Source organism: Microbacterium sp. ACRRU, from assembly GCF_022346945.1.
GTDB lineage: Bacteria > Actinomycetota > Actinomycetes > Actinomycetales > Microbacteriaceae > Microbacterium > Microbacterium mcarthurae.
The window spans coordinates 53047-109133 of sequence record NZ_JAKRNI010000002.1; the positions used below are offsets into that span (position 1 = coordinate 53047).

Below are 56087 nucleotides of genomic sequence, written 5' to 3' on the forward strand. Positions count from 1 at the left end.
GGCATCACACTTCGGTCCCAAATATCACCCGCTCGGGGACGCCGCGCTTTCCCCTCGTTCTTCGCCCGGCTGAGCGCTCCGACGGCCACGCACGTGACGCCTGGGCGTCTGTTTATGCTTCCCCTCGCTCGCGATCCCTTCGCGGGGGTCGACGCGGAAGGCGGAACACATGGACATGCAGCGGGTCGTGCGGATCTTGCGGGCGTACTGGAAGACGATCGTCGTCCTCGCCGTCGTCGGCGGACTCGCTGGCTTCGGCTGGAGCGCCCTTCAGCCCCGCGTCTACACCGCGGACGCCACCGGGTACGTGGCCAGCACGTCCTCCGACGGTTCGACGGGCGCCTCGCTCGCGGGAAACAGCCTCGCGTTGTCGAAGGTGAAGTCCTTCATCGACATGGGGTACTGGCGGGCCGTCGCCGAGACGGCGCGCAACGAATTGGGGCTCACGGACAGCCCCGAGTCCCTCGTTCAGCGCATCCGCGTGTCGAACCCCGTCGATACCGTGAATATCCGCGTGGAAGCTGACGCGCCCACGCCTGAGCAGGCGCGGGATCTCGCCCAGGCGTGGCTCCTGGGCATGACGGAACAGGTCAAGCAACTCGAATCGGCGGGACAGGCCGAGGGGGCGGTCCGTCTGGTCGCGGGCGACTCCGCCCGCCTCCCCACGGCGCCCTCGTCGCCGAACGTCCGTCTGAACGTGGCGATCGGACTCATCGCGGGCGGCGTGGTAGGCGTGGTCTTCGCCCTCGTCCGTCGCGCCTTCGACCGGCGGGTGCGGTCGGCGAATGACATCTCCGACGCCGTCGACTCCTCGGTCGTCGGCGTTCTCCCCGTCGACAAAGAACTCGCCGCCGGCCGGGCGGTGTTCTCGTTCGACGACATCCGCGACGGCCGCGGGTCGTTCGCGCACAAAGAGGCGATGAGGGAGTTGCGAACAAATCTGCAGTACGTCGACGTCGACCATCCCGCGCGTGTCATGGTGATCACCAGTCCACTGCCCGGAGACGGCAAGTCCACGACCGCGGCGAACCTGGCCGTGAGCATCGCCGCCACGGGTCAATCGGTCATCCTCATCGATGCGGACCTGCGCCGACCGGTGCTGGGGGCGACCTTCGGATTCTCCGATGACGTGGGGCTGTCCGATGTGCTGGCCGGTCGCGCCCGCATCGATCAGGTCGCGCATCAGGTCGACGAGCACGGTCGTCTGTTCGTTGTCGCCGCGGGACGCACTCCTCCGAACCCGAGCGAGATGGTGGGCTCTCAGCGGATGCAGCAACTCGCGCGCAGCCTGGCGGACGATCTGGTCGTGATTATCGATTCGCCCCCGACGCTCGCGGTGGCCGACGCCGCGGTCATCGCGAGCTGGGCGGATGGGGCGGTGCTGGTGGTCACCGCTGGGCGCACGACCGACGACATGTTGGTGCGCGCGGTGGGAAACATCGCCAAGACCCGGGGACGGCTGTTGGGCGTCGTCCTCAACCGTGCGCCGTTGCGCGGAGCGGACTCCGGCTACTACGGATCGCGGTACGGCGGATACTACGGGTACGGCGCCCCGAGCACGAGTGAGGCGTCCGGTCCGTGGTGGCGTCGTCTGAGCCTGGCGAAGCCCGGAGGGCGGGCCCCACGCGGCGAGCCGGCGCCCGGACCGCGTCGGCGCTCGTCGGACGTGCCGCCCTCGAACGTGAGCGGGCTGCGAACGCTCTCTCAGCGGGGGAAGCCTTCCTCGGTGTCGGGCGACAGCGTTGGTGAACACGCGTCGTCGGCGAGCGGTGCCCCGGGCGTCGGAGGGGAAGCATCCATCGCTCGCCGTCGTCCGCCTGCCTGATCCCGCCCGAGACGACGAAGGCGCCGACCCCGAGGGGCCGGCGCCTTCGTCGTGCGCTCAGTGAGCCGTGGCGCCGGGAGCGACGACCGCTTTGACGGTGCGAAACAGAATGACGATGTCGCCCACCAAGGACCAGTTCTCGACGTAGAAGAGGTCGAGCCGGATGGCGTCCTCCCACGAAAGGGCGGAGCGACCGCTCACCTGCCACAGACCGCTCATGCCCGGGCGGACGATCAGGCGGCGGCGTGCGTCGTCGTCGTAGAAGGCGACTTCGGCTTCTCGTTGGGGCCGTGGGCCGACGAGGCTCATCTGTCCGAGGAGAACGTTGAACAACTGCGGCAACTCATCGAGGGAGTAGGTGCGGAGGATCCGGCCGATCGGGGTGATGCGCGGGTCGTCGTCGACCTTGAACAGGGGGCTGCCGTCGCGTCCCTGTGCCGCCAGCAGCTCGGAGAGGCGCGCGTCCGCTCCGTCGACCATCGACCGGAATTTCAGCATCCCGAAGGACGTGCCGCCCTGCCCGACCCGCTCTTGTCGATACAGGACTGGCCCCGGGCCGGAGAAGCGCACGAGGACCGCGAGCACCAGCAGCAGCGGGCTGAGGGCGACGAGCAGAAGGAGGGCGACGACGGCGTCGAAGGCTCTCTTCAGCACGCGTTGACGGGTCGAGTACTGCGGCGTCTCGACGTGGACGAGGGGGAGACCGGCGACCGGGCGAGTGTGGATGCGGGGGCCCGCGACGTCTGTCAGATTGACGGCGACGATGAGGTGATGGCGTCCGGGTTCCAGACCCCAGCCGATGCGACGGATATCGTGCGCATCGAGGTGGCCGCCTCCGGTGACCAGAACGCTGTCGGCGTCGACATCCTCGAGCAGCTGCTGCAACTGCCGCGCGTCCTCGTCGGTCCAGGTGGGGGCGTCGTCGGCTCCTCGGGGAAGTGCCCCGGCGACGATGAGACCGACACCGGGCTGGCGAGCGATCTCTCCCGATACGCGCGCATTCTCTTCGGGGCTGCCGACGAGGACGACGCGCGTCGACATGTCGCCGCGGCGGCGACGGGCGCCGAGCCACGACCGGCAGAGTGTGCGCGCTGCCAGCAAGGTGACGGTGCCCGCCGGGAGGCTCAGCAGGAAGTAGCCGCGGGAAAGGTCGACTCCCGTCAGGTACGCCGCCATGGCCACGAGCCCGAACAACTGAAGGGAGGCGGCGATCACGAGACGGTGCTCGGCAACGCCGTGTCCGACGACGCGCGGAGACCGCGTGCCCCACAGTGCCAGCGCGGTCAGCCACGCGATGCACAGCAGAACGGAGACGGTGGTGTAATCGACCGGAGCCGCGCTGACCCCGGTGTGGTCTGGTCCGAGCCAGAACAGCTGTGTTCCGAACACCGCGACGAACACGACAGCGGCATCGAACACGGCGAGGCGCCGGGCGTAGCGCGCTTGCCACGCACGGCGTCGTGGCGGACGGGCAGGGGCGAAGTTCTCCGCGATAGCTGGCGAAGCAGATGATGATGTGGCCAAATCCATAGTTCCTCCGCTGATCGGGTTCAGTGGCTGGAGTCGAGACGCCTTCCGGAAGAACGGATCGGCGTGGGGTCCGGGCACTCTGCCACCCGGCGGTCCTGACCGACGGTGGATGCCAGGGCTGTGGCGGCGGGGTGAAGGAACGGGGGCATACCGGTCGCCGCGTTCCCGCGCGCGTTCTTTGTCGTGTCTTCGCCGAGATCGGGACTGCAGATCGCCTTCGCGATCACCTCGCCCCTGCGACCCATCACCCCCTTCAGGTAGAAGACCTTCGGTGCACTTCGACGCACGACAAAATGTATGCATGTTCATGTGGGCGTAGCCGAACGGTCAAGCTGGACGCATGACCGACGTGTCCGATCCCTGGAACGAGTACGCCCGCGACTTCGGTGCCCGGCTTCGGAATGCTCGAGCGGAGCGCGGTCTCTCCCAGGAGCACGTGGCCCACGCCGCCGGGCTGGCGACCTTCACGTATCGCAAACTCGAGCGCGGCGAATCCAATCCCGGCACGCCGGCGAACCCGCGGCTCCACACGATCGTCTGCCTGGCCGAGGTCTTGGACCTCTCGCTGTCGGATCTCCTTCCGCAGCCGCCGGACGGCATCGCTCCCGGCCGCTGAGGGCGGTGTCGGAGGTTCGTGCTTCACTTCCTCCGTGCCCACCGATGACCGGGGCGTTCTCGTCGACGCCCCGTAGAGAGAGGTGTCCGGCATGAGTGAGTACGAGATCCGTCCTGAATTCACGCAACGTGCGTGCAATCTCGTGTGGTGTGCGACACCGCACCGAGACACGATGCATCCCGACGACGAGGCGCACCGCAGCGTCGGTCGGGGATTCCTCGCGCGCGTGAGGGGTGCCCGTGAGACGGGGCCCGGTGTCTGGCGGGATGTCGAAGTGGGTGTGCTCCGCCGACCAGACGACGTCGAGAGCTGGCTGATCATCGAAACCGCGGACGGCGCCGGTCTGGCGCTCAGTCTCGACGGCGCACGAGAGCTCCGACGTGCGCTCGTCGACGATCCCGATGTCCAGCAAGCACTTTCTTCGTGAGCTGCCGAGAACCATTCACCCCCGCGCGGCGCCGGGTGTCGTCGGCGGCCCGCGAACGGGGTCGGCGCGGAAGACGATGGACTAGTGCGCCGAAAGTCATCCCCGCGTCGATCGAAAGGGTCTCGTGAGCGAATCGACGGCACCGCGTCTCCTCATCGTGTGCACCGCGAACGCAATCCGATCACCGTTCGTCGAGCATCTGCTGCGCGCACGCCTCGTCGAAATGGGCGGCGCCGAGGTCCAAATCCGAAGTGCCGGTGCCGCAGCTCGACCGGGGATGCCTGCCGAACCGAACGTCGTCGAGGTCGGACGCGCCCATGGCATCCATCTCGACGATCACCGGACGCGCCTGCTCGACGAGTCGATGCTGAGCCTCGGCACTACGGTCCTGTGTGCCGAAGCGGCGCACCGGCGCACCGTGCTCGATATGCGCCCCGGATTGCTGGACACCACCTTTACGGTGCGCGAGTTCGCGCGTCTGCTCGGCGACGAGGGGCCGCCCGCTGGCGCCGGATGGGAATCGCTCATTCGCGCGGCTGCGCAGCTCCGCACGCGCGTGCGTCGCGGGTCCGCCCGAGAGGACGATCTCGTCGACCCGATCGGACAGCCACCGACCGTGTGGGCGGAGTTCGAACGACAGGCGGTGGGGGCTGTCGAGACCATCGCGCACGCGGTTGCGGCATCGGTCGTCGACGGTGGGGATGGCCCCGCCATTCCCCTCACTCGCCGGGCGCTCCGGGCACGCCGCACGCCGTAACGCTGCTCGGGCGTCCGCCCCGAGCCCGCCCGGGCGCGGTGACGCGTCGGGCCGCAGTATCGGTTCCGTGACCCCTCGCGGGAAAGGCTGCCTCAGAGCGTGATGACCCCGTGCAATGCCGCGTTCGACGGGGCATCCTGCGCCCGCCTTTCCTCGCTGTCTGCGCGAGCGATGATGCGTCCGAGACCGATACCGGCCGCGAGCGCTGCGACGATCCAGGTGACGATGCCGATGACGACGGCGGCGACGACGAAGACCATGGGACTTCTCCTTTGGAGTCCGGTGGTGCTTAACGGGTAGTGGACACACTGTAGCGGTCCGGACCCCCCAAAGAGGGGACTGCCGCACCGCGGCGATATGCGGTATGTCAGGGCCGGCGGCCGAACGTGCGGCGCACCACCCGGAGCAGCCCAAGGAAGCCGAACAGGCCGATGACCGCTCCCAAGATCGAGAACAGCGTCACCGAGCCGCCCAGGACGGGCCCGCCACCGGCGACGATGAGGACGACCGCGATGACGACCGCGGCGATCGATACCAGGGTCGTGGCGATCTCCGAGGTGAATCGATTCAGGATGCCGCTGGTGTCGGTGCCGTCGTCCGATCGCAGTGTGATTCCGATGGACCCGCGCTCGATGCCCGTGAGGAGAGCTTCCAGTCGCTGCGGCATTCTCTGCAGTCGCGCCATCGAGATCACGGCGCCGGCCTGGAGGTCGGTTGCGGCGCGGCTCAGCGAGAGCGTGCGACGCAGCAGTGTGGGCATGAGCGGGAGGGAGCGGCCGACCATGTCGAAATCCTCGACGATGACCCGCAGGCATCCTTCGAGCGTGGCGAAACTGCGCAGCGCCGAGGCCAGCTCGCCCGGGAGTGCGATGCGATGCTGACGGATGACGTCGACGATTCTCGTGAAGATCGACCCCTGGCCGACGCTGCGGACGTGTTCCGCCGTGAGCACGACGCCCACGTCATGACGGAAGGCGTCGAGGTCGACGTCGTCCGGGGCGTCGACGATCAACAGCAGGGCGTCGGTCGCGGCGACGTCGTTCTCGCTCAATGCGGCCAAGAGGAACGCCGTCATGTGCTGTCTGCGACTGCGCTCGATGATGCCGACGGCGCCGAAGTCGATCAGTCCGAGGGTCCCATCGCGCGTGAGCAGCACGTTGCCGGGGTGGAGGTCGGCATGGAAGACGCCGTACACCAGAATCTGTTCGATCACGGTCGACATGAGCACTTCGGCGAGACGGTCTCGTTCCTGCGCGGAGAGCGCACTGAGGTGCTCGGCGGAGTCGCTCAGCGCCTGGCCGTCCACGAGGCCCATGGTCAGCACTCGCGTGCTGGATGCCTCGGGGTACACCGCCGGGACGGTCACGACGCCCCGCCGGTCGGGCTCGGCGGTGTCGATGCGGTCGAGCGTGGCGCGGATCATCTCGGTGTTGCGTGCTTCGACGAGGTAGTCGAGCTCCTCGAGCAGAGTGCTCGTGAACCCCCGGGCGACGGACTCGATGCGGAGGTCCCGTCCGACACGTGTGCGGGCTTCGGCTCGGTGGGCGAGACGGCCGATGATGTCGGCATCCGCTTCGACCTGGGCACGGGCGGCGGGGCGTTGGACCTTGACCACGACGGGAGTGCCGTCGTACAGGACGGCGCGGTGGACTTGCGCCACCGAGGCGGCCGCCAGAGGATGCGGGTCGACCTCGGCGAAGACCTCGTCGAGCGGGCGTCCCAGATCGGTCTCGACAACGTCGCGCACCGTCTCCCACGGGAGCGTCGTCGCATTCGTCTGCAGGGAGGCGAGGGCGCTCAGGTACGGCTCGGGGATGAGGTCGCGGCGCGTGGAGAGCACCTGCCCGAGCTTGACGAAGCTCACCCCCGCGTCGTTGATGGTGGCCACGATCGCGCGCGCCCGCTCTTCCGAGGTGCTGAGCTGCTGCTCGACACGTGCGCGGCCCCCGTGGAACAGCCACCCCACGCCGTGCCGCGACGCGATGGCCAGGATCTCCAAGTACCGGCGCGTGCGCTTGCGCTGGCGCAGTGCGGCGCGGATCACGTCGATGGGGTTGGGAAGGGGGCGTGTCGGGAAGATCGCCTCGCTGGCGACGAGCGCCGCGACCCCAAGCGCGAAGACCCAGCTGATCGAGAGCGCGATCAGCCCGACCCACAGCCAGGCTTCCTCTTCGCTGGCGGGTGTCGCTCCTTCGGACAGCCCGGTCTGGCGCAGCACCCATCCGGCGAAGGGCACGCCGAGGAAGTACACGATCAGGCCGATGACGATGCTTCTCGGCCAGCCCACCGGGGTGCCCAGGATCTGCCGGGCGACGAAACCCACGAGGACCGCACTGACGATGGCGGCGACGGCGATGAGCAGGGTGACGGCCACGGGGTCAGCGTAGCTGTCGCTTCAGCAGATCCGAACGAGACCGCACTCGCGGCATCCCCATGTCGGCTCGGTGTGTCGCCGCGGTTCGAGAGGGATCAGGCATCGCGGGCACCGAGGGGAGAATCCGCGGTCGGTGTCGTGGTCGACCGGGAGAGCGGAGAGGGAGGCGGGACCGGAGGCATCGGGGAGGGGGAACATGACAGCCCTTCTGTACGACGGCATTTTTGCATGGGCATGTACAGTGGCGGCCTCCCATCCACAGCCTGCCGTTCGGGCCGCGGTCTGTGCGGGACGGGCGGACGGTGTGCTCGCGTCCGTGCGAACGCCAGCGGGGACGGCGTTCGGCACCGTCCCCGCTGGCATCCGTGACCTCGCTGAGCCCACCCATCAGAGCCCCGCCCGGCGGGCGGCATCCGCTCTAGTTCAGGCGCCTCTTATCGTGCGCGAGCTTTGCGCGCAGACCCGAGTGCACCGAGATGTACGTCCGGACCTGCTGACCCGTGAGCGTGGCCAGGTTCGTGACGAGGGTGTCGATGTCCTCGGCGACCCGGCGGGGGGAGGTGTTCTGGCGCGGGGTGACGCTCACGTGCAGCACCGTCTCTTTCCGCACTTCGCCGGAGGCGATGCGGGAGGAGAGGATCTCGTCCCGCTCGTCCAGGGTGTTCTTCAGCGCCTCGGAGGCGAAGCCGTCGGTGACGGTGATCCGCCCGGCGGTGCTCTCTTCGCCGCTGGACTGCAGGGGGACGCGGTGGCGTCCTCGGACGGCACCCACCGCGACGAGCACGAGCACGATCGCGACCACCGCCAGAGCGGCGAGAGCGCCGATACCCAGCGAGGGCTGACCGATTCCGTCGGCCCACTCCCGAACGCCGTCGGCTGTCCGGGTCCACGTGTCGGCGACGCCGGGGACGACGGCGACGGAGATCGCCAGGGAGCCCAGTCCGAGCAGGACGATCGCCACGACGAAGAGGAGGACGCGGTTCAACGCCCGGTTGGTGTTCCTCATCGGTTCTCCTCCTTCGCGGTGTCGAGCGCGCGCTCGATGCGGACGCGGGTGCGAACGGAGGGGGCAAGACGGTACGAAGCCACCTCATCGTCCACGATCTGCTGCAGGCGGTCCTTGTCGACGGGGATGCCGAGCGGCGGCCGAACGGTCACGTCGACCCAGCGGTGTGCCACGCCCACGACGACGTTCTCGCGGGCGATACCCGACTCGACGCTCAGGTGCTGCGCCAGCGCCGATGCCACCACGCCGTTGTCGACGACGACGGCGCGATCGCCCCACGTCATCTCGTGCTTGGACAGACGGCCCGGTGCGACGGCCAGGATGAGCACGATGAGACCGAGCACGGCCAGCGCCACCCCCGCCGCGATCAGCGCGGCCGGGGCTACTGCCGTGGGAAGCGAAGCGACAGCGTCGGCCGACGGACCGGGCGCGACCAGCAGCGGTGGCCGACCGAGCAGCGACAACACGATCTCGACGGCGGCGTACACCACGGCGAGAACGAGCAGCACCACGACGATGAGCATCGCGCCCGTGCGCGGTGAATGCGTCTCCCGACGGACCACGGTTCGCAGGACGGAGTCGGTCATCGCACTCTCCTTCTCTTCGGGGTCGTCGCCCCGGCGATGGTCAGATCCACGCGCGACACGTCGCGCCCGAAGAGGCGGGTGAGACGGTCGTGCAGGTCTCGCTGGATGCCGCGCGCGGCTTCCAGCACGGGGGTTGCGGCGCGGACCGCGTCGGTGTCGTCGAGGCGAGGAACCGGGAACGGAGACCGCACCCGCACCACGACGGTGTCGCGGGAGGCGGCGACGTCGACCGACACGGCGGCACGCTCGACGCCGATCGCCTCCGCTGCGGCCTGCTCCGCCGCCTTGCGATAGACCCGCTCGGCGACGTCGACGCGGCCTGCGGTGTGCGCCCCGCCCCCCGGGGCGGCGACGGCCACCCCGGGAAGCGCGGTGGTCACGACGTGCTCCGACCCGAGAACGCGTTGGCGATGCCGCGGATGTCGATCTGCCCTGAGACGATCCGGCCGACGAGGGCGCCTACCGCCATGAACAGGGCGACCAGGAGGAATCCCCAGAACCCGAAGATCAGCGCGGCCGCGGCCAGGATCAATCCGACGAGGGCGCCGGTGATGGTCGGGTTCATGACACGCGGGCGGGGGTCGAGTCGTCGCCATCGTCACCCGGGATGTGGATGTCGTTGACGTCGACGTTGACCTCGACGACCTCGAGGCCGACGAGGCGGCTGATGGCGCCGGCGACGCGGGAGCGCACCTGCTCGGCCACGTCCTGGATGGGCGCCGGATACTCCACGACGATCGTCACGTCGGCCGCCGCCTGGGTCTCGCCCACTTCCACCTTGACGCCCTGCGTCAGGTCGGTGGCGTTGATGGCGTCGCGGATCGCGCCGAAGGCCCGAGCCCCTCCGCCTCCGAGGGCGTAGACCCCGGACACCTCGCGCGCCGCGATGCCGGCGACCTTCGCCACCACCGAGTCGGCGATGGTGGTCTTCCCCGCCGTGTCGGCGGACGCGGTGTCGGAGCCGGGGAACGCGCGATCCACGCGCGACCCCTGGGTTGCGGGGCTGGCCGCGGGCTTCTCTTCGATAGCCATCGGAGTGTCCTTCCAGTACGTTCTGCCCCGGGTCGCCCCGGGTGCAACGGTGTTCGCTTACTGGTGAGACGTGTCGACGGAGCGATTCGTCACGCGCGCATCCGATATTTCCGTCGTGGATGCCAGAGAAAAACGCCCCGACCGAAGCCGGGGCGTTTCTCCATCGACGGAGGCGGTCAGGGGCGACCCATACCGAAGTAGGTCCAGCCGGCCCCGCGCCACGCCGCGGCATCCAGGCAGTTCCGACCGTCGACGATGATCCGACCGGCCGTGAGCTCGGAGGCGTGGGCCGGATCCAGATCCCGCCGGTACTCGTCCCACTCGGTCACGACGATGACGGCATCCGCGTCGCGAAGGGCCTCGTCACGGTCTTCGACGTAGGTCAGCTGCGGGTGGATGCGGCGGGCGTTCGCGATCGCGGCCGGGTCGGTGAGCGTGACGTCGGCGCCCAGTCCGTGCAGACGCACCGCGACATCGAGAGCGGGGGAGTCGCGGATGTCGTCACTGTGGGGCTTGAAGGCGGCGCCGAGCACGGTCACCTTCTTCTCGAACACCGAACCGCCCAGGGCCTGCACGGTCAACTCGACCGCGCGGTCGCGACGACGCAGGTTGATCGCGTCGATCTCACGCAGGAAGGCCACCGACTCTCCGCGGCCGAGTTCCTCGGCGCGCGCGGAGAACGCCCGGATGTCCTTCGGCAGGCATCCGCCGCCGAATCCGATGCCGGCGCCGAGGAACCGCCGCCCGATGCGCGCGTCGTGGCCGATCGCGTCGGCCAGGGTGGTGACGTCGGCGCCGGTGACCTCGGCGATCTCGGCCATGGCGTTGATGAAGCTGATCTTGGTCGCCAGGAACGCGTTCGCGGAGACCTTCACGAGCTCTGCCGTGGCGTAGTCGGTGACGATGAAGGGCGTGCCCTTGGCGATGGACGGGCGATAGACCTCGCGAAGCACGTCCGCTGTGCGCGCGCCCTCTTCCGTCGGGGCGCCGTCGGCACTGGGCACACCGGCCACGAGCCGGTCCGGGTCGATGGTGTCCTGCACCGCCCAGCCCTCGCGCAGGAACTCGGGGTTCCACACCAGCGTCGCGCCTCGCTCGCTCACACGCGGCGCGAGCGACTCCGCGGTGCCCACGGGAACCGTCGACTTGCCCGCGACGATGTCGCCCTCGGTGAGGTAGGGAAGCAGGCCGTCCACGGCGGCGTGCACGTAGGTGAGGTCGGCGGCGTACCCACCGGGCTGCTGGGGCGTGCCGACGCCGATGAAGTGCACCGTGGCGCCCTGCGCCGCGGACATGTCCGTCGTGAACGACAGCCGTCCCGAGGCGATGCCCTCCGTGAGGATCTCCTGCAGTCCGGGCTCGAAGAACGGCGCCTCACCGCGGGACAGCGCCGCAACCTTCCGCTCGTCGACGTCGATGCCGACGACCTCGTGTCCGATGGATGCCATCGCCGCCGCGTGAACGGCTCCGAGGTATCCGCAACCGATGACAGAAAGACGCACGGGTCTCCTCCAGAGTTCATTTCCAGACGAACGCGAGTGTCGCGCCGTCGACCCGCGCACGAGGCGCGGGCAGTTCAGGCGGCCGTCTCGCCCGGCGCCAGGGCGGCGCGGGCGGTTTTGGCCAGGATGACGAAGTCGCCCACCAGCGTCCAGTTCTCGACGTAGGACAGATCGAGGCGCACCGACTCCTCCCACGACAGAGAGGAGCGACCACTGACCTGCCAGAGGCCGGTGATCCCGGGCTTGGCGAGGAAACGACGGTGCACATGGTCAGCGTAGAGCGCAACTTCCGAAGGGAGCGGAGGGCGGGGTCCCACGAGTGACATCGAGCCGCCGATGACGTTGAACAGCTGAGGGAGCTCGTCGAGGCTGAACTTGCGCATGATCCGCCCGATCGGCGTGACGCGCGGATCGTTCTTCATCTTGAACAGCACTTCGTTCCCGGCATCCCGCTCCTGCTTGGCCAGCTGTTCGAGAAGATCCTCGGCGTTGACGACCATCGACCGGAACTTGATCATCGTGAACTCCCGACCCCGGAAGCCGACCCGCTTCTGGCGGAAGAACACGGGGCCGTCGCTGGAGAGGCGCACGGCCATCGCGAGGAAGGCGAGCAGGGGACTGAGCACGATCACCCCGACGATGCTCGCGACGAGGTCGACCGTCCGCTTGAGGAACACCTGACCGCGTGAGAACCGCGGCGTCTCGACGTGGATGAGCGGAAGCCCCGCCACGGGGCGCGTGTGGAGTCGCGGTCCCGCGATGTCGATGATGCTCGGGGCGAGGACGAGGTGCTGGCGGCCCGCCTCGAGGCTCCACGAGATCTGCTTGACCTTGTCCGCCGGCAGCTCGTCGGCGCTGGCCACGGCGACGGTGTCGGCCCCGGTGACCTGGAGAGCGCGCGCGATGTCGCCCACGTGCCCCATGACGGGGATGTCGGTGCCCGGGATGGTGTCAGCGACCTTGCCGCTGGGCACGCAGGCGCCGACGACGCGATAACCGGCGTTGGGGTTGCGTGCGAACTCCCGGGCCACCTGGGTCACCGACGGGAGGGAGCCGACCAGAAGCACGCTCGCGGAGTACTTGCCGCGCGAGCGTTGCACGATGAGCCATTGCCGCCAGAGCCATCGGGTGAAGACCAGGACGAGGACGCCCACCGGGAGGCTGATGAGGAGGTATCCGCGTGCGACGTCGATCTGCGTGAGGAAGGCGATGATCGCGATGGTTCCGAACAGGCGGAAGCTCGAGTCGACGATGCGGATGTACTCCTGGGATCCCGTTCCCATCACACGGTCGCTGCGGGAGTCGATGAAGGACAGCGCCCACATCCACGCGACGATGAGGATGGCCGAGAACAGCCAGTAGGAGAGATCGGTGATGCGGCTGTCATGACTCGCGGCGACGGCGGCATTGCCCATACCGAACCACGCCAACTGGGTGCCATAGACGACCCAGATAAGCGAGGCCAGATCCGTAACGATCAAATTGCGGCGATACCGCTGGCGCCAGCGGTCGCGGGTGGGCGTGGCGTGGTCGCGGTCGAGGAAGGAGGTTCGGTTGGGCTCGTTGGCCGGGGCATCGTCGATGCCGCCGACGGCGCTCTGCGACGTCGATGTCGCTCCGACCTGAAGGTCAGACGTCACAGTGCGTAGGCCCCTTCCCCCGGAAGCCGGATCGTGGTTCTGTCGCTGAACGATAACAGCCTGAAGTCACCCCGTGAATCACCCGCAAATGAACGGATTGTTTCCTAGGGGTCGCAGGGCATCACCCGTTTTTTCCCTGATGACAGACTTGTCCACCAAATGGTGGACGCTTCGCGCGGGCGCGCGGCCGGCGTGGCGTGGGGCCGATACACGGAACTTTGTGCCTGTCAAGCGGGGGGAAATGCCCGCATACAGTGGTGTATAAGCGCGATGTTCCCTAGGATCGGCGTGAGTCGACGACATTGTTCGCGTCGGCGCACGCGACGCCGGGGGGATCGCCGATGACACGCGCCGACCGGCCGACCTTCCGCGCAGCGCGCGTCGGAGCTGGCGTTCTCGTTGCGGTGCTCGCCGTCGTCCTGCTCGTCGGGGCGTCGATCGTCGTGTCGAGCGCCTTCGGGGTCTGGCCGATCGGTGCCGCCGCGTCCGGTGTCGCCTCCTCCGCGACGCCGACCGCGACCGCGGCGCCCACGACGAGCTCCAGCCCTCTCCCTCCCTCGACCGCGACACCGCCCGCGGCGCCGCCGTCCGCCGCGCCGCCGGTCGTCGTTCCCCCCTCGCCGGGCGCGCAGCCCTGCGAGACCGAGACTCTCCTGACGATCTGGGCGCACCCGGACGACGACCTCATCTTCGGCAACCCCACGATCTCGGATGCCATCGCGGCGGGGCAGTGCGTGCGTACCCTGTTCCTCACGGGTGGGGACGCGGGCAAGGGTCTCGGCTACACGCATTCACGCGAGACGGGCATCCTGCACGCCTACGACCACATGCGCGGTGCGGACGGGCCCTGGGACTCCACCGTCGTGACGCTGGACGCGGGACTCCGGGTCGAACGCTTCAGCCCCCACGACGATGCACGCCTCTCGGTGATGTTCGCCCGTCTCCCCGACGGAAACATCACCGACGGCGGGTTCGACTCGACCGGTCACGCGACTCTCAGTCGACTGCTCGACGGGACGATCGGAGTCCTCGCGCCGACGGACGAGGGGCCGGCGGTGGACCGCGCGCAGGTGTCCGCATCCCTCACCGAGCTCGCGGCAGCGCTTCGCCCGACGCGCACCCTCACCCACGTTCCGCGCGGCAGTGCTTACGCGCCCGGCGATCACCCGGACCATTCCACCGTGGGCACCCTCGTGCGGGACGCGGTCGGGCACGTTGCAGAAGCCGTGCCGGGCATTCGCTATGCCGTGGGCTACCCGTCGGCGGATCTGCCGCGCACGCTCGACGGGCCGGTTCTGGATGCCAAGGTCGAGACGTATCGCATCTATGCGCAGCAGGACGAGGTGATCCGCTGCGCCGACCGAGATTCGTGTCTGAAGACGCGCCGGTTCGGAGACTGGTTGCGTCGGTCCTACCTCCTGAGCGAGGCCGACCTGCGCCTCAACTAGTCGCCCGCGGGTCCTCGTGCGCGTACGTGCCGTGAACGATTGCCCGGCCGAGCGTGTGGAAGGCGAGGGCGAAGGACACGGCCGCCGGTGTCGCTCCGGCATCCACGCCGAGGCTCTCCGTGTCCACCGCGTGTACGACGAAGAAGTAGCGGTGCGGCCGGTCTCCTTCGGGCGGCGCAGCACCCAGGAACCCCGCTTCTCCACCGTCGTTGCGGACGTGGAAAGCGCCCTCGGGCAGATCCCGGCCGGCGAAGCCCGCGGGGATCTCCCGCAGGTCGGCGGGCAGGTCGACGAGGACCCAGTGCCAGAATCCGCTCGGTGTGGGCGCATCCGGGTCGAAGCACGTGATCGTGAAGGACGCCGTGCCCTCGGGGACGTTCGACCACGCCAGATGAGGCGACGAGTTGCCGCGCGCGGCCACCTGGTCGTCCTTCAGCGGCTGACCGTCGATGACGTCGTTGCTCACGACGTCGAACGCGGCCGCCGCGGGGAGGAGCGGGTACGGGTCGGGGGTCTGCGGGCGGGTGAGATCGGTCATGACGGCACGATAGGACGCGGAGCGGGGGAACGAGCGGGGCTTGCCGCACATGTCCCGCCGTGGGTAGTCGGGACGCGAGCAAGGCGCAGAAGTCTCGGTTCCCCTGCCTCCCCTCACCCGGCGCGGCACGACGGGTGTGGAGTACCCGGATCTCCGCGGCCGGCGCGATAACGTCATGACGTCACGCCGAGCGCCGACCACCCGAAATCGTCGCGTCGCCCGGCCGGGGGGACAGAGGACGGAGCCACGGTGCACGACGAGGACCTTTCTGGGGCGGAGAGGGAGCAGGACGCGGTGCGTGCGGCGAGACGAATCCGCGCGACCCGTCGAGGGCTGCTCGTCGGAGGGCTGGCGCTGGTCGCCCTGGGCGGAGGGGCGCTGCTCGTGCGTCAGATTCGTCGCAGCGGTGGTCCCGCCCCCGCGTGGACGCCTCTTCGCGCGATCACTCCTCCTGACGCGCCCGCCGCCCTGTCTCCCGCCGTCGAAGCCCCGGGGATCGACACGGCGATGATGGTCTGGGCGCACGCCGACGACGACATCATCTTCGCCAACCCCGGACTGGCCGATGCGATCCTCAGCGGGGCGACCGTCCGCGCGGTCTACGTCACCGCCGGCGACGCCGGGAAGGGCATCGACTACGCCCGAGAGCGGGAGGCGGGGATCCGTGCCGCGTACGACGTCATGCGAGGGGGCACGGGGGAGTGGGACGAGCGGGAGATCACTCTGCTGAGCGGTGCTCGCATCACGCGATTCGTGCCGGCCGACGAGCCGCGGCTGTCGATCAGCGTCCTGCGGCTCCCCGACGGCGGGCTCGATGCTAAGGGCTTCGCGGCGACCGGCAACGCGGGACTCACGCAACTGATCAACGGCGACGTGGCCGAACTCGTGCCCATCGACGGAGGCCCGGCGTACGACCTCCCGCGCCTCACGGCGACGCTCGCCGAGCTCCTGGCGGCCGCCGCCCCGCGGCACGTCTGCACCAACGTGCCGCACGAGAGCGCCTACGCGCACGGCGACCACCCCGATCACTCGTGCGTCGGTTCGCTCGTTCGTGCGTCGGCGCCGGCGGTCGGCCTGACCGCGGAGAGGATGTCGTACTACCTGGGGTATCCGTCGCAGGATCAACCGGTCAATGTGACCGGCGCGGTGTTGGATGCCAAAGTCGAGGTGTATCGAACGTATGCGGCCGACGACCCCGTCGTGCGGTGCGCGGAGGCGTCGACGTGCCTCGCCCAGCCCGGTTTCGGCGAGTGGTTGAGGCGGACGTATCCGAAGACCGAGGCAGAGCTGCGGCTGTCCTGACTCCCCGGCCACTCGGCATCCGGCACGCGCGAAAGAGGGCGCCCGGTAGAGGCGCCCTCTTTCGCGCGTGGCTCAGTCGTCCGCGACGGTGATCGTGACCTCGATGTTGCCGCGCGTGGCGTTGGAGTAGGGGCAGACCTGGTGGGCCTCGTCGGCGAGCTGCTGTGCCTGATCGTGGTCGATGCCGGGGAGGACGACCTCGAGCAGGACGGCAAGCTGGAAGCCGCCCTGACCGTTCGACCCGATCTGGACGCGGCCGCCCACCGAGGAGTTCTCGAGCTTCACCTTGTGCCCGCGCGCCACCGCGTGGAGGGCGCTGTGGAAGCACGCCGCATAGCCGGCGGCGAACAGCTGTTCCGGGTTGGTGCCGTTGCCGGAGCCGCCCATCTCCTTCGGGACGGCGACGTCGAGGTCGAGCCGGTCGCCGGCGACGACGTGGCCGTTGCGGCCCTCGCCGGTGGACAGTGCTTCGGCGGTGTAGAGGACGTCCATGGGGATTCCTTTCGTCAGGACGAGGAGTGCCGGATCGGTGATCAGGCGGGAGGGGTGCGGGCGCCGACGGCGTCGAGCACGGTCTGCGGGTGGTCGCGCAGGTCGCGCATCGCCACGGTCAGTTGTTGCAGGGCGCTGATCAGCTCGTGGGCGCTGTCGGCGTCGGTGAGCCCCGACCCCACCGCGATACAGCGGGGCACGTGGGCGAGCTCTTCCCGCATCTCGCGGCCGCGCGCGGTGAGCGACACCGCGACGACTCGTTCATCGGCGGCCCGGCGTTCCCGCGTGATGTAGCCGGCGGACTCCATGCGCGCGAGCATCGGCGACAACGTCCCCGAGTCCAGCTGCAAGGCCTCGCCGAGCCCGCTGACGGTCTGGTCGCCGTCGTTCCACAGAGTCACGAGCGCGAGGTACTGCGGGTAGGTGAGGTTCCACGGGTCGAGAAGCACACGGTAGGCCTGCGTCGTCGTGCGGCTGGCGGCGTAGAGAGCGAAGCACACGAGCGAGTCAACGGATGACATACCGAAAGGATTGCACACAATTGAATTGTGCACAACCTGAATCTCAGGCTCGCCGGGAAGTCAACCCCTGCGCGTTATCGATAGACGGTTCCACCATGGATCGCATGACCCCCCGCAGTGACGCGAGCGCCGTCCCGCCGTCGGGCTTCCTTGCCGACGGTGAGCGCGATGTCCTCGCCATCAATGGGCACCACTTCGAACTCGGCATGTCTGGCGTGCCGGGCATCGTCGATTCCGCCTGACCCGCGCCCACTCGGCGATCCGCCGAACGGTGCAGGGACGCGTGTGCGCACCGTCCCGGCGGGGCCGTGCGCTGCCGCCCGAGGGCGAAGACGCTCAGCCGACCGGGCGCACGACGGCCCCGTCGGTCACCGCGATGGCGACCTCCTCGCCGTCGGTGAACTCGACGCGCCAGGCAGCGATGTCTTCTTCGCGCTCCAGGTCGACCTCCGAGATACCGATTCCGCGGCCATGGGTCGCCGCGGCGATCCGGACGGCGTCGGCCAGCGGCGTCGTCGCCGCGTCGAGGGCGGTGCGATCGTCCCGGTCGAGCGGGCGGGCGTCCTGCCGACCCGTCACCAAGGGGCCGGCGAGGTCGACGTCGACATCGACCGCGCGATCGTCGACGGCGACCCGGATGTCGGCAGACCCGTCCTCGATCTCCACCTCGAACGCTCGACCACCGGCATCCGATTCGGCACGCACGACGGCCGCGATCACCGTCTCGTACCCGGCGTCGCTCTCCGACGCGGAGGACGCGGGCGCGCACGCCGTCATCGTGACGGACAAGCCGAGTGCCGTGAGTCCGGCCAGAAGGGAACGCGTGGATGCCATGCGGCAAAGCTACCGATCCCGATTCGGCTGTCGCGCGTCGTTGCGCGCGGGCGCCCGATGTGGCATCCGCGCTCACCGAACGGTTATCAAGTCGTGCGGCCCGCGTCAACCGGAGGGGTGTGCTCAGGCTCGCGTCGAAGCATGACGTGCATGAGCGAAATCACCGCACACCACGGACTGCTGACCGACATCGACCTCCACGTCGACGACACCGGCGGGCCCGGTCGACCCGTGGTGCTCATCCACGGCTGGCCGCTCTCGGGCGAATCGTGGGCGCACCAGGTTCCGGCCCTGCAGAGTGCGGGGTACCGCGTCGTCACCTACGACCGCCGCGGCTTCGGTCGGAGCGACAAGCCCCGCAGCGGCTACGACTACGACACCTTCGCCGACGACCTCGAGGCAGTGCTGCAGGCGCTGGACCTTCGCGATGCCACCCTCGTGGGCTTCTCGATGGGCGGGGGAGAGGTGGCGCGCTACCTCACTCGGCACGGGTCCGACCGCGTACGCAGCGTCGTGTTCGCCGCCGCCGTTCCGCCCTACCTCGCGCAGACCGACGACAACCCCGAGGGTCCGCTCGACAAGGACACCGCGGAGGGCATGGAGAAGGGGCTCAAGGATGATGAGGATGCCTTCTACCGCCAGTTCACCACCGACTTCTTCTCCGTCGACGGCACGCTCGCGGTGCCGGAGGGGGAACGAGCCGAGGCCGAACGCCTGGCACATCAGGCCGACCATCACGCCGCGCTCGCCGCGATGAAGGCATTCGCCACGACGGACTTCCGCGATGATCTTCGCCACGTCACGGTGCCGACCCTCGTGCTCCACGGCGACAGCGACTCCACCGTCCCGTTCGAGGGCTCGGGCAAGCGCACGCACGAGGCGATCCCCGGCAGCGAACTCCACGTCGTCGCCGGTGCCCCGCACGGGGTGAACGTGAGCCACGCCGACGAGTTCAACCGCGCGCTGGTGAGCTTCCTGCAGCGCTGACCATCCGGCGACCACCCGCGGACACTCTCAGACCCGCCCCGGCGCACGCCGGGGCGGGTCGTGCGCGACGGGGGCCACGCGCTCCTTCGTGGAGCTCCCCGCCTCGGGTGACCGTGGAGAGACGCGTGGGTGCGAGAGGGGGTGACCCCAACGCCGAGACGCGCTTCCGGCCGCGGGAACGGGTGGGGCCGGCCGTACCGTACGGAGAGTGCCCGAACCGATCGCCGCTCCGCGTTCGCGCGGGCGCCGCCGCCATCGTGCCTGGCGGGAAGGCGGGTCCAGCGTCGCCCGGTGGGACGCGGAGATGCTCGGGTGGTCCATCGCCTCCCTGGGGGCCGGCGTCCTGGCCGCCCGCGCCGCCGCGCTGCTGCTCCCGCCCGTGCCGGCATCGATCGTCGCGACCGCGGTGCTGTGGGCATCCCTCACCCTGCCCGCCATCTGGGCGATTCGACGCTCGCGTCCTCGGGGGCTGACGGCGTTCCGCTGGGTCGATGCCGTCATCGGGGCGGTGTGGGGCATCCTGCTGCGGATCGCGCAGGGCGCGTTCGCCGCGGCTGCGGGACAGTCCGCGTGGCCGTCGGCAGCGGACCTCTCCTCCCCGGTGTTCATCGCCGAGGCCGCCGCGGCCACGGTCATCGCCCCCGTCGTCGAGGAGTTCTTCTTCCGGGCCGTGGTGGTGGTCGGCGTGTACACCATCGTCCACCGTCTCAGCGGACGTGTCGCGGCCGTCGTCGCCGCCCTGATCGTGTCGACGGTGCTCTTCGTCGCCGCTCATGGACTCGTGGCACCGCTCGCCCCCGCCGACGCTTCCTCTCTCGCCCTCGTGGGAGCCGTTGCGGGGATCTGCGTGCTGGCGACGGGCCGGATCTGGCCGGCGATCCTGGTCCACGCCGTGTACAACCTCACGGGGATAGCCGTCGTCGTCGTCGCCACTCTCGCGGTCTGAGGGCACGGGCCCCGTTTGGCCGTGGCATCCGGATGCCGTAAGCTAACCCTTTGGTGCCTGCCTCACTGCGAGTGGGTCACCCGAACGTGAGCCCTCCACCGGCCCCGTTGCCCGGTCATCGACCGGGGAACCGACCACCGGAGCGGGATTCACGAACTCCTCCGTTCGAACAAGAAAGCAGCACTACTGTGACGCGCACTTTCACCCCCAAGGCCGCAGAGGTCACGCGCGAGTGGGTCGTTATCGACGCCACCGACGTCGTCCTCGGTCGCCTCGCCTCGCACGCGGCGGCCCTTCTCCGCGGCAAGCACAAGGCGACCTTCGCCAACCACATCGACTCGGGTGACTTCGTCATCGTGATCAACGCCGACAAGGTCGCGCTCACGGGCCAGAAGCTCCAGAAGAAGATGGCCTACCGTCACTCGGGCTACCCGGGTGGCCTCAAGGCCGTCAGCTACGAGGAACTCCTCGAGAAGAACCCCGTCCGCGCGGTCGAGAAGGCTGTCCGCGGCATGCTGCCCAAGAACAGCCTCGGCGCGGCGCAGCTCAAGAAGCTCAAGGTCTACCGCGGCGCCGAGCACCCCCACGGTGCCCAGCAGCCCACCGCGTACACCTTCGACCAGGTCGCCCAGTAAGCGCCGCCGGATAAGGACGAAACAGTGTCGAACATCGACTCCAGCAACTACAGCACCGAGACGCCGGCCGAGCAGTCCGTCGTCGCGGCCGAGCGCCCCGTTCTCTCGGTCCCCGGCGCAGCCGTCGGCCGTCGCAAGCAGGCCATCGCCCGCGTGCGCCTGGTCCCCGGCTCCGGCACGATCACGGTTAACGGCCGCACGATCGAGGACTACTTCCCGAACAAGCTCCACCAGCAGCTCATCAACGACCCGTTCACGGTCCTCGAGCTCGCCGGCTCCTACGACGTGATCGCCCGCATCTCCGGTGGCGGCCCCTCGGGCCAGGCCGGCGCGCTGCGCCTGGGCATCGCCCGTGCGCTCAACGAGATCGACGCCGAGAACAACCGCCCGGGTCTGAAGAAGGCCGGCTTCCTTTCGCGCGACGCTCGCGTCAAGGAGCGCAAGAAGGCCGGTCTCAAGAAGGCCCGCAAGGCGCCTCAGTACTCCAAGCGCTGAGTTCGACGTTCCGGATGCCTCTTTTCGGCACGGACGGGGTGCGGGGGCTGGCCAACGGCCTCCTCACCGCCGAACTCGCGCTGCACCTGGCCCAGGCGACCGCGGTCGTCCTGGGCCAGGGCCGTTCGGCGGAGGCGCGCAAGGCCGAAGGCCGTCGACTCACCGCCGTCGTCGCGCGCGACCCGCGTGTGTCGGGGGAATTCCTCTCGGCCGCGGTCGCCGCGGGCCTGGCCTCGTCGGGAGTCGACGTGTTCGACGCGGGCGTGATCCCCACCCCCGCGACGGCATTCCTCATCGCCGACCGCGACGCCGACTTCGGGGTGATGGTTTCGGCCTCGCACAACCCCGCACCCGACAACGGGATCAAGATCTTCGCGCGCGGCGGCACGAAGCTCCCTGACATCGTCGAGCAGCGCATCGAGCGCGCACTCGAATGGGACCGACTGCAGCCCACCGGCGCCGGCGTGGGCCGCATCCGCCGTTTCGCCGACGCGGAAGACCGCTACGTCGTGCACCTTCTCGGTTCGCTACCGCACCGGCTCGATGGCATCCATGTCGTCCTCGACTGTGCCCACGGGGCGGCCGCGGGTGTGTCGCCCGAGACGTTCCGCGACGCCGGGGCGACAGTGACGGTCATCGGCGCCGAACCCGACGGCCTCAACATCAACGACGGCGTCGGCTCGACCCACCTCGACGTGCTCGCTGAGGCGGTCGTCCGGCTCGGGGCCGACGTGGGTATCGCCCACGACGGTGACGCCGACCGGTGCCTCGCCGTCGATGCACAGGGCAACGTCGTCGACGGCGACCAGATCATGGCGATCCTCGCCGTGGCGATGAAGGAACGCGGGGCGCTCGCGCACGACACCCTCGTTGCGACGGTCATGAGCAACCTCGGTCTGCATCGTGCGATGGCCGAGCACGGCATCCAGGTCACGCAGACGGCGGTGGGCGACCGCTACGTGCTCGAGGCGATGAACGAGGGCGGATACTCCCTCGGCGGCGAGCAGTCGGGGCACGTCATCATGAGCGAGTTCGCCACGACCGGCGACGGGCTGCTCACGGGACTCCACATCGTCGCCGAGATGGCACGTCAGAACAAGACCATGGCCGAGCTCGCGTCGATCATGACGGTGTACCCCCAGATCCTCGTCAACGTCCGCGGCGTCGACCGCGAGCGCGTGTCCGACGAGGTCGTGCAAGAGGCCGTCCGCTCGGCAGCGGCCGACCTCGGCGATTCCGGCCGCGTGCTGTTGCGCGCGTCGGGCACCGAGCCGCTCGTGCGTGTCATGGTCGAGGCGGCGTCCGAGGACGTCGCGCGCGCTCACGCCGATCGCCTCGCCGAGGTGGTCCGCGAGCGCCTGTCCCTCTAGGGCGTGAGTCGCCAAGATTTGTCACCTGCGGGTGCCCCGCGGCGACAAATCTTGGCGACTCACGCGGGTCAGTACTGCAGCGACTCGATGTAGCGCAGCAGCACGCCCTCGCGAAGGGCCCACGGCGAGACCTCGAGCTCGTCGACGTCCATCGCCTTCATCGCGCGCTCGATCACGATCGCCGCGGCGACGATCTGGAACGTGCGGTCGGCGGTGATCCCCGGCAGCGCCTCGCGCGCGTCCGCGGGGATGCGGGCGAGGCGCGGGATCCAGTCCTTCAGCTCTTTTCGCGGCAGCACCATCCGATCGATCCCCGACCATCCGGGGACGGGGTACCCGGCGAGCTTCGCCAGCGAACGGATGGCCTTCGACGAGCCGATGACGTGATCAGGACGCGGCAGAGCCGAGAAGCGCTCGGCGACGGGAGCGAGAACGGATGCCGCGTGCCGACGCAGCGCGTCGATCTCGTCCTCACTCGGCGGATCGTGGGGGAGGAACCGCACCGTGGAGCGTCCCGCGCCCAGCGGCACCGACTCCGCCAGGTCGGGCAGCTCGTCGGCGCCGCCGGCGATCTCCAGCGACCCGCCGCCGATGTCGAACAGCAGGATCTGCCCCGCCGACCACCCGAACCACCGGCGAACGGCGAGGAAGGTGTACCGCGCCTCGGTCTCGCCGCCCAGCACCTGCAGGGGTTGTCCGAGCACCTCCTCGATCCGCGCGATGACCTCTTCGCCGTTGGTCGCCTCCCGCACGGCGGAAGTCGCCGTGGCGAGCAGCTCGTCGACGCCCTCGGCGCGCGCCCTCTCGCACGCCTGTGTCACGGCATCCACGAGCCCCCGCACACCCTCGGCCGAGATCGAGCCGTCGGGTTCGAGGTAGCGCATGAGCCGCAGGACCGACCGGTGCGACGTCGTCGCCGTCGGGCGGCCGCCGGCGCGCGCGTTCGCGACCAGCAGGTGGACAGTGTTGGAACCGATGTCGAGTACCCCGAGTCGCACGCTCCGAGCGTACTGCGGGCCCGCGGGTAGCATGGGCGGGTGTCCGCCGCCGAGACCGCCGCTCCCGCACCGTCGCTGAGCCCTTACCGCCAGATCGACCGCGCCGAGTGGGCCCGCCTGTCCGGCGGCATCCAGCAGCCGCTCACCGAGACCGAAGTCGTGCAGTTGCGCGGCATCGGCGACCGTCTCGACCTGCGCGAGGTCGCCGAGGTGTACCTGCCGCTCAGCCGGCTGCTCAGCCTGTACGCCCGCGCCACACGGCGCCTCGGCGCCGACACGAGTGAGTTCTTGGGCGAGCCGGATGCCACGACCCCCTTCGTCATCGGGGTGGCGGGGTCGGTCGCCGTGGGCAAATCCACGATCGCGCGGCTGCTGCGCGAACTCATGAGCCGGTGGCCCGACACCCCCCGGGTGGAACTGGTCACCACCGACGGTTTCCTGTACCCCAACGCCGAGCTCGAGCGCCGGGGACTCATGGATCGCAAGGGCTTTCCCGAGTCGTACGACCGACGCGCTCTGGTGGAGTTCCTCAGCGAGGTCAAATCCGGTGCGGAAGAGGTGCGCGCGCCCTTCTACTCGCACGTGCGGTACGACATCATGCCCGACGCGCACGTCACCGTGCGCCGTCCCGACGTCGTGATCGTCGAGGGCCTCAACGTGCTGCAACCGCCCCCGACCCCGAACGACGTCGCGGTCAGCGACCTGTTCGACTTCTCGATCTACGTCGACGCCGACGCCGCGCACATCGAACGCTGGTATGTCGACCGCTTCCTCGCTCTGCGCGACAACGCCTTCACGAACCCGACCTCGTTCTTCCGCGTCTTCGCTGACATCAGCGACGAGGAGGCGGTGCAGCGTGCGCTGAGGTTCTGGCGCGAGATCAACCTGCCGAACCTCGAGGAGAACGTGCTGCCGACGCGGCACCGGGCCAAGCTGGTGCTCCAGAAAGGTGCCGACCACACGGTCGAGTCGGTCCTGCTGCGCAAGCTCTGAGCGGCGCCGCCCGCGGCGGGTTTCCCCAGGCACGGCCCCGTAGACTCGGAGGCTATGTGCGGAATCATCGGATACGTGGGTCCTCGGCAGAGCCAGGACATCCTCCTGTCGGGTCTGTCGCGACTCGAATACCGGGGGTACGACTCCGCCGGCATCGCCGTGATCGACGGCGACGGGGGCCTCGGTATGCGCAAGCGCGCCGGCAAGCTTGCCGTGCTGCGTGACGACTTGGCATCCACCCCTCTGGCCGACGGCACCACCGGTATCGGGCACACGCGCTGGGCGACGCACGGTGGCCCGACCGACGCCAACGCGCACCCGCACCTCGCCGACGACGACAAGCTCGCCGTCATCCACAACGGCATCATCGAGAACTTCGCCGAACTCAAGAGCGAGCTGATCGGCGAGGGCGTGACCTTCCGCAGCGAGACCGACACCGAGGTGGCCGCGGCCATGATCGGTCGCGAGTACAGCCGCACGGGTGACCTGGTGTCGGCGTTCCGGGCCGTCGTGTCGCGCCTCGAGGGCGCCTACACGCTGCTGGCCATGCACAAGGACCACCCGGGCCTCGTCGTGGGCGCCCGCCGCAACTCGCCGCTGGTCATCGGCCTGGGCGAGGGTGAGAACTTCCTCGGCTCCGATGTCGCCGCGTTCGTGGAGCACACGCGCAAGGCGCTCGCGATCGGGCAGGACGAGATCGTCGCGATCACGCCCGAGGGCGTCGAAGTCACCGACTTCTCCGGCGCGCCGGTCGAGGTCGAGGCCTTCGAGGTCACGTGGGACGCGTCGGCGGCCGAGAAGGGCGGCTGGTCGTCGTTCATGGCGAAGGAGGTCTCGGAAGAGCCCGAAGCCGTCGCCAACACCGTCCGTGGCCGCATCCACGAGGGCCGTGTCGAAATCCCCGAGCTCGACGGCATGGACGAGTTCCTCGCCGACATCGACCGCATCCTCGTCATCGCGTGCGGCACCGCCGCCTACGCCGGCATGGTCGGAAAGTACGCGCTCGAGACCTGGACGCGCGTGCCCGTCGACGTCGAGCTCGCACACGAGTTCCGCTACCGTGACCCCGTCCTGTCGCCGCGCACGCTCGTCGTCTCGATCAGCCAGTCGGGCGAGACGATGGACACGCTCATGGCCGTGAAGTACGCGCGGTCGCGCGGCGCCAAGACGCTGTCGATCTGCAACACCCAGGGCGCCACGATTCCGCGTGAGTCGGATGCCATCGTCTACACGCACGCCGGCCCGGAGGTCGCCGTCGCCTCGACCAAGGCGTTCGTCGCGCAGATCACCGCGCTGTACCTGCTCGCACTGCACGTCGGTCGCGTACGCGGGGCCATCGACCCGGTCGCCGCGGTCGATGCCGTGACCGAGCTCGAGGCCATCCCGGGCAAGATCGCCCGCGTGCTCGAGACCGAGCAGGGCCGCATCGAGCAGCTAGCCCATTGGATGGCCGACACCCGGTCGGTGCTGTTCCTCGGCCGCAACGTGGGTTACCCGATCGCGCTCGAGGGCGCACTCAAGCTCAAGGAGCTCGCGTACATCCACGCCGAGGGCTTCGCCGCCGGCGAGCTCAAGCACGGCCCCATCGCCCTCATCGAGCCCGGCCAGCCCGTGTTCGTCGTCGTGCCGTCGCCCCGCGGTTCGGGCGAGATGCACAAGAAGGTCGTCTCGAACATCGAGGAGATCCGTGCGCGGGGCGCCCGCGTCATCGCGATCGCCGAAGAGGGTGACGTCGCGGTGCTCCCGGCCGCTGACGAGGTGCTGCGCATTCCGCTGGCCGCCCCGCTGTTCGAGCCGCTCCTGGCCGTCGTTCCGCTGCACATCTTCGCCATGGGTCTTGCCGAGGCCAAGGGCCTCGACGTCGACCAGCCCCGCAATCTCGCGAAGTCGGTGACGGTGGAGTAAGGCCGAACCTTTTCGGGGCCGGATGCCACTGGCATCCGGCCCCTTCTTCGTTCCTGCCCTGCACAACTCCTGCAGGATCGCCCCGCGACGCCGCCGCGGTGGCCTTCCGGGGCGATGGCGCAGGAGTCCTGCCGCGCGTCGGGAGGCGCCGGGGCGCCTGCTGGGCAGCCTGCTGCCGCGCGTCGGGAGGCGCCGGGACGCCTGCACAACTCCGGCGGAGGCGCGGGGCGGCTCGCCGAACGGGCCACGTCGGCGGGACCCGCCGGAGTTGTGCCGGTGGGGCGGCGGGGCGTTCGACGCCGTCGTCACGGCAGAATGGACAGGATGCCAGGAGGGGAGGGCGCATGATCGTCGGAATCGGCGTCGACCTGGTCGACGTGCCGCGCTTCGAGCAGCAGCTCGCGCGGACCCCCCGCCTCCTCGAGCGGCTGTTCGCCCCGGCCGAGCGCGTGCTCAAGCCCCGCTCCCTGGCTGCCCGGTACGCCGCGAAAGAGGCGCTGATCAAAGCCCTCGGCGGCTCGGACGGCGTGTACTGGACCGACATCGAAGTGACGCCCGAGCCGTCGGGCCGCCCCACCTTCACGCTCACCGGCGAGACCGCGGCCACCGTCGCGGCGCGCGGCGTCACGGCTCTGCACCTGTCGATGTCGCACGACGCGACGCTCGCCACCGCATACGTCATCGCGGAGGCCGGGCCCGCTGAACCGACCCGGGAGGGCGTCGCATGAGGATGGCATCCGGAGTCCTGCGCGAAGCGCTGATCGACGTCGACGCGATCGCCGAGAACGTGCGCCACCTGCGTCGGTTGACCGGCGTCGAGGTCATCGCGGTGGTCAAGGCCGAGGGGTACGGGCACGGCGCGCACCGCGCCGCGGTCGCGGCCCTGCGCGGCGGGGCGACGCGCATCGGCGTCTCCGACATCGATGAGGCCCTGGCCCTGCGGCGCCGGGGGATTCGCGCGCCGCTGTTCGCGTGGCTGCACGCGCCCGGCGCCTCGTTCGTCGAGGCCGTGCGGGAGGACGTCGAGCTCGGCATCTCGGACATCGACCAGTTGCTGCGCGCGGGGGAGGCGGCCCAGGGGAATCGCCCCGCCGCGGTGCACCTGAAGATCGAGACCGGTCTCTCGCGCAACGGCATAGCTCCCGTGGACTGGCGCGTGGTGTTCTCGGAGGCCGCTCGCCTCGAGCGGATCGGGCGCGTGCGCGTCGTCGGGCTGTTCTCGCATCTGTCCAACACCAGCGATGCCGACGACCGCGCGGCGCTGGCGAGGTTCCAGGAGGGGGTCGTGCTCGCCGCCGCCGCCGGGCTGAACCCGCCGCTACGCCACATCGCCGCGACCCACGCCGCCATCGACCTGCCCGAGGCGCGGTTGAATTGCGTGCGCATCGGCATCGGCATCTACGGTGTCTCTCCGTTCGCCGACCGCAGCTCGGCCGACCTGGGGCTTCGTCCCGCGATGACGCTGCGCGGCGCGGTCGCGGCGGTCCGTCGCGTGCCCGCGGGCACCGGCGTCTCGTACGGCTACGCGTACCGTACGGAGACCGACACCACGCTGGCGCTGGTCCCCCTCGGGTACGCCGACGGCGTGCCGCGGCAGGCGTCGGGTCGCGGCCCGGTGACGATCAACGGCCGCCGCTTCACGGTCGCGGGCCGTATCGCCATGGATCAGTTCGTCGTCGACGTCGGCGACCACCCGGTCGCCGTCGGTGACGAGGCGGTGCTGTTCGGCGACCCGACGCTCGGCGTGCCGTCGGCGAGGGACTGGGCGGATGCCGCCGACACCATCGACTACGAGATCGTGACGCGCGTCGGTGCGCGCGTGCCGCGACGGGAGGTGGGCGCGTGAGCGTTCCCGACGAACTGCTGGGCGAGCGCGAGGTCGCGGGCCCCGCTGACATGGAGGAACTGGGGCGCGCGCTCGGTCGCGCTCTCGCGCCGGGCGACGTGGTCGTGCTCACCGGTCCGCTCGGCGCCGGCAAGACGACCCTGACGCGCGGGATCGGCGAGGGGCTCGGCATCCGGGGTCCGGTCCAGAGTCCGACGTTCGTGATCGCGCGAACGCACCCCTCGCTCGTCGGCGGCGCACCCCTCGTGCACGTGGATGCCTATCGGCTCGGGGCCGCGGTCGAGCTCGACGACCTCGACATCGACGTGGAGCGCTCCGTCGTCATCGTGGAGTGGGGGCGCGGTGTCGCCGATCATCTCGCCGACGCGTGGTGGGAGATCGAGATCTCGCGTCAGACCGGCGGACGCGGCGTCGACAACGCGTGCGGCGAGACCGCCCCGCACACCCTCGACCTGGATGCCGACGCGCCCCGGACGGTGACCATCTCGCGGAGGCCGTGAGCCTCAGGTCGGCTGCAGCCCGTGCCGCGTCGTGGCCCGGCGGTCGGGTTCCGCGGTCCAGACGTCGCGCAGCCCCCGCAACGTCTCGTACGCCTGCTCGACGTGCGCGAAGTGGCCGCTGTCTTCGAGCACGGTCTCGCGGTAGCCGGGGATGCGGCGCCGCGCGTCGCGGGCGTCGTGGCGACCGGCGAAGACGTCGTGGCGGCCGCGGACGGCGCGCACCGGGGCCGTGATGCGGCGCCAGGCGCCGTCGTCGTGCGTGCGGGCGGCGCGGGCCGCGCCGAGGAAGGCGGCGGGCCGGATCTCCTCGGCCAGCGCGTTCGAGATGGCCGGATCGAGGCGGTCCGGATGCCGGAACAGCGGACGAGCGAGCACGCGAAGCGCTCCGGTGCGGCGGAGCGCACGCAGGAACGGGCGCGCCACCGGGCCGAGGGCGCGGAGCGTGGCCATCGCCACCACCATCCCCGCGAACGCGGGGAGCCGTACCCACCCGGACAGGGGGCGGCGCATGACCGTGCGGACCGCGGCGCCGGTGGGGGAGACGAGGCCGACGGCCACGGTCTGGGCGGGGGAGTGCGCGGCGACGTCCAGGGCGACGACGGCCCCCAGCGAGTGGCCGACGACGCGCCAGCGCGGGTAGCCGAGCGCGCGGGCGACGGCGACGACCGCCTCTGCCGCCGCGGCGGGCGACGGCGCGGGCCCGGGCGACTCGCCCCAGCCGGGCAGATCGATCGCGATGACGTCGTCGAGCGGGATGCCGAGCCGATCGGCCGCGCCGAGCAGTGGCATCCATGTCGTCCACGATCCGGCGGCGCCGTGCAGCAGCACCGTGGCGACGGCGCTCGCGGAGCGCCGCCCGGCGTGGGCGACGACCGGTCCTACGGCGGTCGGTACCACCAGTCGGCGCAGCTGTCTTTCCACGTCTGTTCTTCGGAGCCGAGGCCGTGACCGGATGCCTGCACAGCTCCTGCTGCTCGGCGCCACGCCGCCCGTCGCGGCGACGTCGCGGCGCCTTCTGCAGGAGTTGTGCGCGGCGGTAGCCGGTGAGCGCCCCCGGCGGGCTGCCAGAACCGTCCGAGCGGGGCCGCGGCACCGCGCGTCGAGCCGCCGCGGCATCCGGGTCGAGCGCCGCGGATACCCTGGAACCGTGATCATCGGCATCGACACCTCTCTCGGCACCGCGGTGGCGGCGATCGCCCGCGACGGCGAGATCGCCGCCGACGAGCAGAGCGCCAACCCACTCGGGCATGCCGAGGTCATCGGCGATCTGCTCGCGCGCGCCGTCGCGGCCGCACCCGAGCCGACGCACGTCGCCATCGGCATGGGGCCCGGGCCGTTCACGGGGCTTCGCGTCGGCATCGCGACGGCCCGCGCGTTCGCCCTCGGTCGCGGCGTCCCGGTCGTGCCCGTGCCCAGTCACGACGGCGTCGCTCTCGGCGTCCTGCTCGCCGACGCGCTCACCGGCACCGAGACGCCGCGCTTCGCCGTCGTCACCGACGCCCGCCGCAGAGAGTTCGCCTACAGCGTCTACGACGGCATCGACGACGACGGGCTCCCGATCCGGGTCGGGGATGCCACGCTCAGCCCCCGCGACGAGCTCGATGCGCGTCTGGCCGAGGCCGGAGCCGCGCGCTACGACGCGACAAGCGTCTCGGCGGCGATGATCGCCCTCACCGCGGCGCGCGCGCTCGACGCGGGCCGCGAGCTCGCCGGTCCCGAACCGCTGTACCTGCGCAGCCCCGACGTCGTGGCCGCGCACGCCCCCAAGCGGGTGAGCGCGTGAGCACCCGCGCCGCGACGCCGTCCGACCTCGACGCGATCATGGCGCTCGAGCACGCGTCGTTTCCGACCGACGCGTGGAGCCCGGCGATGATGCGCGAAGAGCTGGCCTCGCCGCACGGGTGGTACGTCGTCGTCGAAGAGGCCGGCCGACTCCTCGGCTACGCCGGGCTGCGCGCGGTGCGCGGGGCGAAGGATGCCGACATCCAGACGATCACGATCGCCGAGACCGCGCGCGGCCGCGGGCGCGGGCGCGCGCTGCTGACCGAGCTCCTCGAAGAGGCCGCGCGCCGCGGGGTGCACGACGTCTTCCTCGAGGTGCGCGCCGACAACCCCGTCGCGCAGTCGTTGTACGCCTCGGAAGGATTCGCCGAGGTGGGTCGCCGCCCGCGCTACTACCAGCCGGACGACGTCGACGCGATCGTCATGCAGCTCGATCTGCGGGGATGGGCCGCGCGGCGCACTCCTGACGACGCGGAGACCACCGGGAAGGGATGGTGCTGATGAACGCGCCCCTCGTGCTCGGCATCGAGACCAGCTGCGACGAGACCGGCATCGGGATCGTCCGCGGTCGGCAGCTGCTGAGCAACACGATCGCCTCCAGCATGGACGAGCACGCGCGCTACGGCGGCGTCGTGCCCGAGGTCGCCGCCCGCGCGCACCTCGAGGCGCTGCAGCCCTCGATCGATGCGGCGCTCGTCGAAGCGGGTGTGACCCTCGCCGAGATCGACGCGGTGGCCGTCACCAGCGGCCCGGGGCTCGCCGGGGCGCTCATGGTGGGCGTCGGCGCGGCGAAGGGGCTCGCCGTCGCGCTCGATAAGCCGCTGTATGCCGTGAACCACCTCGTCGGACACATCGCCGCCGACATCCTCGACGCCGACGCGGGCGAGATCGAGTACCCGACCGTCGCCCTCCTCGTGAGCGGCGGACACACGTCGCTGCTGCTCGTCCGCGATCTCACCAGCGACGTCGAACTCCTCGGCGAGACCATGGATGACGCGGCGGGCGAAGCGTTCGACAAGGTCGCGCGACTCCTTAAGCTGCCGTACCCCGGTGGCCCCGAGATCGATCGCGCCGCCGCGACGGGCGATCCCACCGCGATCCGCTTCCCCCGCGGGCTGTCGCGGGCCTCCGACATGGCATCCCACCGCTACGACTTCTCGTTCTCCGGTCTCAAGACGGCCGTGGCGCGCTGGGTCGAGCAGCACGAGGCCGCGGGAGAGCCGGTCCCCGTGGCCGACGTCGCGGCGTCGTTCCGTGAGGCGGTGGTCGACGTGCTCGTGACGAAGGCACTGGATGCGTGCGACCGCTTCGGTGTGCCGCGCCTGCTGCTCGGCGGCGGCGTGATAGCCAACAAGCGTCTGCGTGATGTCGCTCTGGAACGCGCGGCGGCCGCGGGTGTCGCGGTGCGCATCCCCCCGCTGCGGCTCTGCACCGACAACGGTGCGATGATCGCCGCACTCGCCGCGGAACTCATCTCTTCGGGGCGCCGCCCGTCTACGCTCGCGTTCGGGGCGGACTCCACCCTGCCGGTGACCGAGATCCAGGTCGCCGAGGATTCGGATGCCTCCCGGCCCGCCGATCCGGTCGGGGCCTCTCGGTGAGCGCGTCACCGCCGCCCAGCCGCCGTGCGCGCAAGCTGGCGACGAACGCCGAGGCACCGGCCGCCGCACCCACGGCGGCGGAACAGCTCGCCGCCGGCGACGCGATGGACGACGAACGGCTGCCCACCGCCCAGTTGGAGCGGGCCGCGTTCGGTGAGCACGTCCTGCCGTGGAGTCCGCCGGCGCCCGTCGTCCCGCCCTCGGTCGCACCGTGGGCTCTGGGCGTGGCGATCATCGCTCTGCTGGTCTCGCTGTTCGTCGGCCTGCTGCTCCCTCTCGGCGTCATCGGGTTGGTCATGTCGATCATCTCGTTGCGACGCGCGCACGACAGTCGCCGTGTCGCCTCGTGGGCCCTCGGCCTTTCCGTCGTCTCGATCGTCTTCAGCGCCGGCTGGCTTTTCTGGGCGCTGCCGCAGCTCTCGACCGTCTGATTCGCGTCATCCCACGCGGTCGGCCAGGAGTGCGACGCGACGACCCTCGATGCGGGTGAGGATGAGCGTCGCGGACGCATCACCGCGCAGCGACAGGCGGGTACGCAGCGCCGCGGGATCGACGTCCACCCCGCGCTTCTTGATCTCCAGCGTTCCGATGCCCCTTTCGCGGAGCGCTCGGGACAGCTTCTTGGTGTCTGCCGGGAGCTCTTCGCGCACGCGGAACGATGAGACGAAGGGGCTCGTGAGGGGCGCGTCGGAGGTGAGGTACGCGATGCCCGGAGCCAGCATTCCCGCCTCGAGGGAGCGCGCCACCTCGCCGATGAGACGGGCGCGGATCACGGCGCCGTCCGGCTCGTGCACGAACGCGCCCAGCGCGTGGGGCTCGGCGTCGGGTGCATCGGCGGGTGCGGTCAGCTCCCAGGCGTCGTCGCCGCGCACGACGAGGGCCGCCCGTCGCACACCGTCGCGGGCGAGCCTCCCCGACCACAGCACGAGCTCGATCGTCGACCCGTCGGCGCTGATCCACTGCGCCTCGAGTCCGTCCGGGATCGCCTCGCGGTCGAAGGCCGGACCGAGCTTCACTCCGCCCGGCATGCGGTCCAGCAGTGCGAACACCCAATCCAGCGAGGGGGACCACTGATCCGAGGACACGCGTCGCGTTTCGGCGTGGCCGCCGGTGCGTCGCGCGGGGTCGAGCCACACGGCATCCACTCCGCCCAGGTCCGCCTCTTCCGCTCGCCCGTGCGTCACGGTGGCGACATCGCCGAAGGGCGCGAGGTTGTAGGCGGCGATCGCGGCGGTGACCTCGTCGGCATCCACAGCGTGCACCCGGATGCCGAGACCCGCCAGTCCGAGCGCGTCTCCGCCGATACCGCACCCCAGGTCTGCCACGGTCGTGATGCCCGCGGCCCGGAAGCGGCCTGCGTGCCGCGCCGCGATCGACAGCCGCGTCGCCTGCTCGAGACCCGCGCGGGTGAACAGCATGCGGTCCGCGAACGGGCCGAATTTCGCCGTGGCCCGGACGCGCAGACGGGCCTGGCCGACGACCGCAGCGACGAGATCCGGGGAGTGGCCCGCGGCCCGCAGGCGGGAGACCGTGCGCGCGGCCTCGTCGGTGGTCGTCAGTGGACCCACCTCGTCGAGCAAGGTCAGGCCCGCGGGCGTGAGCAGTGCGGTCAGCTCGGCGATCTCCACCGGGCCAGCCTAGGTGGCGAAAGTGCTGGCACTCGCGTTGCATGAGTGCCAGCACTTCTCTACACTCGGATTAGCACTCTCCTGGTGTGGGTGCTAACGAGTCTTCTGTAACGAGAAAGAAGAGGTAGACCGTGTCGGTTTCCATCAAGCCGCTCGAGGACCGCATCGTCATCAAGCAGGTCGAGGCTGAGCAGACCACCGCGAGTGGTCTCGTCATCCCCGACACCGCCAAGGAGAAGCCGCAGGAGGGCGAGGTCGTCGCCGTCGGTCCCGGCCGTATCGACGACAACGGCAACCGTGTCCCCCTCGACGTCAGCGTCGGCGACCGCGTGCTGTACAGCAAGTACGGCGGCACCGAGGTCAAGTTCGGCGCCGACGAGTACCTGGTGCTCTCGGCCCGCGACGTCCTCGCGGTGGTCGTGCGCTGATCGCACAGCGATTTCTCGAGAACCCCGGATGCCTCGGCATCCGGGGTTCTCTTCATGCGCGGCAGCGGCGCGCGCACCGAGGGATCGCTGGCTCCGTACCGGCCTAGGCTGAGCAGGTGACCGTCGCTCCACCTTCCTCGTCCGGGGCTCTGCGGGGCGGCCTGTTCGCCTTCGCCGCCTACCTGCTCTGGGGCTTCCTTCCGCTGTACTTCCTGCAGCTCGAGCCGACCGGTCCGTGGGAGGTGGTCGCCTGGCGTATCGCGCTGTCCTTCGTCTTCTGCCTCGTGCTGCTGACGGTGCTGCGTGCGTGGGGGCCCTTCCTCACGATCCTTCGCCAGCCGCGTCTGCTCGGGCTCACGGCGCTGGCGGGCGTGCTGATCTACGTCAACTGGCAGACCTACCTCATCGGCACCCTCACCGGCCACGTCATCGAGACGAGCCTGGGGTACTTCATCAACCCGATCGTGACGGTGCTGTTCGGGGTGACCGTGCTGCGCGAGCGGCTGCGTCTGGTGCAGTGGGTGGCCATCGGGCTGTCGGTGGTCGCGGTGCTGGTCATCGTGGTGGGCTACGGCAGTTTCCCGTGGATCGCTCTGACCCTGGCGACCTCGTTCGGGTTCTACGGCTTGGTGAAGAAGCAGATCGGTCCCTCGGTGGATGCCGTCAGCGGTCTGACGCTCGAGTCCTTCTGGCTCCTCCCGGTCGCCGCCGTGCAGCTGGTCCTCGTCGCGGCCACCACGGGGCTGACGATGGGGGGCCACGGCATCGCGCACACGGCGCTCCTGGCCGCGGCCGGTGTGATCACCGCGATCCCCCTGCTGCTCTTCGCGGCCGGTGCCCGCCGTGCACCGCTCAGTCTGCTCGGCCTCATCCAGTTCGTCGCGCCCATTCTGCAATTCATCATCGGCGTCTGGGTGCTGAATGAGCCGATGACGGTGGAGCGCTGGATCGGGTTCGCGCTGGTGTGGCTCGCACTGGTCGTTCTCAGTGTGGATTCTCTCGTCGCGGCGCGACGTCGCCGCACGTCCATATCGGATGTGACCGAGCCCGTCTAGGAGCGTTATGGCGCCGTGACCTCGCCGACGCACATCGTTAACGAACGGCAACACGGCGAAAACGTGGGGGCCACTAGGTTTAGGACACCAGGCGGCACTGCTGTGCCGCCGAACGTTCATTCACAGCAAGGAGCACTATGAGCGTCTTCACGCGTACGCGTGCCGGCAAGGCCCTGGGCGGTCTCGCCCTGGTCGGTGCCAGCGCGCTCGTCCTCGCCGGTTGCTCGGGTGGTGGCGGCGACGCCGCCGCGCCCAGCGCATCCTCCGGCGGAGGCGCCGTGTCCGAGGCCGACGGGACCTTCCACGTCGGCACCATCCTGCCCGCCACCGGAAACCTCGCCTTCCTCGGACCGCCCGAGGTCGCGGGTGTGAAGCTCGCGATCCAGGACATCGAGGCCACGGGCGACGCGTTCCCGTTCAGCGTCGAGCTCACCGAGCGCGACTCCGGTGACACGACGACCGACATCGCGACGCAGTCGGCCACCGAACTCGTCGACGCCGGTGCCGACATCGTCATCGGCGCGGCCTCCTCGGGTGTGTCGTTCACGTTCGTCGACCAGCTGGTCGACGCGGGCATCGTCCAGATCTCGCCGGCGAACACCTCGCCCGACTTCACGACGTACGCCGACGACGGCTACTACTGGCGCACCGCTCCCTCGGACGTGCTCCAGGGTCGCGTGCTCGGTAACCTCATGGTCGGCGACGGTGCGGCCAACGTGGGCATCATCTACATCAACGACCCGTACGGCATCGGCCTCAAGGACAACGCCACGACGGCCATCGAGGCCGCCGGCGGCGAAGTCTCGGTCGCGGTTCCCTACAACCCGGGCGACACCGTGTTCACGTCGCAGGTCGACGAGCTCCTGGCCGCTCAGCCCGACGCCATCGCGGTGATCGCGTTCGAGGAGACCTCGTCGATCATCCCGCAGCTGGTGAACACCCAGGGCTACCCGGGCTCGAAGGTCTACTTCGTCGACGGCAACCTGTCCAACTCGTACGAGTTCCAGGCGGGCACGCTCGAGGGCGCCAAGGGAACGCTCCCCGGCAACCCGGCTGACACCGAGTTCCAGAGCCGCCTCCTCGAGGTCGACCCGGCGCTCACCGACTTCAGCTACGCGCCGGAGTCGTACGACGCCGTGATCGTCGCGGCGCTCGCCGCGGCGCAGGCCAAGGACGACTCGGGCACGGCGATCCGTGACAACCTGCAGTCGGTGACCGAGGGCGGCGAGAAGTGCACCACCTTCGCCGACTGCCTCGCGCTGATCAACGAGGGCACCGACGTGGACTACGACGGTGTCTCCGGCCCGATCACGTTCGACGAGAACGGTGACCCGACCGAGGCGTACATCGGCATCTACCAGTACGGTGCCGACAACAAGTACACCCTCCTCAACACGGAGTTCGGCTCGCTGAACGAGTGACCTGACGGTCGAGAGGGGCCCGGATGCCATGGCATCCGGGCCCCTCTTCGTTCGTTCGTTCCGCACCGTGAAACCGAATCCGTCGGCGGCGGAAGGCCGTCTCGACGTGCGATGAGCGCGAACGGCGGCGCAGGAGGGGGAGAGTCAGGGGGAGGGCGTGAGGCCGCACGCGGCGGCGGTGAACGCCAGCAGCGCGTCGGCGACCGGCTTCGGCCGTGGGAGCGACACGACGACCTCGCGGCCGTCGACGCGGGTGACGAGGTCGAAGAGGGTGCCGACCTTGTCTTCGGCGATCGCGTGCGGGTCGCAGCGACGGGGCGTCACTGCGACGGTGATCGTCGACGGGGCATCGCCCGCGGAGATCGTCGTGCCGAGCGGCGCTTCTTCGCCCTGCACGAAGTGGAGCAGGGGCGTCCCGCGCACGGCGACGAGGTCGACACGGCCCGCCCCTGCCGGGGTGGGCGTGATCGAGAGTGTCAGATCGGCCGCCCCACCACCGCGCGGAGACACCGTGCTCGCTTCGATCTCGGCCACGGCCGCCACCGCTTCGCGGTCGCACTGCGCCGCGCTCACGCGCGGCAGGATACCGAGCGGGTCATCGGCGGCGATCTCCGCGATCGTCGCGCCGCCGGCGGTCTCGATCTCGAGCGTCGCAGAAGCCGTGTCGCCGTCGGGTGTACAGCGGAGGTCGGGGAGCGGAACCGGCAGGTCGACGACGCGGCCCGGGCCGATCGTCTCGGCGCGCCCCGCGGCCCAGGCGGCGGGGGCCGACAGCGCGGCCCAGGTGAGGGTGGCGCCGGTGACGGTGAGGGCCTGCGCGGAGCCGTTGTCCACGCGCAGCTGGACGCGCCCGGGCGCGATGTCGCCGCGTTGTTGGATCACCGAAACGCTGAGGCCCTCGGGTGCGGGCGGGGGAGCCGCGGAGCATCCCGCGAGGGCGACACCCACGAGGGTGAGCGTCGCCCCCACGGGACGCCCGCGGGTCAGGCTTCGGTCTCCCGTGCGTCGCGCTTGGCGTCCTCGTCGGCCGCCAGGGTGCCCAGGTACAGCTCGATGACGCGGGGATCGGTGAGCAGCTCTCGTCCGGTGCCGGTGTAGGCGTCCTTCCCCTGGTCGAGCACGTACGCCCGGTGGCAGATCTGCAGGCACCGTCGCGCGTTCTGCTCGACCATGATGATGGTCACGCCGGCGCGGTTGATCTCGGCGACGCGCAGGAACGTCTCATCCTGCCGCACGGGCGACAGGCCGGCCGAGGGCTCGTCGAGCAGCAGAACCGACGGATCCATCATGAGCGCGCGCCCCATCGCGACCATCTGCCGCTCGCCGCCCGAGAGCGAGCCGGCGCGCTGGCGCCGCCGCTTCGCGAGCTCGGGGAAGAGGCCCGTCACGAACTCGAACCGCTCGGAGAAGACCTTGGGGCGCTGGAAGAGCCCCATCTGGAGGTTCTCCTCGATCGACAGGCTCGGGAACACGTTGTTGTTCTGCGGGACCATGCCCACACCCTTGCCGACGAGCTTGTCGGCCTTGAGCGCGGTGATGTCCTCGCCGTTGAGCAGCACGGCTCCGCCGCGGATCTTGACCTGTCCGAAGATGGCCTTGAGCAGCGTCGACTTCCCGGCCCCGTTGGGACCGATGATGCCGATGAGGTCGCCCTGGTAGGCATCCACGGTGCAGCCGTTGAGGATGTTGACCCCCGGCAGGTAGCCGGCGACGAGGTCGTCGGTGCGCAGCACCGCGGTGCGGGTGGCGGTGGCGGTGTCGGTCATCAGAGCTTTCCGTCCTTCTCGTCGGCGGCGAGCTCGGCCTCGGCTTCGGCCGCGGCCTCGGCCTGGATCGTCTCCAGCTGGGAGGTCGTCATGTCGCCGAGGTCGGTGTCGTGGTGAGCGCCGAGGTAGGCGTCGATGACGGCCTGGTCGCTCATCACGGTCTCGGGCGGCCCCTCGGCCACGACGCGACCCTCGGCCATCACGACGACCCAGTCCGAGATGTGTCGGACCATGTGCATGTCGTGCTCGACGAAGAGCACCGTCATCCCCTCCTTCTTGAGGTCGAGGATGTGACCGAGGAGGCTCTGCGTCAGCGCCGGGTTGACGCCGGCCATGGGCTCGTCGAGCATCACCAGCGTCGGGTCGCTCATGAGGGCGCGCGCCATCTCGAGGAGCTTCCGCTGACCGCCGGAGAGCGAGGCCGCGAAGTCCTCGCGCTTGGCATCCAGCTTGAACCGGCGAAGCAGGTCGTCGGCACGCTCGGTGTTCGACTTCTCCTGCCCGCGCCAGATCGAGGGGATCATGGCGCGGAAGATGTTCTCGCCCTTCTGCCCGCGGGCGCCGAGCAGCATGTTCTGCAGCACCGACAGCCGTCCGAGCGACTTGGTGAGCTGGAACGTGCGGACCATGCCCTTGCGGGACACCTTGAACGCGGGGACTCCTGCGAGGTTCGAGCCCTCGAAGCTCCAGCGGCCGGTGTTGGGCTTGTCGAAGCCGGTGAGCAGGTTGAACAGCGTCGTCTTGCCGGCGCCGTTCGGGCCGATCAGAGCGGTGATCTGCCCGCGGGGGATCTCGAGGTGCTCGACGTCGACGGCCTTGAGGCCACCGAACTGCCGTGTGACACCGTCGGCGACGACGATCGGATCGACCTTCGCGCAGCCGGGGCCGACCTCGCCCTTCACCAGGGGGTGGGTGACGGTCGTGTCAGACATTGAACGACAGCTCCTTCTTGTTGCCGAAGATGCCCTGTGGTCGGAAGATGACCAGGAGCATCAGCCCGATCCCGACGAGGATGAAGCGCACCTGACCGGTCTGGGTGCTGCTCATGAAGCCCAGGATGCCGATGTCACGCAGTCCCACGATGATGCCGTTCGACAGCGACAGCAGCACCCAGAAGAGCGCGGCGCCCACGATCGGGCCGAGGAGGGTGGCCGCGCCACCGAGGAGGAGGGCGGTCCAGATGAAGAACGTCAGGGCCGTGCCGTAGTTTCCGGGCTGGACGGCGCGGGGGAGGATGAACACCACACCCGCGAGGCCGCCCATGACGCCGCCGAGCACGAGCGCCTGCATCTTGTACGAGTACACGTTCTTGCCGAGGCTGCGCACGGCATCCTCGTCTTCACGGATGCCCTTGACGACGCGGCCCCACGGGCTGCGCATGAGGATCCACACCAGCAGCGTCGCAAGGATCACCAGACCCCACCCGAACAGACGGACCCACCAGTCGTTCGCGGAGTACGTCCACGGCCCGATGCCGTACGTGCCCTCGGGCAGCGGGTTCAGACTCTGGAACTCGCGGTTGTAGCCGTTCAGGCCCTGCGAGCCGCCGGTGATGTCGGTGAGCCCGACGGTCGAGACCACGTAGCGCACGATCTCCGCCGCGGCGATGGTGACGATGGCGAGGTAGTCCGCCCGGAGACGGAGCGTCGGGATGCCGAGGATGAAGGCGAACAGCACCGAGGCGACGATCGCGATGAGGATCGCCAGCCACACGGGCGCCGAGAGCGACAGCGTCGCGATGGCGAAGGCGTAGGCGCCCACCGCCATGAAGCCCGCCTGACCGAAGTTGAGCAGGCCCGCGTAGCCGAAGTGGACGCTCAGGCCGATCGCGGCGAGGGCGTAGGCCGCGGTGGTCGGGCTGATGAGCTCGCCCGCGGCGTTGTTGAGAATCGAAAGCCAGTCCATGTCGTTCTTCCTCAGCCGATCCGCTCTTTACGACCCAAGACGCCCTGCGGCCGGAACAGCAGCACGCCGATCAGCACGATCAACGCCACCGCATACCGGAGGTCGGGCGGGATGACGATGGTGGACAGTTCCGTGATGATGCCGATGATGAGCGAGCCGACGAGGGCGCCGAAGGCGCTGCCCAGGCCGCCGAGGGTGACGGCGGCGAACAGGAGCAGGAGGATCGCGAAGCCCATGTCCCACGTCACTCCGCGGTAGAGGCCGTACAGCACACCGGAGAGGCCCGTGAGGGCTCCGGCCAGGACCCAGACGATCCGGATGACCCGATCGACGTTGATGCCGGATGCCGCGGCGAGGGAGGCGTTGTCGCTCACCGCTCGCGTGGCCTTGCCGATGCGGGTGCGCGTCAGGAAGTACGCCACCGCCGCGAGCATGACGACGCTGACGCCCATGCTGATGAGCGAGGTGAGCGTGATCGTGACCGGACCGATCGTGACGTTGTCGGTGATCCCGGTGTCGATGTTCCGCGTACCGCCGTCGAAGAAGTAGAGGTACAGGTAGCGGAGCACGATCGACAGACCGATCGTCACGATGAGCACCTGGACCAGCCCCACGCCTCGTCGTCGGAGGGGCTTGAACAGCACGGCATCCTGAGACCACCCCAGGGCCGCCGAGAGCGCCACCGTGATCAGGATCGCCAGGAGCAGGTTCCAGCCCAGCGAGGTGAAGACGTAGAAGATGATCGCGCCGAAGGTCAGCATCTCGCCGTGCGCGAAGTTGTTGACACCCGTCGTGCCGAAGATGAGGGAGATGCCGATCGCCGCCAGCGCGAGCAGCAGACCGAAGTTCAAGCCGTAGATGAAGCGCGAGAACAGCGTGTCCCAGATCGAGCCCGTCGCCGTCGTGCCCTCGCCGGTCGGGAAGAGCACGTTGACGGTGTTGGTGGTGCCGATCGTGACGTCACGCGTGACGTTGTCGGGATCGCGGGGCGCGACGCCCTCGGGGAGGGTGTCCACCTGCAGCGTCGCGGTGTACGCACCCGGGCCGGGGACCGACACCGCCCACCGGCCGTCGGCGCCGGTCGTGCCGATCTCCGAGAAGCCGGATCCTTCGACGGCCACCTCGACGCCCTCGAGCGGTTCGTCGTCCGAGCGGATGATGCCGCCGATCGTGTATTGCGTCGACACGTCGCCCGCGCCGGGCGTGGCGGCGGGGGACGGTGTCGTCTGCGCGCTGGCCGGCGACGCCAACAGCAGACTCAGCACGGCCACGGCGCTCGCGAAGAGCGCGACGAGGACGGCAAGACGGGGAAGGGTGCGCGATCGTATCGCGGTGGGAGAGGAATGACCCACGGAGTCTCCAGTTCGGCAGCGCTGACGAGGTCGTTTCGTCAGCTTCGACGATCGACGCTACGAGCGTAATGTGTCGTTCGTGTTTCGGCGCGACGCCGTTAGCGAACCGTATCGTGCCGATTGCGCTCCGCGGCCCGTCATCCGGGAATGATTCGGACACCCTCGGCGCTTAGAATCGGGAGGCGGGGCGCGACGCGCCACCGGCCGACGACGTCCTTTTCGAGCAGGCGCCGCGCGCGCAGGAGGATCCATGGAGCAGCACGACCCCTTCGGTTTCGTCGGATTGACGTATGACGACGTCCTCCTCCTCCCCGGACACACCGACGTCATCCCGAGCGAGGCCGACACGTCGTCGCGGCTCACCCGCCGGATCACCGTGGCGACGCCGCTGCTGTCGTCTGCAATGGACACGGTGACCGAGGCGCGCATGGCGATCGCGATCGCCCGCCAGGGCGGCATCGGCATCGTGCACCGCAATCTCTCGATCGAGGACCAGGCAGCGATCGTCGACCAGGTCAAGCGCAGCGAGTCGGGCATGGTCTCCGACCCGATCACCACGACCCCGGATGCCACGATCGCCGAGGTCGACGCGATGTGCGCGCAGTACCGCATCTCGGGCCTGCCCGTGGTCGACCCCGACGGCGTTCTCGTGGGCATCATCACCAACCGTGACATGCGCTTCGTCTCGGGCTTCGAGCGCCAGACGACGAAGGTGAAGGACGTGATGACGAAGGAGGGCCTGATTACCGGACCCGTCGGCATCCACGCCAACGACGTGATCGCGACGTTCGCGAAGCACCGCGTCGAGAAGCTGCCCCTCGTCGACGAAGACGGCAAGCTCGCCGGACTCATCACCATCAAGGACTTCGACAAGAGCGAGAAGTACCCGCTCGCGACCAAGGACGACCAGGGTCGCCTTCGGGTCGGCGCGGCCATCGGATTCTTCGGCGACGCGTGGCAGCGCGCCGAGGCCCTGCGCGATGCGGGTGTCGACGTGCTCGTCGTCGACACCGCCAACGGGCAGTCCGCGGGTGTCATCGACATCGTCCGTCGCCTCAAGGCCGACGAGTCGTTCGCTCACGTCGACGTCATCGGCGGCAACGTCGCCACACGGGAAGGCGCTCAGGCGCTCATCGACGCGGGCGTGGATGCCGTCAAGGTCGGCGTCGGGCCGGGGTCGATCTGCACCACCCGCGTCGTCGCCGGTGTCGGCGTCCCTCAGGTCACCGCCATCTACGAGGCCGCACAGGCGGCGATCCCGGCGGGCGTTCCCGTGATCGCCGACGGTGGTCTGCAGTACTCGGGCGACATCGCGAAGGCCCTCGTCGCCGGTGCCGACACGGTGATGCTGGGCTCGCTCCTCGCCGGCACCGACGAGTCGCCGGGCGAGATCGTCTTCCAGGGCGGCAAGCAGTTCAAGCAGTACCGCGGCATGGGGTCCCTCGGCGCCCTGCAGACCCGCGGGAAGAAGACCTCCTACTCGAAGGACCGCTACTTCCAGGCCGACGTGCCCAGCGACGACAAGCTCATCCCCGAGGGCATCGAGGGTCAGGTGCCCTACCGCGGTCCGGTGGCGGCGGTCGCCTACCAGTTGATCGGCGGCCTGCGGCAGTCCATGTTCTACGTCGGCGCGCGCACGGTCGAGGAACTCAAGAGCAAGGGCAAGTTCGTGCGGATCACCTCCGCGGGCCTCAAGGAATCCCACCCCCACGACGTGCAGATCGTCGTCGAGGCACCGAACTACAAGAAGTAGGCGTCGCACGAAGGGCCGGGCAGGGAACTGCCCGGCCCTTCGGCGTTCGGCGGTGCCGCCGTTACGCTGTGCGCATGATCCGGCGCACCAGCCATCCCGAGGCGACCGTTTCGGCGCGACGCACCGAGGCCTTCACCGACGGGGTCTTCGCAATCGCCGCCACGCTGCTCGTCCTGGGGCTGACGTCGCAATCCCTCGGCCGGGTCGACTCCGAGGCCGATCTCGCCGCCGCGCTGGGGAACCTGCTGCACCCCGTCTTCACGTTCGTCATCAGCTTCTTCATCCTGTGCGTGATGTGGATGACGCACGTCCGGCAGTTCGAATGGATCGTGCGGATCGACAACGCGGGAATGTGGATCAACAATCTGCGTCTGCTCTTGATCGTCCTGGTGCCCTTCACGTCGTCACTCGCGACGGACTACTCGGACTACCTGATCGGCCGGGTGGTGCTGCCGGTCAACTTCTTCCTCGCGATCGTCGCGGGCTGGATGCAGTGGGGCTGGGCCGTGCGCTCGGGAGCCATCCCCGACCTCAGCACGGGCGACGCGCGCCGGTTGGGTCGGGCGAGCCTGAGCGCGGTGCTGATCAGCGCCGCCGCCGTGTTGTTCAGCCCGCTCGTGGGATCGGTGGCCTTCCTCCTGTTCCTGCTCGACGGTCCGCTCACCCGTGCGCTGCGCGGCACGGACGCGCCCGTCGATCCGGTCGGGCCCGCGGCGGATTCGTCGGGGCGGGCTCCGCGCAGCGACTGACCCCCGCGACGCTCGTCCTCCTCATCGGCCGGCCAGCGAGGATTCCGCCGGTGCGGAGTCCTCCTCGGCCGCCGAGCGGGGCGAACGCCCGGCGGGCAGGAGGAGGGCCAGGCCCGCAGCGACCAGAAGCACCGCCGAACCGACGAGGATCGCCGGGCGGGCGGCATCCACGTAGAGGTCGGGGACCAGCTCACCACCGGCGCCCACGAAGATCGCCGTCATGACGGCCGTGCCGAGCGCCAGTCCGATCTCGCGCACGGTCGAGTTCACGCCCGACGCCTTGGCGTGGTCGATCACCCCGAGCGTCGCCAGAAGCGCCGTCGCGGACGGGGCGAACACGAGACCCATGCCGACACCGGCGAACACGAACGGGGCGACGAGGGCGGCGTAGTCGATGTCGACGGACATCGTCGCGGCGATCCAGCCCAGGGCGATGGACTGCAGCAGCAGACCGACCACGAGGAGGGGGCGCGTTCCGACACGCGGGGCGATGATGCCCGCGAGCGGCGCGACGATCATCGGAGCGAGTGTCCACGGCGTCGTCTGCACCGCCGCCTCCAGGGGGCTCGATCCCTGAACGACCTGCAGGAACTGGATCAGGAGGAAAACCGCCCCGAAGGTCCCGAAGCTGAAGGCGAACCCGACCACGTTCGTGACCGAGAACGACCGATCGCGGAACAATCGCAACGGGACGAGCGGTGCCGAGGTGCGCACCTGCCAGCCGAGGAAAGCGATCACCAGCAGCCCGCCGGCGACCAGCTCCAGAACGACGGATGCCGACCCCCAGCCGTCGTCGTTGCCGCGCACGATCGCGTGGACGAGGGCGAGCACGCCCACCCCGGCGAGAAGCGCGCCGAGGACGTCGAGACGTGCCCGATCTCCGAAGGTGTTGGGGAGCGCCCACAGGGCGAGGGGGAGGGCGACGATCGCGACGGGGACGTTAAGCCAGAAGATCGCCTGCCAGTTCCATCCCTCCATCACGGCGCCGCCCACGAGGGGGCCGACGGCGACGCCGAGACCGGAGATGCCGCCCCAGATCCCGATCGCCAGGGGCCGACGATGGGGAGGGACGGCGCCGCTGATGAGGGCCAGTGACAGGGGCATCACGCCGGCTGCCCCGAGCCCCTGGACCGCGCGCGCGGCAATCAGCTGGGCCGGGTCGGTGCTGAGTGCCGCGAGCGCCGACCCCACGCCGAAGAGAACAATTCCGGCGACGAAGACCGTCCGCCGACCGAAGCGGTCGCCGAGCGCTGAGGCCACGAGGATCAGGCTGGCGAAGACGAGGGTGTAGGCGTTGACGAACCACTGGAGCTGTTCGATGCTCGCGCCGAGCTCCGCATGCAGCACCGGAAGCGCGTTGGTCATGACGAGGTTGTCGAGGGTCGCCATGAACATCGGCAGCGAGGCGGCGACCACCACCCAGGCAAAGGGGCGGGAGCGGATGATGCGATTCATGAGAGCTCCTTTGTTGTAATTGACTGATAACAAGATATGGGGCACTGTAGTAATCGACTGATAACCTGTCAACATGGCGCCATCGACGGAATCCGCACCCGCCCGCCGGATGAGTTCGGAGGAGCGGCGAGAGCAGATCCTTGCGGCCGCGCTCGCCGTCTTCGGGGCGAAAGGCTATGTCGGGACCACCACCGACGATGTCGCGCGCACGGCGGGCGTGTCGCAGCCCTACGTCGTCCGCCTCTTCGGGACGAAGGAAAACCTCTTCATCGCCGCGCTCGACGACGCGATGGACCGGCTCCTGGCCGCGTTCGGGGCGGCGGCCCAGGGCGCGTCGGCCGACGAACTGGCCGCACGGGTGGGTCACGCCTACATCGATCTCCTGCAGGTGCGTGGGTTGCACCAGACGCTGTCGCACGCCTTCCTCCTGGGTGCCCACCCGGTCATCGGGCCCCGCGCTCGCGACGGCTTCGCCCGCGTCTGGGAGTTCCTGCGCGGCGTCGGGTTCGACGTCGCGTCGGCGCAGGCGTTCCTCGCGCAGGGCATGATGATCAACTCGCTGTTCGGGCTGCGGCTCGCCGACGACTACGACTCCGATCCGCGCGTCCACGAACTCTTCGACGCGTGCTTCCCGACCGACAAGGTGCGGGTGCTGTCGATGGCGCCGCGCGCGGACGAACCCTGGTGACGACGCGGACCGCCAAAAGGCGGGCGGGTAGGCTGGGGGAGTGACCATGGAGATCGATCTCGGCCGTGCCAAGCGGGCCCGCCGCGCCTACACCTTCGACGACATCGCCGTCGTCCCGTCGCGGCGCACGCGCAACCCGGAAGACGTGTCGACGGCGTGGACCATCGACGCGTTCCCGTTCGAGATCCCGGTGCTCGGTGCGCCGATGGACTCGGTCGTGAGCCCGCGCACCGCCATCGAGCTCGGCCGACTGGGCGGGCTCGGCGTTCTCGACCTCGAGGGCCTCTGGACGCGGTACGACGACCCTGAGCCGCATCTCGCCGAGATCGCCGGTCTGCCCGACTCCGAGGCGACGCGGCGGATGCAGCAGCTGTACTCCGAGCCGATCAAGCCCGAGCTCGTGCGCGACCGGCTCGCCGAGATCCGCGCCGCGGGTGTCACCGTGGCGGGGGCGCTCACCCCTCAGCGCACCCACGACCTGTACGAAACCGTGGTCGCCGCCGGTGTCGACCTCTTCGTCATCCGCGGCACCACGGTGTCCGCGGAGCACGTGTCGAGCGTCGCCGAGCCGCTCAACCTCAAGAAGTTCATCTACGACCTCGACGTCCCCGTCATCGTCGGCGGTGCCGCCACCTACACCGCGGCCCTCCACCTCATGCGCACGGGTGCCGCGGGTGTCCTCGTCGGCTTCGGTGGCGGCGCAGCTTCGACCACGCGGGTGACTCTGGGGCTGCACGCGCCCATGGCCACCGCGGTCGCCGACGTCGCCGGCGCTCGCCGCGACTACCTCGACGAGTCCGGCGGACGCTACGTCCACGTCATCGCCGACGGAGGCGTGGGTACCTCGGGCGACATCGTGAAGGCGCTCGCCATGGGTGCCGACGCCGTGATGCTCGGGGTGGCGCTCGCGCGCGCCACCGATGCCCCCGGGCGTGGTTTCCACTGGGGCCCCGAGGCCCACCACGCGAAGCTGCCCCGCGGTCACCGCGTCGCCGTCGACCGGGTGGGACCACTCGAGCAGGTGCTGTACGGCCCGGCTCCCGTCGCGGACGGGACGGCGAACCTGATCGGCGCCCTCAAGAAGTCGATGGCCACGACGGGGTACTCCGACCTCAAGGAGTTCCAGCGCGTCGAGGTCGTCGTCGCGCCGTACGGACACTGATGCGGGTGCGCGTGTGACTTCTCCTCCCGCGATCGAGCAGGATCCGCCGCAGGTCTTTCCGCCGACCCTGCGCGAAGTGATGCTTCGCCCCCGGTGGTTGGCGCTCCTGGCCTTCTCGCTCCTCGTCGCGGGGGTCTTGGCGTGGCTCGGCCAGTGGCAGCTCGGCCGTGCCGTCGACACCGCGCCGCCCGAGCCGGGCCGGACCGAGATCGTGCAACCCCTCGCCGATGTCGCCCCGCCGGGCGAGTACCTGCCCGAACCGCTCGTGGGGCAACGCGTCGAGGCGACCGGTCGCTGGATCGCCGAGGACTTCCTCGTGGTCTCGTCGCGCTTCAACGACGGTGTCGAGGGCTACTGGGTCACCGGTCAGTTGCGGCTGGACGAGGTGGCCACGCCCACGTCGATCGCCGTCGCCCTCGGGTGGACGCGCGACGCCGCTTCCGCCGAGCGGGCTGTCGAGGCGCTCGACGCCCAGGTGGCGGACGATCCCGACGCGGTCGTGAGCGTCACGGGCAGACTCATCTCGGACGAGGGCCCCGGCCGTCCTGCCGCGGGAGCCGACCCGCAGGAGATGACGCGCATGTCGCCGGCGATGCTGCTCGGTCGCTGGCACGACGTCGACGGAGTGGCGGTCTACCGCCCCTACCTCGCCTCCCAGGCGGCGATCGGGCCGCTGAATGCCATCGACTCGCCCGCCCCGGAGGAGCGCTCGCGGGTCAACTGGCTCAACATCTTCTACGCCGCCGAATGGGCGATCTTCGCCGGGTTCGCTTTGTACCTCTGGTACCGGCTCGCGCGCGACGCGTGGGAGAAGGAAGTGGAAGATCTCGAGGACGAACGATCCGAAGCTCTCGCGGCGGGCACGCCAGAATCCCGCGACTAGACTGGCATCCATGCCCCGTGCCCCGAAGCTCGCCTCTTTTCCGGCGATCCGCGGAGCCCTGAAGTTCTACCAGATCTGCTCGGTCATCACGGGTGTCGGCCTGCTTCTGCTGGTCGCCGAGATGATCCTGAAGTACACGCCCATCCACAAGGAGCTGTTCCTGGGCGGATCCGGGGGCTTCCTGTGGTTCGCGGATGCCATCCCCGGCCCCGGATGCCAGTGGTTCTCGCTGTTCGTCCCGGGGGGCAGCGGGTGCGACATCGTCTCGACCGGCGACGGCATCAACATCTCGCTCGCGATCCTCGTCGCTCACGGCTGGTTCTACGTCGTGTACCTGTTCTCGTGCTTCCGCGTGTGGAGTCTGATGCGGTGGCCCTTCCGCCGCTTCGTCTTCCTGGCGCTCGGCGGCGTCGTGCCCTTCCTCTCCTTCTTCCTCGAGGTGCGCACCGCTCACGGCGTGCGCGCCTACCTCGCCGAGCGCGAGGCCGCAGAGGCCCCCGCTCCCGTCCCCGCCCCGGAAGGACCCCGGTGACCGAACAGACCGAAACGTCGCAGCGTCCCGTCCTCGTCGTCGACTTCGGCGCCCAGTACGCCCAGCTCATCGCTCGGCGCGTGCGCGAGGCGGGCGTCTACAGCGAGATCGTGCCGCACACCGCGTCCGCGGCAGACATCGCCGCGAAGAATCCGGTGGGGATCATCCTCTCGGGCGGCCCGTCGTCGGTGTACGAAGAAGGGGCTCCCCGCCTGGACGAAGGGGTCTTCGACCTCAACGTCCCCACGCTCGGCATCTGCTACGGCTTCCAGGTCATGGCGCAGGCGCTCGGCGGCGAGGTCGCCAACACCGGTCTCCGTGAGTACGGCGCGACGGATGCCACGGTCGTCACCGAGGGCACGCTGCTCGAGGGGCAGCCGGCCGAGCAGAACGTCTGGATGAGTCACGGCGATCAGGTCTCCCGCGCACCCGAGGGCTTCGAGGTGCTCGCCCGCACCGCCCACACGCCCGTCGCCGCGTTCGCGAACGACACCCGTCGCATGTACGGGGTGCAGTGGCATCCCGAGGTCAAGCACTCCGATCACGGCCAGAACGTGCTCGAGAACTTCCTGCACAAGGCCGCGGGGCTCCCGGCCGACTGGAACAGCGGCAACGTGATCGCGGAGCAGATCGCGCGCATCCGCGAGCAGGTCGGCACCGGCCGGGTGCTCTCGGCTCTCTCGGGTGGCGTCGACTCGGCCGTCTCGACCGCCCTCGTGCACGAGGCCGTGGGCGACCAGCTCGTCGCGGTGTTCGTCGACCACGGACTCCTCCGCAAGGGTGAGCGCGAACAGGTCGAGAACGACTACGTCGCCTCGACCGGCGTGCGCCTCATCACCGTCGATGCGCGCGAGACGTTCCTGAACGCCCTCGCCGGGGTGAGCGACCCCGAAGAGAAGCGCAAGATCATCGGCCGCGAGTTCATCCGTGCGTTCGAGAAGGTCCAGGCCGACCTCGTCGCCGAGGCCGCGGCCGAAGGCGAACCCATCCGCTTCCTGGTGCAGGGGACGCTGTACCCCGACGTCGTCGAGTCCGGCGGCGGTGCGGGCACCGCGAACATCAAGAGCCACCACAACGTCGGGGGCCTTCCCGAAGACCTGCAGTTCGAGCTCGTCGAACCGCTGCGCACCCTGTTCAAGGACGAGGTGCGCGCGATCGGACGCGAGCTCGGACTCCCCGAGGCGATCGTGGGCCGCCAGCCGTTTCCGGGGCCCGGTCTTGGCATCCGCATCGTGGGCGAGGTCACCGCTGACCGTCTCGAGATCCTGCGTGAGGCCGACGCCATCGCCCGCGCCGAGCTGACGAAGGCCGGACTGGATGCCGAGATCTGGCAGTGCCCCGTGGTGCTGCTCGCCGACGTGCGCTCGGTCGGCGTGCAGGGCGACGGCCGCACCTACGGCCACCCGATCGTGCTGCGACCGGTCTCGTCGGAAGACGCGATGACCGCCGACTGGACCCGTCTGCCCTACGACGTGCTGTCGAAGATCAGCAACCGCATCACCAACGAGGTGCGCGAGGTGAATCGCGTGGTGCTCGATGTGACATCGAAGCCGCCGGGGACCATCGAATGGGAGTGAGCCGGGTCTGACACCGGCTCCCGCGACCCCGCCGTCGTCCGGTTCCGGGGTGTCGTCTTCCGGTCGAGAGCAGGGCCCCTACCCCGATCGACCGGAAGACGACACCCCTCCACCGGGCGTCGGCGGGGTCGCTCTGTCGTCAGCGGCGAAGGAGGGCGCGCGGGCCGACCGCGCGAAGGCGTATGGGGGAGGATGGGGGCATGGCGGAGCTGTTCCCCGACGCGTGGTACCTGATCCTGTCGAGCAGGCTCGTCCCCGACCTCGACGGCGGCTACACGATCTCCACCCTCGCGCGGGCGCGGCAGATGGCGGATGCCGGTGCCCCGCCGCTGCTGCTCACGGTCGACCCGGGCACGGCGGACGCGCACGCCGCTCATCGCGCCGAATTCGTCGCGCGTGGGGCGGCCGCGGCATCCGAGGTCTTCCGTAACCTGTTCGACGAGGCGGTGGGCGCCGACGGTGGAGCCGCCGAGTGGCTGCGCGCGGCGGCTCGGCCCGGTGAACCCGATCCGACCCTGGAGTACCGGAGCGTCGCCGGCGGAGCCGTCGATCTGCCGAACGTCGTCGACCCGCATTGGCACCTGTCGTCAGCGCCGATCGTGGTGCGGGACGCGAAGGGTGTCGCTGCGGGCGTCGTCGGAGGCTTCGGTGCGCTGTACCGCGCGTGGCTCGCACACGTCGTCGCGGAACTACGGGAGCGGGTCGATCGCCCCGTCGTGCTGATCTGCGAGTCGCGGCAGCTCGGCGAGCTCCTCGTCGAGTGGGACGACCCCGGTGTCCGCATCCTCCACACCGTGCACACCATCCACCTCGAGCCGCCCTTCACCGCGGATGCGCCCGTCAACGCCCTGTGGGAACGGTGGCTGTCGGTGGCATCCCGGTTCGACGCGGTGCTGTGGCCGACCGCGTCGCAAAGAGACGACGTTCGGGCGCGCTTCGGCGACGACCGGATCGACGTCGTGGCACCCCACGGGGTGCCGGCCCCCTCGGGCGGGTCCCGGGCGGAGAGCGGACCGGTCGTCGTGCTGGGGCGTCTGGCCGCGGGTAAGCGCCTCGATCACGCGATCCGGGCGTTCGCGCGGGTGGTCGCCGACCTCCCGGATGCGCGCCTGGAACTGTGGGGCGCCGGCGCCGAGCGCGACCGGCTCGCCGCGCTCGTCCGCGACCTCGGCCTCGAGGGACTCGTCACGCTCCCCGGTCTCACGCTCGATCCGGGCGCGGTGCTCGACTCCGCGTCGGTCTACCTCACGACCTCGGCGTTCGAGGGGCAGGGGCTCGCGCTCGCCGAGGCTCTCGCGCACGGAGTCCCGGTGGTGGCGTACGACATCCGCTACGGTCCGCGCGACATGCTGGCCACGGGTGGCGGCATCCTGGTGCCCGACGGCGACGAGGGCGCGCTCGTCGAGGCGCTCGCTCGCCTCCTCGGCGACACGGCGCTCCGGCAGCGGCTCTCCGCCGAGGCCCGCGCGGCCGCTGCGGCGCTGAGCCCCGCGCGGGCGATGCAGACCGTCGCGGCCGCGTGCGTCGACGCGCTGTCGCGCCCGGCCCGGCGGTAGTCGCCGCGGCGGGAGCTGTCGCGTCCCGCGCGTCCGGTGCTGCGCGCGTCCGGCGCTGCACGCGTCCGGTGCTGCACAAGTTCAGTGTCCAAGACACGCGGATGCGAATGAACCCGGTCCGCGTGTCCTGGACACTGACAGAGCAGAACACGGGCGCCGCCGCAAACGAGACGGGCGTCAGGAGCGGCCCGCCCAGGGGTCGTATTCGGCGATCAGGGGGTCCTGCGGGGGCCGTTTCGCATCCGGGACGTGCTGGAGGTTGACCCGCACGCGGTACCAGAGCGAGCTCGAGCCGCGCATGCCGTCGACGAGCACATCGGCCGGATGGAGGGCTGCGGTCGCATCGGGGTACCGCCGTTTCCACTCCTCGAGAGCGTCGAGGGCTTCTGGCTTCGTCTTGGCGCGTGCGACTTCGATGAGGGGCATCGTCGAGGCGCGGCGGCCCGATCCGTCCGAGCCTCGCGGCGGTTTCTCGGCCGGGCCCATCTCTTCGGCGAGAGCGAGCAGACTCGCCAGCGAGCCCGCGGCGTCGTCGATGCCTTCGTGCGGGTCGCCGATTGCTGTGAAGCGCTCGGGCACCGTGAGCACGGTGAACTCCTCCGGGCGTCGATGGCGGACCTCGTCCCACGTCAGAGGCGTCGACACCCGCGCGTCGGGCAGCGGGCGAATCGAGTACGCGGATGCCACTGTGCGGTCCTTCGCGTTCTGGTTGAAGTCGACGAACACGCTCTCGCCGCGCTCCTCCTTCCACCAGCGGGCGGTGGCGAGCCCCGGTGCCCGGTTCTCGACCTCGCGGGCGAGGGTCTCGGCGGCCAGGCGCACATCGGAGTACTCCCATTCGGGTCGGATCCGGACGAGGATGTGCAGTCCGCGCGATCCCGAGGTCTTCGGCCAGCCGACGAGCCCGTGGTCGTCCAGCACGTCGCGGGCGATGAACGCGACATCGACGATCTGCGCCCAGTCGACGCCGGGCATCGGGTCGAGGTCGATGCGCAGCTCGTCCGGGTGGTCGAGGTCTTCGGCCCGCACGGGGTGAGGGTTGAGGTCGAGGCATCCGAGGTTCACGATCCAGGCAAGGCCGGCGGCGTCGCGGATCACGGTCTCCTCCGCGGACGTGCCCGAGGCGTAGTGCAGCGTCGCCGTGTCGATGAAGTCGGGGTGGTTCTCTGGCACGCGCTTCTGGAAGAAGGGCTCCTGTCCGAGGCCCTTGGCGAAGCGCTTGAGCACCATGGGGCGCCCGGCGGCACCGCGCAGTGCTCCGTCGGCGACGGCGAGGTAGTAGCGCACGAGGTCGAGCTTGGTGAGCCCTGGCTCGGGAAACACGACGCGATCCGGGCTGGTGACCCGGACCTCGTGACCGTCGACGTCGAGAACCGTCGGGGGTGTCTTTGCGGGGCTCATGCCGCGAGGCTAGCCCCCTGGCATCCGACGGAGATATCCCTTGCGCGGGCCTGGGGGCGTCTTCTCGCCCCGTTGAGTGTCCACAACACGCGGATGCCACGGGGGCGCGTCCGCGTGTCTTGGACACTCAACCTGCGGCACGACGGGACGCGGCGGGCCGAGTCGGGCAGGGCCGGAGCCCGCGAACGCCCGCGCAACGACGAAGGGCCGCCCCGAACGGGACGGCCCTTCGAAACGGCGATGCGTCAGTTGTTGCCGCGGAGGATCGCGAGGATGCGCAGGATCTCGACGTACAGCCACACGACGGTGACCATGATGCCGAACGCGCCGACCCAGCCGTAGACCCGCGGGGCGCCGTTGCGGACGCCGCGCTGGATCTGGTCGAAGTCGAGCACGAGCGAGTACGCGGCCATGATGACCACGAAGACGCCGATGATGAGACCGAGCGGGATGCCGGCGATCTCAACGCTGCGCAGACCGAACGCGCCACCGGCGAGCGGCACGTTGAAGAGCATCAGGCCGAGGTTGATCAGGCTGAACACGAGGTAGCCGACCATCGCGATCATGAAGATCTTGGTGGCGCGGGCCGAGGCGCGGATCTTGCCGCTGGCGAAGAGGGCGAGCGTCACACCGACGACCGAGAGCGTCGCGAGGGTCGCCTGCACGACGATGCCCGGGTAGAGGAATTCGAAGAAGGCCGAGATGCCACCGACGAAAAGGCCCTCGAACGCCGCGTAGGCGATGAAGACGGGCACCGACGGCTTCTTCTTGAAGATCGCGACCATCGCCAGGACGAAGCCGCCGAGACCACCGATGATCATCGGCAGCACGTTGGGGCTGGGGTTGGCGACCGAGACCGTGCTCATCGTCCAGATCCAGCCGACGACGGCGGTCACGACGAGGACGGCGAAGAGGCCGAGGGTCTTGAAGACGGTGTCTTCGACCGTCATGCGGTCGGTCTGCACCGCACCCGCGGACGGGGCGGCGTACATGCCCTCGATGTTCGCGGTCTCCGCGGCAGCGGCGGCGGCGTTCGCCGGGGGAGGGCTGTAACGGGTCTGGGCGCCGGCACGAGGGTCCTGGAACGCCGGGGTGTTGAAGGCCGGGTTGTTGAGGGCCACAGGGACTCACACTCCAAATTGCTGGTGATCACAGCACCGTGCTGTCACACAACACTAGCCGAGGAGGCCGCGAGTTTCCTTGCGCTGACTGGGATTCTGCTATGAGCGAGCACGCCCGCCGGGCGGCTGGCTAGCCTGGGCTGGTGCCTTCCGAGCGGCCCCTGATCATCGGTCACCGCGGTGCTCCCGGCTATCTGCCCGAGCACTCCCGTTCCTCGTACGCGCGCGCGATCGCCGCGGGCGTGGATGCCGTCGAGCCCGACGTCGTGCCGACGAGAGACGGGGTGCTCGTGGTCCGGCACGAGAACGAGATCGGCTCGACCACCGACGTGGCAACGCGTCCGCAGTTCGCCGACCGGCGCCGCACGGCCGTGGTCGACGGGGAGCGGCTCGACGGCTGGTTCACCGAGGACTTCACCTGGGCGGAGCTGCAGACCCTCCGCTGCCGCGAGCGCATTCCGGAGCTGCGTCCGGGCAGCGCGGCGCACGACGACGAAGACCCGGTGCTGCGACTCCGCGACGTCCTGGACCTCGCGCGCGCCGGCGGCGTCGGGGTGGTGCTCGAGATCAAGCACGCCGCGTTCTTCGCGCGCGCCGGCTTCGACATGGCCGCGCTCGTCGAGACCGAGCTGCGGGATGCCGGGTGGGGGGACGACCCGGCGCTGGTCATCGAGTCGTTCGAGCCCCTCGTCCTGCAGCGGCTGCGGGAGCGTGGCATCCGGGTTCCGCTCGTGCAGTTGCTCGAGGCCGAGGGTGCGCCGTGGGACCTGCGGGAGCGCGACGGGTCTCGGGCGGCGTCCTACGCGTCGATGCTCACCCCGAAGGGTCTCGACGCGCTGGCCCGCGACGTGGACGGCATCAGCCCCGACAAGCGGCTGATCCTCGCGCCGGATCGATTCGGCCGCGCCCGCGGGCCGGCGGAGTTCGTCGGGCACGCGCATCAGCGTGGTCTGCGGGTGTTCACGTGGACGTGTCGCCCCGAGAATCGCTTCCTGCTGCCGGCGTTCCGCGGCCCCGGCGGTCCGGCTGCTTTCGGAGAGTACGAGCGCGAGTGGGCCGTTCTGCGCGAGGCGGCGCTGGACGGGGTGTTCGTGGACCACCCCGACCTGGGCGTGGCGTTCTTCGCGGAATAGACGCCGCCCGGGCGTGCGCCGTGTGAAGGTCGT

General features: G+C 70.0%; 58 protein-coding genes. 33 read left to right on the top strand and 25 right to left on the bottom strand.

What is annotated here, in order from left to right:
• Window positions 1–169 precede the first annotated feature (169 nt).
• Window positions 170–1825 (top strand): polysaccharide biosynthesis tyrosine autokinase, encoded by a 1656-nt coding sequence (locus tag MHY30_RS01915; RefSeq protein WP_239274817.1) that lies wholly within the window; start codon window positions 170–172, stop codon window positions 1823–1825.
• Between the two features lie 57 nt (window positions 1826–1882).
• Here MHY30_RS01915 and MHY30_RS01920 read toward each other — a convergent pair whose 3' ends face one another.
• The gene (locus tag MHY30_RS01920; protein ID WP_239274818.1) at window positions 1883–3244 is read right to left on the bottom strand and encodes a sugar transferase; all 1362 of its coding nucleotides are present in this window, start codon (window positions 3242–3244) and stop codon (window positions 1883–1885) included.
• Between the two features lie 451 nt (window positions 3245–3695).
• Here MHY30_RS01920 and MHY30_RS01925 point away from each other — a divergent pair, with 451 nt between their 5' ends.
• The 3 genes from MHY30_RS01925 (at window position 3696) to MHY30_RS01935 (ending at window position 5155) form a co-directional block, all read left to right on the top strand.
• Window positions 3696–3971 carry a helix-turn-helix domain-containing protein gene (locus tag MHY30_RS01925; RefSeq protein ID WP_239274819.1) on the top strand — a complete coding sequence of 92 codons (276 nt, stop codon included), beginning with the start codon at window positions 3696–3698 and terminating at the stop codon, window positions 3969–3971.
• A 91-nt stretch (window positions 3972–4062) separates the two neighbouring features.
• The gene (locus MHY30_RS01930) at window positions 4063–4398 is read left to right on the top strand and encodes a hypothetical protein (protein WP_239274820.1); all 336 of its coding nucleotides are present in this window, start codon (window positions 4063–4065) and stop codon (window positions 4396–4398) included.
• Window positions 4399–4522: 124 nt separating this feature from the next.
• Window positions 4523–5155 carry a hypothetical protein gene (locus MHY30_RS01935; protein WP_239274821.1) on the top strand — a complete coding sequence of 211 codons (633 nt, stop codon included), beginning with the start codon at window positions 4523–4525 and terminating at the stop codon, window positions 5153–5155.
• Between the two features lie 92 nt (window positions 5156–5247).
• On the opposite strand, the gene MHY30_RS01940 is transcribed toward MHY30_RS01935, so the two are convergent.
• The 9 genes from MHY30_RS01940 to MHY30_RS01980 form a co-directional block, all read right to left on the bottom strand.
• Window positions 5248–5415, bottom strand: a complete 168-nt coding sequence (locus tag MHY30_RS01940) for a hypothetical protein (protein WP_239274822.1) — start codon at window positions 5413–5415, stop codon at window positions 5248–5250.
• A gap of 107 nt (window positions 5416–5522) precedes the next feature.
• The gene (locus MHY30_RS01945; RefSeq protein WP_239274823.1) at window positions 5523–7529 is read right to left on the bottom strand and encodes an AarF/ABC1/UbiB kinase family protein; all 2007 of its coding nucleotides are present in this window, start codon (window positions 7527–7529) and stop codon (window positions 5523–5525) included.
• 418 nt (window positions 7530–7947) lie between these two features.
• Window positions 7948–8535, bottom strand: a complete 588-nt coding sequence (locus MHY30_RS01950; protein WP_239274824.1) for a hypothetical protein — start codon at window positions 8533–8535, stop codon at window positions 7948–7950.
• A complete protein-coding gene (locus MHY30_RS01955) occupies window positions 8532–9122 on the bottom strand; it encodes a DUF6286 domain-containing protein (protein WP_239274825.1) in 591 nt (196 codons plus the stop codon). Before MHY30_RS01955 ends, MHY30_RS01950 begins: the two co-directional genes overlap by 4 nt.
• Window positions 9119–9502: a hypothetical protein gene (locus tag MHY30_RS01960; protein WP_239274826.1), complete on the bottom strand. Its 384-nt coding sequence runs from the start codon at window positions 9500–9502 to the stop codon at window positions 9119–9121. Before MHY30_RS01960 ends, MHY30_RS01955 begins: the two co-directional genes overlap by 4 nt.
• On the bottom strand, window positions 9499–9687 hold the full coding sequence (locus tag MHY30_RS01965; RefSeq protein ID WP_239274827.1) for a DUF2273 domain-containing protein: 189 nt from the start codon (window positions 9685–9687) through the stop codon (window positions 9499–9501). Before MHY30_RS01965 ends, MHY30_RS01960 begins: the two co-directional genes overlap by 4 nt.
• A complete protein-coding gene (locus MHY30_RS01970) occupies window positions 9684–10154 on the bottom strand; it encodes an Asp23/Gls24 family envelope stress response protein (RefSeq protein ID WP_239274828.1) in 471 nt (156 codons plus the stop codon). The genes MHY30_RS01965 and MHY30_RS01970 overlap by 4 nt, the downstream gene beginning before the upstream one ends.
• 176 nt (window positions 10155–10330) lie before the next feature.
• Window positions 10331–11656, bottom strand: coding sequence for a UDP-glucose/GDP-mannose dehydrogenase family protein (locus MHY30_RS01975; RefSeq protein ID WP_239274829.1), 1326 nt, complete (start codon window positions 11654–11656; stop codon window positions 10331–10333).
• A 74-nt stretch (window positions 11657–11730) separates the two neighbouring features.
• On the bottom strand, window positions 11731–13296 hold the full coding sequence (locus MHY30_RS01980; RefSeq protein ID WP_239274830.1) for a sugar transferase: 1566 nt from the start codon (window positions 13294–13296) through the stop codon (window positions 11731–11733).
• Between the two features lie 341 nt (window positions 13297–13637).
• Between MHY30_RS01980 and MHY30_RS01985 the strand changes: the two genes are divergently transcribed.
• Complete coding sequence (locus MHY30_RS01985; protein ID WP_239274831.1) at window positions 13638–14744, top strand: PIG-L family deacetylase; 1107 nt, start codon at window positions 13638–13640, stop codon at window positions 14742–14744.
• On the opposite strand, the gene MHY30_RS01990 is transcribed toward MHY30_RS01985, so the two are convergent.
• Window positions 14737–15282 (bottom strand): YbhB/YbcL family Raf kinase inhibitor-like protein, encoded by a 546-nt coding sequence (locus MHY30_RS01990; protein ID WP_239274832.1) that lies wholly within the window; start codon window positions 15280–15282, stop codon window positions 14737–14739. The genes MHY30_RS01985 and MHY30_RS01990 overlap by 8 nt on opposite strands.
• A 249-nt stretch (window positions 15283–15531) precedes the next feature.
• On the opposite strand from MHY30_RS01990, the gene MHY30_RS01995 reads away from it, so the two are divergent.
• Complete coding sequence (locus MHY30_RS01995; protein ID WP_239274833.1) at window positions 15532–16584, top strand: PIG-L family deacetylase; 1053 nt, start codon at window positions 15532–15534, stop codon at window positions 16582–16584.
• A gap of 72 nt (window positions 16585–16656) precedes the next feature.
• On the opposite strand, the gene MHY30_RS02000 is transcribed toward MHY30_RS01995, so the two are convergent.
• Both MHY30_RS02000 and MHY30_RS02005 read right to left on the bottom strand, forming a co-directional pair.
• Entirely contained in the window at window positions 16657–17076 is a 420-nt protein-coding gene (locus MHY30_RS02000) for an organic hydroperoxide resistance protein (RefSeq protein ID WP_239274834.1), read from the bottom strand.
• A gap of 41 nt (window positions 17077–17117) precedes the next feature.
• Window positions 17118–17597, bottom strand: coding sequence for a MarR family winged helix-turn-helix transcriptional regulator (locus tag MHY30_RS02005; protein ID WP_239274835.1), 480 nt, complete (start codon window positions 17595–17597; stop codon window positions 17118–17120).
• A gap of 104 nt (window positions 17598–17701) precedes the next feature.
• On the opposite strand from MHY30_RS02005, the gene MHY30_RS02010 reads away from it, so the two are divergent.
• Window positions 17702–17839 (top strand): hypothetical protein, encoded by a 138-nt coding sequence (locus MHY30_RS02010; RefSeq protein WP_239274836.1) that lies wholly within the window; start codon window positions 17702–17704, stop codon window positions 17837–17839.
• Window positions 17840–17933: 94 nt separating this feature from the next.
• On the opposite strand, the gene MHY30_RS02015 is transcribed toward MHY30_RS02010, so the two are convergent.
• Complete coding sequence (locus tag MHY30_RS02015; protein ID WP_239274837.1) at window positions 17934–18431, bottom strand: hypothetical protein; 498 nt, start codon at window positions 18429–18431, stop codon at window positions 17934–17936.
• Between the two features lie 150 nt (window positions 18432–18581).
• Here MHY30_RS02015 and MHY30_RS02020 point away from each other — a divergent pair, with 150 nt between their 5' ends.
• From MHY30_RS02020 to glmM, 5 genes are all read left to right on the top strand, one after another.
• On the top strand, window positions 18582–19418 hold the full coding sequence (locus tag MHY30_RS02020) for an alpha/beta fold hydrolase (protein WP_239274838.1): 837 nt from the start codon (window positions 18582–18584) through the stop codon (window positions 19416–19418).
• A 208-nt stretch (window positions 19419–19626) separates the two neighbouring features.
• A complete protein-coding gene (locus MHY30_RS02025; protein WP_239274839.1) occupies window positions 19627–20364 on the top strand; it encodes a CPBP family intramembrane glutamic endopeptidase in 738 nt (245 codons plus the stop codon).
• Window positions 20365–20552: 188 nt separating this feature from the next.
• Window positions 20553–20999 (top strand): 50S ribosomal protein L13, encoded by a 447-nt coding sequence (gene rplM / locus MHY30_RS02030; RefSeq protein ID WP_022877308.1) that lies wholly within the window; start codon window positions 20553–20555, stop codon window positions 20997–20999.
• Window positions 21000–21023: 24 nt separating this feature from the next.
• Entirely contained in the window at window positions 21024–21494 is a 471-nt protein-coding gene (rpsI, locus tag MHY30_RS02035; RefSeq protein WP_239274840.1) for a 30S ribosomal protein S9, read from the top strand.
• 14 nt (window positions 21495–21508) lie between these two features.
• Entirely contained in the window at window positions 21509–22864 is a 1356-nt protein-coding gene (glmM, locus tag MHY30_RS02040) for a phosphoglucosamine mutase (protein WP_239274841.1), read from the top strand.
• Between the two features lie 68 nt (window positions 22865–22932).
• Here the strand turns inward: glmM and MHY30_RS02045 are convergent, their stop codons facing one another.
• Entirely contained in the window at window positions 22933–23862 is a 930-nt protein-coding gene (locus tag MHY30_RS02045; protein ID WP_239274842.1) for a Ppx/GppA phosphatase family protein, read from the bottom strand.
• Between the two features lie 39 nt (window positions 23863–23901).
• On the opposite strand from MHY30_RS02045, the gene coaA reads away from it, so the two are divergent.
• The 5 genes from coaA to tsaE all read left to right on the top strand — a co-directional run bounded on the left by coaA (window position 23902) and on the right by tsaE (window position 29106).
• A complete protein-coding gene (gene coaA, locus MHY30_RS02050) occupies window positions 23902–24855 on the top strand; it encodes a type I pantothenate kinase (protein ID WP_239274843.1) in 954 nt (317 codons plus the stop codon).
• A gap of 54 nt (window positions 24856–24909) precedes the next feature.
• Window positions 24910–26760: a glutamine--fructose-6-phosphate transaminase (isomerizing) gene (gene glmS / locus MHY30_RS02055; RefSeq protein WP_239274844.1), complete on the top strand. Its 1851-nt coding sequence runs from the start codon at window positions 24910–24912 to the stop codon at window positions 26758–26760.
• A gap of 344 nt (window positions 26761–27104) precedes the next feature.
• Entirely contained in the window at window positions 27105–27488 is a 384-nt protein-coding gene (locus tag MHY30_RS02060) for a holo-ACP synthase (RefSeq protein ID WP_239274845.1), read from the top strand.
• Window positions 27485–28606 carry an alanine racemase gene (gene alr / locus MHY30_RS02065; RefSeq protein ID WP_239274846.1) on the top strand — a complete coding sequence of 374 codons (1122 nt, stop codon included), beginning with the start codon at window positions 27485–27487 and terminating at the stop codon, window positions 28604–28606. The genes MHY30_RS02060 and alr overlap by 4 nt, the downstream gene beginning before the upstream one ends.
• Entirely contained in the window at window positions 28603–29106 is a 504-nt protein-coding gene (tsaE, locus tag MHY30_RS02070; RefSeq protein ID WP_239274847.1) for a tRNA (adenosine(37)-N6)-threonylcarbamoyltransferase complex ATPase subunit type 1 TsaE, read from the top strand. The genes alr and tsaE overlap by 4 nt, the downstream gene beginning before the upstream one ends.
• Before the next feature lie 3 nt (window positions 29107–29109).
• On the opposite strand, the gene MHY30_RS02075 is transcribed toward tsaE, so the two are convergent.
• Window positions 29110–30027 (bottom strand): alpha/beta fold hydrolase, encoded by a 918-nt coding sequence (locus MHY30_RS02075; protein ID WP_239274848.1) that lies wholly within the window; start codon window positions 30025–30027, stop codon window positions 29110–29112.
• 226 nt (window positions 30028–30253) lie between these two features.
• On the opposite strand from MHY30_RS02075, the gene tsaB reads away from it, so the two are divergent.
• Genes tsaB through MHY30_RS02095 form a run of 4 tightly spaced genes read left to right on the top strand, consistent with a single transcriptional unit; the run spans window position 30254 to window position 32920 of the window.
• Window positions 30254–30889 (top strand): tRNA (adenosine(37)-N6)-threonylcarbamoyltransferase complex dimerization subunit type 1 TsaB, encoded by a 636-nt coding sequence (tsaB, locus tag MHY30_RS02080; protein ID WP_239274989.1) that lies wholly within the window; start codon window positions 30254–30256, stop codon window positions 30887–30889.
• Window positions 30886–31389, top strand: a complete 504-nt coding sequence (rimI, locus tag MHY30_RS02085; RefSeq protein WP_239274849.1) for a ribosomal protein S18-alanine N-acetyltransferase — start codon at window positions 30886–30888, stop codon at window positions 31387–31389. Before tsaB ends, rimI begins: the two co-directional genes overlap by 4 nt.
• Window positions 31389–32489, top strand: coding sequence for a tRNA (adenosine(37)-N6)-threonylcarbamoyltransferase complex transferase subunit TsaD (gene tsaD / locus MHY30_RS02090; protein WP_239274850.1), 1101 nt, complete (start codon window positions 31389–31391; stop codon window positions 32487–32489). Before rimI ends, tsaD begins: the two co-directional genes overlap by 1 nt.
• Window positions 32486–32920 (top strand): hypothetical protein, encoded by a 435-nt coding sequence (locus tag MHY30_RS02095; RefSeq protein ID WP_239274851.1) that lies wholly within the window; start codon window positions 32486–32488, stop codon window positions 32918–32920. Before tsaD ends, MHY30_RS02095 begins: the two co-directional genes overlap by 4 nt.
• Before the next feature lie 6 nt (window positions 32921–32926).
• On the opposite strand, the gene MHY30_RS02100 is transcribed toward MHY30_RS02095, so the two are convergent.
• Window positions 32927–34117 carry a class I SAM-dependent methyltransferase gene (locus MHY30_RS02100; RefSeq protein WP_239274852.1) on the bottom strand — a complete coding sequence of 397 codons (1191 nt, stop codon included), beginning with the start codon at window positions 34115–34117 and terminating at the stop codon, window positions 32927–32929.
• A 131-nt stretch (window positions 34118–34248) separates the two neighbouring features.
• Between MHY30_RS02100 and groES the strand changes: the two genes are divergently transcribed.
• The 3 genes from groES to MHY30_RS02115 all read left to right on the top strand — a co-directional run bounded on the left by groES (window position 34249) and on the right by MHY30_RS02115 (window position 37021).
• Window positions 34249–34545, top strand: coding sequence for a co-chaperone GroES (gene groES, locus MHY30_RS02105; protein ID WP_239274853.1), 297 nt, complete (start codon window positions 34249–34251; stop codon window positions 34543–34545).
• A 116-nt stretch (window positions 34546–34661) separates the two neighbouring features.
• Window positions 34662–35600 (top strand): EamA family transporter RarD, encoded by a 939-nt coding sequence (gene rarD / locus MHY30_RS02110; RefSeq protein WP_239274854.1) that lies wholly within the window; start codon window positions 34662–34664, stop codon window positions 35598–35600.
• A gap of 137 nt (window positions 35601–35737) precedes the next feature.
• The gene (locus tag MHY30_RS02115; RefSeq protein WP_239274855.1) at window positions 35738–37021 is read left to right on the top strand and encodes an ABC transporter substrate-binding protein; all 1284 of its coding nucleotides are present in this window, start codon (window positions 35738–35740) and stop codon (window positions 37019–37021) included.
• Between the two features lie 144 nt (window positions 37022–37165).
• Here MHY30_RS02115 and MHY30_RS02120 read toward each other — a convergent pair whose 3' ends face one another.
• From MHY30_RS02120 to MHY30_RS02140, 5 genes are read right to left on the bottom strand one after another with little or no spacing between them, the layout of a single operon-like run.
• Window positions 37166–37990, bottom strand: a complete 825-nt coding sequence (locus tag MHY30_RS02120) for a hypothetical protein (RefSeq protein WP_239274856.1) — start codon at window positions 37988–37990, stop codon at window positions 37166–37168.
• Window positions 37991–38004: 14 nt separating this feature from the next.
• Entirely contained in the window at window positions 38005–38787 is a 783-nt protein-coding gene (locus MHY30_RS02125) for an ABC transporter ATP-binding protein (RefSeq protein WP_239274857.1), read from the bottom strand.
• Window positions 38787–39719, bottom strand: coding sequence for an ABC transporter ATP-binding protein (locus tag MHY30_RS02130; RefSeq protein WP_239274858.1), 933 nt, complete (start codon window positions 39717–39719; stop codon window positions 38787–38789). Before MHY30_RS02130 ends, MHY30_RS02125 begins: the two co-directional genes overlap by 1 nt.
• A complete protein-coding gene (locus MHY30_RS02135; protein WP_239274859.1) occupies window positions 39712–40692 on the bottom strand; it encodes a branched-chain amino acid ABC transporter permease in 981 nt (326 codons plus the stop codon). The genes MHY30_RS02130 and MHY30_RS02135 overlap by 8 nt, the downstream gene beginning before the upstream one ends.
• A gap of 11 nt (window positions 40693–40703) precedes the next feature.
• Window positions 40704–42044, bottom strand: a complete 1341-nt coding sequence (locus tag MHY30_RS02140; protein WP_239274860.1) for a branched-chain amino acid ABC transporter permease — start codon at window positions 42042–42044, stop codon at window positions 40704–40706.
• 250 nt (window positions 42045–42294) lie between these two features.
• Here MHY30_RS02140 and guaB point away from each other — a divergent pair, with 250 nt between their 5' ends.
• Window positions 42295–43797 (top strand): IMP dehydrogenase, encoded by a 1503-nt coding sequence (guaB, locus tag MHY30_RS02145; protein ID WP_239274861.1) that lies wholly within the window; start codon window positions 42295–42297, stop codon window positions 43795–43797.
• A 74-nt stretch (window positions 43798–43871) separates the two neighbouring features.
• Window positions 43872–44546 carry a TMEM175 family protein gene (locus MHY30_RS02150; RefSeq protein WP_239274862.1) on the top strand — a complete coding sequence of 225 codons (675 nt, stop codon included), beginning with the start codon at window positions 43872–43874 and terminating at the stop codon, window positions 44544–44546.
• Window positions 44547–44567: 21 nt separating this feature from the next.
• On the opposite strand, the gene MHY30_RS02155 is transcribed toward MHY30_RS02150, so the two are convergent.
• Entirely contained in the window at window positions 44568–46001 is a 1434-nt protein-coding gene (locus MHY30_RS02155; protein ID WP_239274863.1) for a DHA2 family efflux MFS transporter permease subunit, read from the bottom strand.
• Between the two features lie 73 nt (window positions 46002–46074).
• Between MHY30_RS02155 and MHY30_RS02160 the strand changes: the two genes are divergently transcribed.
• The 6 genes from MHY30_RS02160 to MHY30_RS02185 all read left to right on the top strand — a co-directional run bounded on the left by MHY30_RS02160 (window position 46075) and on the right by MHY30_RS02185 (window position 52399).
• Complete coding sequence (locus MHY30_RS02160; RefSeq protein WP_239274864.1) at window positions 46075–46689, top strand: TetR/AcrR family transcriptional regulator; 615 nt, start codon at window positions 46075–46077, stop codon at window positions 46687–46689.
• A gap of 46 nt (window positions 46690–46735) precedes the next feature.
• The gene (locus MHY30_RS02165) at window positions 46736–47851 is read left to right on the top strand and encodes a GuaB3 family IMP dehydrogenase-related protein (protein ID WP_239274990.1); all 1116 of its coding nucleotides are present in this window, start codon (window positions 46736–46738) and stop codon (window positions 47849–47851) included.
• A 13-nt stretch (window positions 47852–47864) separates the two neighbouring features.
• Complete coding sequence (locus MHY30_RS02170) at window positions 47865–48734, top strand: SURF1 family protein (protein WP_239274865.1); 870 nt, start codon at window positions 47865–47867, stop codon at window positions 48732–48734.
• A 10-nt stretch (window positions 48735–48744) separates the two neighbouring features.
• A complete protein-coding gene (locus tag MHY30_RS02175; protein ID WP_239274866.1) occupies window positions 48745–49266 on the top strand; it encodes a DUF3817 domain-containing protein in 522 nt (173 codons plus the stop codon).
• Window positions 49263–50843, top strand: coding sequence for a glutamine-hydrolyzing GMP synthase (guaA, locus tag MHY30_RS02180; protein ID WP_239274867.1), 1581 nt, complete (start codon window positions 49263–49265; stop codon window positions 50841–50843). Before MHY30_RS02175 ends, guaA begins: the two co-directional genes overlap by 4 nt.
• A gap of 200 nt (window positions 50844–51043) precedes the next feature.
• A complete protein-coding gene (locus MHY30_RS02185; RefSeq protein ID WP_239274868.1) occupies window positions 51044–52399 on the top strand; it encodes a glycosyltransferase in 1356 nt (451 codons plus the stop codon).
• A 177-nt stretch (window positions 52400–52576) separates the two neighbouring features.
• Here MHY30_RS02185 and ligD read toward each other — a convergent pair whose 3' ends face one another.
• Together ligD and MHY30_RS02195 are read right to left on the bottom strand one after the other, a co-directional pair.
• Entirely contained in the window at window positions 52577–53800 is a 1224-nt protein-coding gene (gene ligD, locus MHY30_RS02190; protein ID WP_239274869.1) for a non-homologous end-joining DNA ligase, read from the bottom strand.
• Between the two features lie 245 nt (window positions 53801–54045).
• The gene (locus MHY30_RS02195; protein ID WP_239274870.1) at window positions 54046–54921 is read right to left on the bottom strand and encodes a Bax inhibitor-1/YccA family protein; all 876 of its coding nucleotides are present in this window, start codon (window positions 54919–54921) and stop codon (window positions 54046–54048) included.
• Between the two features lie 143 nt (window positions 54922–55064).
• On the opposite strand from MHY30_RS02195, the gene MHY30_RS02200 reads away from it, so the two are divergent.
• On the top strand, window positions 55065–56054 hold the full coding sequence (locus MHY30_RS02200; protein WP_239274871.1) for a glycerophosphodiester phosphodiesterase family protein: 990 nt from the start codon (window positions 55065–55067) through the stop codon (window positions 56052–56054).
• Window positions 56055–56087 lie beyond the last annotated feature (33 nt).

Bases quoted from the DNA above. Each gene is read 5' to 3' on its own strand.
- MHY30_RS01915 (WP_239274817.1), top strand. From the start codon at position 170: ATGGACATGCAGCGGGTCGTGCGGATCTTGCGGGCGTACTGGAAGACG.
- MHY30_RS01925 (WP_239274819.1), top strand. From the start codon at position 3,696: ATGACCGACGTGTCCGATCCCTGGAACGAGTACGCCCGCGACTTCGGT.
- MHY30_RS01930 (WP_239274820.1), top strand. From the start codon at position 4,063: ATGAGTGAGTACGAGATCCGTCCTGAATTCACGCAACGTGCGTGCAAT.
- MHY30_RS01940 (WP_239274822.1), bottom strand. From the start codon at position 5,415: ATGGTCTTCGTCGTCGCCGCCGTCGTCATCGGCATCGTCACCTGGATC.
- MHY30_RS01950 (WP_239274824.1), bottom strand. From the start codon at position 8,535: ATGAGGAACACCAACCGGGCGTTGAACCGCGTCCTCCTCTTCGTCGTG.
- MHY30_RS01955 (WP_239274825.1), bottom strand. From the start codon at position 9,122: ATGACCGACTCCGTCCTGCGAACCGTGGTCCGTCGGGAGACGCATTCA.
- MHY30_RS01965 (WP_239274827.1), bottom strand. From the start codon at position 9,687: ATGAACCCGACCATCACCGGCGCCCTCGTCGGATTGATCCTGGCCGCG.
- MHY30_RS01970 (WP_239274828.1), bottom strand. From the start codon at position 10,154: ATGGCTATCGAAGAGAAGCCCGCGGCCAGCCCCGCAACCCAGGGGTCG.
- MHY30_RS01985 (WP_239274831.1), top strand. From the start codon at position 13,638: ATGACACGCGCCGACCGGCCGACCTTCCGCGCAGCGCGCGTCGGAGCT.
- MHY30_RS01990 (WP_239274832.1), bottom strand. From the start codon at position 15,282: ATGACCGATCTCACCCGCCCGCAGACCCCCGACCCGTACCCGCTCCTC.
- MHY30_RS02000 (WP_239274834.1), bottom strand. From the start codon at position 17,076: ATGGACGTCCTCTACACCGCCGAAGCACTGTCCACCGGCGAGGGCCGC.
- MHY30_RS02005 (WP_239274835.1), bottom strand. From the start codon at position 17,597: ATGTCATCCGTTGACTCGCTCGTGTGCTTCGCTCTCTACGCCGCCAGC.
- MHY30_RS02010 (WP_239274836.1), top strand. From the start codon at position 17,702: ATGACCCCCCGCAGTGACGCGAGCGCCGTCCCGCCGTCGGGCTTCCTT.
- MHY30_RS02015 (WP_239274837.1), bottom strand. From the start codon at position 18,431: ATGGCATCCACGCGTTCCCTTCTGGCCGGACTCACGGCACTCGGCTTG.
- MHY30_RS02020 (WP_239274838.1), top strand. From the start codon at position 18,582: ATGAGCGAAATCACCGCACACCACGGACTGCTGACCGACATCGACCTC.
- glmM (WP_239274841.1), top strand. From the start codon at position 21,509: ATGCCTCTTTTCGGCACGGACGGGGTGCGGGGGCTGGCCAACGGCCTC.
- glmS (WP_239274844.1), top strand. From the start codon at position 24,910: ATGTGCGGAATCATCGGATACGTGGGTCCTCGGCAGAGCCAGGACATC.
- MHY30_RS02060 (WP_239274845.1), top strand. From the start codon at position 27,105: ATGATCGTCGGAATCGGCGTCGACCTGGTCGACGTGCCGCGCTTCGAG.
- alr (WP_239274846.1), top strand. From the start codon at position 27,485: ATGAGGATGGCATCCGGAGTCCTGCGCGAAGCGCTGATCGACGTCGAC.
- tsaD (WP_239274850.1), top strand. From the start codon at position 31,389: ATGAACGCGCCCCTCGTGCTCGGCATCGAGACCAGCTGCGACGAGACC.
- MHY30_RS02115 (WP_239274855.1), top strand. From the start codon at position 35,738: ATGAGCGTCTTCACGCGTACGCGTGCCGGCAAGGCCCTGGGCGGTCTC.
- MHY30_RS02125 (WP_239274857.1), bottom strand. From the start codon at position 38,787: ATGACCGACACCGCCACCGCCACCCGCACCGCGGTGCTGCGCACCGAC.
- MHY30_RS02130 (WP_239274858.1), bottom strand. From the start codon at position 39,719: ATGTCTGACACGACCGTCACCCACCCCCTGGTGAAGGGCGAGGTCGGC.
- MHY30_RS02135 (WP_239274859.1), bottom strand. From the start codon at position 40,692: ATGGACTGGCTTTCGATTCTCAACAACGCCGCGGGCGAGCTCATCAGC.
- guaB (WP_239274861.1), top strand. From the start codon at position 42,295: ATGGAGCAGCACGACCCCTTCGGTTTCGTCGGATTGACGTATGACGAC.
- MHY30_RS02150 (WP_239274862.1), top strand. From the start codon at position 43,872: ATGATCCGGCGCACCAGCCATCCCGAGGCGACCGTTTCGGCGCGACGC.
- MHY30_RS02155 (WP_239274863.1), bottom strand. From the start codon at position 46,001: ATGAATCGCATCATCCGCTCCCGCCCCTTTGCCTGGGTGGTGGTCGCC.
- MHY30_RS02160 (WP_239274864.1), top strand. From the start codon at position 46,075: ATGGCGCCATCGACGGAATCCGCACCCGCCCGCCGGATGAGTTCGGAG.
- MHY30_RS02165 (WP_239274990.1), top strand. From the start codon at position 46,736: ATGGAGATCGATCTCGGCCGTGCCAAGCGGGCCCGCCGCGCCTACACC.
- MHY30_RS02175 (WP_239274866.1), top strand. From the start codon at position 48,745: ATGCCCCGTGCCCCGAAGCTCGCCTCTTTTCCGGCGATCCGCGGAGCC.
- MHY30_RS02185 (WP_239274868.1), top strand. From the start codon at position 51,044: ATGGCGGAGCTGTTCCCCGACGCGTGGTACCTGATCCTGTCGAGCAGG.
- ligD (WP_239274869.1), bottom strand. From the start codon at position 53,800: ATGAGCCCCGCAAAGACACCCCCGACGGTTCTCGACGTCGACGGTCAC.